Source organism: Mycoplana sp. ABR4_002 (genome assembly GCF_056159645.1).
Genome location: NZ_JBSWVO010000001.1, coordinates 2,735,946 through 2,792,076, shown reverse-complemented (window position 1 = coordinate 2,792,076; position 56,131 = coordinate 2,735,946). Strand labels below are relative to the sequence as shown.

The 56,131-nt window shown below is 60.2% G+C and carries 50 protein-coding genes, 1 tRNA gene and 1 pseudogene (1 of these 52 running past the window's edge); 34 read left to right on the top strand and 18 right to left on the bottom strand.

What is annotated here, in order from left to right; translation table 11 throughout:
- Positions 1-194: 194 nt before the first annotated feature.
- Positions 195-1,202 carry a DUF930 domain-containing protein gene (locus ACXAGF_RS13355; protein ID WP_475017749.1) on the top strand — a complete coding sequence of 336 codons (1,008 nt, stop codon included), beginning with the start codon at positions 195-197 and terminating at the stop codon, positions 1,200-1,202.
- A 129-nt stretch (positions 1,203-1,331) separates the two neighbouring features.
- Complete coding sequence (locus tag ACXAGF_RS13350; RefSeq protein WP_475017747.1) at positions 1,332-1,625, top strand: GYD domain-containing protein; 294 nt, start codon at positions 1,332-1,334, stop codon at positions 1,623-1,625.
- An 86-nt stretch (positions 1,626-1,711) separates the two neighbouring features.
- Here the strand turns inward: ACXAGF_RS13350 and ACXAGF_RS13345 are convergent, their stop codons facing one another.
- Positions 1,712-2,818: a branched-chain amino acid ABC transporter substrate-binding protein gene (locus tag ACXAGF_RS13345; RefSeq protein ID WP_475017746.1), complete on the bottom strand. Its 1,107-nt coding sequence runs from the start codon at positions 2,816-2,818 to the stop codon at positions 1,712-1,714.
- A 282-nt stretch (positions 2,819-3,100) separates the two neighbouring features.
- Here ACXAGF_RS13345 and ACXAGF_RS13340 point away from each other — a divergent pair, with 282 nt between their 5' ends.
- The 4 genes from ACXAGF_RS13340 to ACXAGF_RS13325 all read left to right on the top strand — a co-directional run bounded on the left by ACXAGF_RS13340 (position 3,101) and on the right by ACXAGF_RS13325 (position 8,306).
- Positions 3,101-3,454, top strand: a complete 354-nt coding sequence (locus tag ACXAGF_RS13340) for a DUF427 domain-containing protein (RefSeq protein ID WP_475017744.1) — start codon at positions 3,101-3,103, stop codon at positions 3,452-3,454.
- 97 nt (positions 3,455-3,551) lie between these two features.
- A complete protein-coding gene (locus ACXAGF_RS13335; protein ID WP_475017742.1) occupies positions 3,552-5,210 on the top strand; it encodes an alpha/beta hydrolase in 1,659 nt (552 codons plus the stop codon).
- Positions 5,211-5,398: 188 nt separating this feature from the next.
- Positions 5,399-5,974, top strand: a complete 576-nt coding sequence (locus ACXAGF_RS13330; protein ID WP_475017741.1) for a transglycosylase SLT domain-containing protein — start codon at positions 5,399-5,401, stop codon at positions 5,972-5,974.
- A gap of 154 nt (positions 5,975-6,128) precedes the next feature.
- Positions 6,129-8,306: a CHASE2 domain-containing protein gene (locus tag ACXAGF_RS13325; protein ID WP_475017740.1), complete on the top strand. Its 2,178-nt coding sequence runs from the start codon at positions 6,129-6,131 to the stop codon at positions 8,304-8,306.
- 115 nt (positions 8,307-8,421) lie between these two features.
- Here ACXAGF_RS13325 and ACXAGF_RS13320 read toward each other — a convergent pair whose 3' ends face one another.
- Complete coding sequence (locus tag ACXAGF_RS13320) at positions 8,422-9,237, bottom strand: class I SAM-dependent methyltransferase (RefSeq protein WP_475017738.1); 816 nt, start codon at positions 9,235-9,237, stop codon at positions 8,422-8,424.
- Positions 9,238-9,365: 128 nt separating this feature from the next.
- Entirely contained in the window at positions 9,366-10,361 is a 996-nt protein-coding gene (locus ACXAGF_RS13315; RefSeq protein WP_475019288.1) for a FecR family protein, read from the bottom strand.
- Positions 10,362-10,839: 478 nt separating this feature from the next.
- On the opposite strand from ACXAGF_RS13315, the gene ACXAGF_RS13310 reads away from it, so the two are divergent.
- The 4 genes from ACXAGF_RS13310 to ACXAGF_RS13295 all read left to right on the top strand — a co-directional run bounded on the left by ACXAGF_RS13310 (position 10,840) and on the right by ACXAGF_RS13295 (position 12,633).
- Positions 10,840-11,193 (top strand): DUF1428 domain-containing protein, encoded by a 354-nt coding sequence (locus ACXAGF_RS13310; RefSeq protein WP_475017737.1) that lies wholly within the window; start codon positions 10,840-10,842, stop codon positions 11,191-11,193.
- 66 nt (positions 11,194-11,259) lie between these two features.
- Positions 11,260-11,658, top strand: a complete 399-nt coding sequence (locus ACXAGF_RS13305) for a secondary thiamine-phosphate synthase enzyme YjbQ (RefSeq protein WP_475019287.1) — start codon at positions 11,260-11,262, stop codon at positions 11,656-11,658.
- A gap of 61 nt (positions 11,659-11,719) precedes the next feature.
- Positions 11,720-12,097 carry a nuclear transport factor 2 family protein gene (locus ACXAGF_RS13300; RefSeq protein ID WP_475017735.1) on the top strand — a complete coding sequence of 126 codons (378 nt, stop codon included), beginning with the start codon at positions 11,720-11,722 and terminating at the stop codon, positions 12,095-12,097.
- 182 nt (positions 12,098-12,279) lie between these two features.
- A complete protein-coding gene (locus tag ACXAGF_RS13295) occupies positions 12,280-12,633 on the top strand; it encodes a hypothetical protein (protein WP_475017733.1) in 354 nt (117 codons plus the stop codon).
- A gap of 107 nt (positions 12,634-12,740) precedes the next feature.
- Here the strand turns inward: ACXAGF_RS13295 and ACXAGF_RS13290 are convergent, their stop codons facing one another.
- On the bottom strand, positions 12,741-13,487 hold the full coding sequence (locus tag ACXAGF_RS13290; protein WP_475017731.1) for an SIMPL domain-containing protein: 747 nt from the start codon (positions 13,485-13,487) through the stop codon (positions 12,741-12,743).
- A 145-nt stretch (positions 13,488-13,632) separates the two neighbouring features.
- Here ACXAGF_RS13290 and ACXAGF_RS13285 point away from each other — a divergent pair.
- The 7 genes from ACXAGF_RS13285 (at position 13,633) to ACXAGF_RS13255 (ending at position 23,029) form a co-directional block, all read left to right on the top strand.
- Positions 13,633-13,708 (top strand) — tRNA-Ile (locus tag ACXAGF_RS13285).
- Between the two features lie 1,895 nt (positions 13,709-15,603).
- On the top strand, positions 15,604-15,753 hold the full coding sequence (locus ACXAGF_RS13280; RefSeq protein ID WP_475017729.1) for a hypothetical protein: 150 nt from the start codon (positions 15,604-15,606) through the stop codon (positions 15,751-15,753).
- Positions 15,754-15,830: 77 nt separating this feature from the next.
- Positions 15,831-16,628 (top strand): hypothetical protein, encoded by a 798-nt coding sequence (locus tag ACXAGF_RS13275; protein WP_475017728.1) that lies wholly within the window; start codon positions 15,831-15,833, stop codon positions 16,626-16,628.
- On the top strand, positions 16,628-19,063 hold the full coding sequence (locus ACXAGF_RS13270) for a hypothetical protein (RefSeq protein ID WP_475017727.1): 2,436 nt from the start codon (positions 16,628-16,630) through the stop codon (positions 19,061-19,063). Before ACXAGF_RS13275 ends, ACXAGF_RS13270 begins: the two co-directional genes overlap by 1 nt.
- Complete coding sequence (locus ACXAGF_RS13265; protein ID WP_475017726.1) at positions 19,060-20,013, top strand: AAA family ATPase; 954 nt, start codon at positions 19,060-19,062, stop codon at positions 20,011-20,013. Before ACXAGF_RS13270 ends, ACXAGF_RS13265 begins: the two co-directional genes overlap by 4 nt.
- A gap of 1 nt (position 20,014) precedes the next feature.
- Positions 20,015-22,177 (top strand): TniQ family protein, encoded by a 2,163-nt coding sequence (locus tag ACXAGF_RS13260; protein ID WP_475017725.1) that lies wholly within the window; start codon positions 20,015-20,017, stop codon positions 22,175-22,177.
- Positions 22,178-22,276: 99 nt separating this feature from the next.
- Positions 22,277-23,029 carry a hypothetical protein gene (locus ACXAGF_RS13255; protein WP_475017724.1) on the top strand — a complete coding sequence of 251 codons (753 nt, stop codon included), beginning with the start codon at positions 22,277-22,279 and terminating at the stop codon, positions 23,027-23,029.
- Positions 23,030-23,042: 13 nt separating this feature from the next.
- Here the strand turns inward: ACXAGF_RS13255 and ACXAGF_RS13250 are convergent, their stop codons facing one another.
- The 5 genes from ACXAGF_RS13250 to ACXAGF_RS13230 form a co-directional block, all read right to left on the bottom strand.
- Complete coding sequence (locus tag ACXAGF_RS13250) at positions 23,043-23,531, bottom strand: DUF6998 domain-containing protein (protein ID WP_475017722.1); 489 nt, start codon at positions 23,529-23,531, stop codon at positions 23,043-23,045.
- A gap of 1 nt (position 23,532) precedes the next feature.
- Positions 23,533-24,321 (bottom strand): hypothetical protein, encoded by a 789-nt coding sequence (locus tag ACXAGF_RS13245; protein WP_475017721.1) that lies wholly within the window; start codon positions 24,319-24,321, stop codon positions 23,533-23,535.
- 97 nt (positions 24,322-24,418) lie between these two features.
- Complete coding sequence (locus ACXAGF_RS13240) at positions 24,419-26,113, bottom strand: hypothetical protein (protein WP_475017719.1); 1,695 nt, start codon at positions 26,111-26,113, stop codon at positions 24,419-24,421.
- Between the two features lie 51 nt (positions 26,114-26,164).
- Positions 26,165-27,217, bottom strand: coding sequence for a dsDNA nuclease domain-containing protein (locus ACXAGF_RS13235; RefSeq protein WP_475017717.1), 1,053 nt, complete (start codon positions 27,215-27,217; stop codon positions 26,165-26,167).
- Between the two features lie 170 nt (positions 27,218-27,387).
- Complete coding sequence (locus ACXAGF_RS13230) at positions 27,388-28,950, bottom strand: hypothetical protein (protein WP_475017715.1); 1,563 nt, start codon at positions 28,948-28,950, stop codon at positions 27,388-27,390.
- A gap of 514 nt (positions 28,951-29,464) precedes the next feature.
- Here ACXAGF_RS13230 and ACXAGF_RS13225 point away from each other — a divergent pair.
- The 4 genes from ACXAGF_RS13225 (at position 29,465) to ACXAGF_RS13210 (ending at position 34,126) form a co-directional block, all read left to right on the top strand.
- Positions 29,465-30,148 (top strand): hypothetical protein, encoded by a 684-nt coding sequence (locus ACXAGF_RS13225; protein ID WP_475017713.1) that lies wholly within the window; start codon positions 29,465-29,467, stop codon positions 30,146-30,148.
- 299 nt (positions 30,149-30,447) lie between these two features.
- Positions 30,448-31,290: a hypothetical protein gene (locus ACXAGF_RS13220; protein WP_475017712.1), complete on the top strand. Its 843-nt coding sequence runs from the start codon at positions 30,448-30,450 to the stop codon at positions 31,288-31,290.
- 242 nt (positions 31,291-31,532) lie between these two features.
- The gene (locus ACXAGF_RS13215; RefSeq protein WP_475017710.1) at positions 31,533-32,144 is read left to right on the top strand and encodes a hypothetical protein; all 612 of its coding nucleotides are present in this window, start codon (positions 31,533-31,535) and stop codon (positions 32,142-32,144) included.
- A gap of 44 nt (positions 32,145-32,188) precedes the next feature.
- On the top strand, positions 32,189-34,126 hold the full coding sequence (locus tag ACXAGF_RS13210) for an AAA family ATPase (RefSeq protein ID WP_475017709.1): 1,938 nt from the start codon (positions 32,189-32,191) through the stop codon (positions 34,124-34,126).
- A 64-nt stretch (positions 34,127-34,190) separates the two neighbouring features.
- On the opposite strand, the gene ACXAGF_RS13205 is transcribed toward ACXAGF_RS13210, so the two are convergent.
- Positions 34,191-34,394 (bottom strand): hypothetical protein, encoded by a 204-nt coding sequence (locus ACXAGF_RS13205; protein WP_475017708.1) that lies wholly within the window; start codon positions 34,392-34,394, stop codon positions 34,191-34,193.
- A gap of 75 nt (positions 34,395-34,469) precedes the next feature.
- Here ACXAGF_RS13205 and ACXAGF_RS13200 point away from each other — a divergent pair, with 75 nt between their 5' ends.
- On the top strand, positions 34,470-35,237 hold the full coding sequence (locus tag ACXAGF_RS13200; protein WP_475017707.1) for a metallophosphoesterase: 768 nt from the start codon (positions 34,470-34,472) through the stop codon (positions 35,235-35,237).
- Between the two features lie 553 nt (positions 35,238-35,790).
- On the top strand, positions 35,791-36,168 hold the full coding sequence (locus ACXAGF_RS13195; RefSeq protein WP_475017705.1) for a hypothetical protein: 378 nt from the start codon (positions 35,791-35,793) through the stop codon (positions 36,166-36,168).
- Here ACXAGF_RS13195 and ACXAGF_RS13190 read toward each other — a convergent pair.
- Positions 36,165-36,626 (bottom strand): DUF6998 domain-containing protein, encoded by a 462-nt coding sequence (locus ACXAGF_RS13190; protein WP_475017704.1) that lies wholly within the window; start codon positions 36,624-36,626, stop codon positions 36,165-36,167. The two genes, ACXAGF_RS13195 and ACXAGF_RS13190, sit on opposite strands and share 4 nt — an antisense overlap.
- Positions 36,627-36,842: 216 nt before the next feature.
- Here ACXAGF_RS13190 and ACXAGF_RS13185 point away from each other — a divergent pair, with 216 nt between their 5' ends.
- Genes ACXAGF_RS13185 through ACXAGF_RS13175 form a run of 3 tightly spaced genes read left to right on the top strand, consistent with a single transcriptional unit; the run spans position 36,843 to position 39,119 of the window.
- Positions 36,843-37,631, top strand: coding sequence for a TIGR04255 family protein (locus ACXAGF_RS13185; RefSeq protein ID WP_475017703.1), 789 nt, complete (start codon positions 36,843-36,845; stop codon positions 37,629-37,631).
- A 1-nt stretch (position 37,632) separates the two neighbouring features.
- Complete coding sequence (locus ACXAGF_RS13180; protein ID WP_475017702.1) at positions 37,633-38,268, top strand: hypothetical protein; 636 nt, start codon at positions 37,633-37,635, stop codon at positions 38,266-38,268.
- 8 nt (positions 38,269-38,276) lie between these two features.
- On the top strand, positions 38,277-39,119 hold the full coding sequence (locus ACXAGF_RS13175; protein WP_475017700.1) for a hypothetical protein: 843 nt from the start codon (positions 38,277-38,279) through the stop codon (positions 39,117-39,119).
- Between the two features lie 149 nt (positions 39,120-39,268).
- Here ACXAGF_RS13175 and ACXAGF_RS13170 read toward each other — a convergent pair whose 3' ends face one another.
- Complete coding sequence (locus tag ACXAGF_RS13170; RefSeq protein ID WP_475017698.1) at positions 39,269-39,484, bottom strand: hypothetical protein; 216 nt, start codon at positions 39,482-39,484, stop codon at positions 39,269-39,271.
- A 48-nt stretch (positions 39,485-39,532) separates the two neighbouring features.
- Between ACXAGF_RS13170 and ACXAGF_RS13165 the strand changes: the two genes are divergently transcribed.
- The 4 genes from ACXAGF_RS13165 (at position 39,533) to ACXAGF_RS13150 (ending at position 44,051) form a co-directional block, all read left to right on the top strand.
- Complete coding sequence (locus ACXAGF_RS13165) at positions 39,533-39,823, top strand: OST-HTH/LOTUS domain-containing protein (RefSeq protein ID WP_475017696.1); 291 nt, start codon at positions 39,533-39,535, stop codon at positions 39,821-39,823.
- Between the two features lie 77 nt (positions 39,824-39,900).
- Positions 39,901-42,306 (top strand): hypothetical protein, encoded by a 2,406-nt coding sequence (locus tag ACXAGF_RS13160; protein WP_475017694.1) that lies wholly within the window; start codon positions 39,901-39,903, stop codon positions 42,304-42,306.
- 12 nt (positions 42,307-42,318) lie between these two features.
- Positions 42,319-42,825 carry a hypothetical protein gene (locus ACXAGF_RS13155; RefSeq protein WP_475017692.1) on the top strand — a complete coding sequence of 169 codons (507 nt, stop codon included), beginning with the start codon at positions 42,319-42,321 and terminating at the stop codon, positions 42,823-42,825.
- 176 nt (positions 42,826-43,001) lie between these two features.
- On the top strand, positions 43,002-44,051 hold the full coding sequence (locus ACXAGF_RS13150) for a hypothetical protein (RefSeq protein ID WP_475017691.1): 1,050 nt from the start codon (positions 43,002-43,004) through the stop codon (positions 44,049-44,051).
- Between the two features lie 31 nt (positions 44,052-44,082).
- On the opposite strand, the gene ACXAGF_RS13145 is transcribed toward ACXAGF_RS13150, so the two are convergent.
- Positions 44,083-44,220 carry a hypothetical protein gene (locus ACXAGF_RS13145; RefSeq protein WP_475017688.1) on the bottom strand — a complete coding sequence of 46 codons (138 nt, stop codon included), beginning with the start codon at positions 44,218-44,220 and terminating at the stop codon, positions 44,083-44,085.
- Positions 44,221-44,589: 369 nt separating this feature from the next.
- Here ACXAGF_RS13145 and ACXAGF_RS13140 point away from each other — a divergent pair.
- Both ACXAGF_RS13140 and ACXAGF_RS13135 read left to right on the top strand, forming a co-directional pair.
- Positions 44,590-44,852, top strand: a pseudogene (locus ACXAGF_RS13140) (arsenical resistance protein ArsH); the annotation flags it as partial.
- 210 nt (positions 44,853-45,062) lie between these two features.
- Positions 45,063-45,395, top strand: coding sequence for a hypothetical protein (locus ACXAGF_RS13135; RefSeq protein WP_475017686.1), 333 nt, complete (start codon positions 45,063-45,065; stop codon positions 45,393-45,395).
- Here ACXAGF_RS13135 and ACXAGF_RS13130 read toward each other — a convergent pair.
- Together ACXAGF_RS13130 and ACXAGF_RS13125 are read right to left on the bottom strand one after the other, a co-directional pair.
- On the bottom strand, positions 45,388-45,762 hold the full coding sequence (locus ACXAGF_RS13130; RefSeq protein ID WP_475017684.1) for a hypothetical protein: 375 nt from the start codon (positions 45,760-45,762) through the stop codon (positions 45,388-45,390). The genes ACXAGF_RS13135 and ACXAGF_RS13130 overlap by 8 nt on opposite strands.
- 516 nt (positions 45,763-46,278) lie before the next feature.
- Positions 46,279-47,076 (bottom strand): abortive infection family protein, encoded by a 798-nt coding sequence (locus ACXAGF_RS13125; protein ID WP_475017681.1) that lies wholly within the window; start codon positions 47,074-47,076, stop codon positions 46,279-46,281.
- 1,132 nt (positions 47,077-48,208) lie between these two features.
- On the opposite strand from ACXAGF_RS13125, the gene ACXAGF_RS13120 reads away from it, so the two are divergent.
- Both ACXAGF_RS13120 and ACXAGF_RS13115 read left to right on the top strand, forming a co-directional pair.
- Positions 48,209-51,754 (top strand): hypothetical protein, encoded by a 3,546-nt coding sequence (locus tag ACXAGF_RS13120; protein ID WP_475017680.1) that lies wholly within the window; start codon positions 48,209-48,211, stop codon positions 51,752-51,754.
- A gap of 178 nt (positions 51,755-51,932) precedes the next feature.
- Positions 51,933-52,769, top strand: coding sequence for a haloacid dehalogenase-like hydrolase (locus ACXAGF_RS13115; RefSeq protein WP_475017679.1), 837 nt, complete (start codon positions 51,933-51,935; stop codon positions 52,767-52,769).
- Positions 52,770-52,906: 137 nt separating this feature from the next.
- On the opposite strand, the gene ACXAGF_RS13110 is transcribed toward ACXAGF_RS13115, so the two are convergent.
- From ACXAGF_RS13110 to ACXAGF_RS13100, 3 genes are all read right to left on the bottom strand, one after another.
- A protein-coding gene (locus ACXAGF_RS13110; RefSeq protein WP_475017677.1) for an IS3 family transposase occupies positions 52,907-54,096 on the bottom strand; the annotation gives its coding sequence in 2 pieces (ribosomal slippage) (positions 52,907-53,847 and positions 53,847-54,096; 1,191 coding nt in all).
- A 504-nt stretch (positions 54,097-54,600) separates the two neighbouring features.
- Positions 54,601-55,587 carry an HAD family hydrolase gene (locus ACXAGF_RS13105; protein WP_475017675.1) on the bottom strand — a complete coding sequence of 329 codons (987 nt, stop codon included), beginning with the start codon at positions 55,585-55,587 and terminating at the stop codon, positions 54,601-54,603.
- A gap of 80 nt (positions 55,588-55,667) precedes the next feature.
- Positions 55,668-56,131, bottom strand: partial view of an arylsulfatase gene (locus ACXAGF_RS13100; RefSeq protein WP_475019286.1) — the end only. The gene runs 1,105 nt beyond the window's last position; 464 of the gene's 1,569 nt are visible here — the last part of the coding sequence; its start codon lies off the right edge, out of view; its stop codon occupies positions 55,668-55,670.

Below are 56,131 nucleotides of genomic sequence, written 5' to 3'. Positions count from 1 at the left end.
CGACCGCGGACGTTTCGCCAAACGGGCCGGGCCTTGTACCCGGCCCGTTTGCGTTTGCCGTCTGCCTGCGGCGTGGCGCGCACTCGCCAAACCGGACCGGCCCTGATATCTGAACCCTGTCAGCAAAGCCCCGACCGGGTTTTGAACTTGAATGCGGCTCCGTTTGCGGAGCCTGCCCTGATGGCAGTTGCGTGATGATGCGGCAGTTCGGAGAGAGGCGTTGGCAGACCATCAGCTGGGGCGCGGTTGTCTCGATCGCGCTGCATGCGTTGATCGCCGCCGTCCTGTTCGTCCAGATTCCCTCCTTCGAGCACACGCCGCCGGCGGAGGAGAGCGTCAGCGTCGAGCTTGTGCCACCGCCGGAGGAGACGGCGGAAGCGTCGGTGCCCGAAGAGGCGCCACCCGAAGAACCACGGGCGGAAGAAGAACAGGAACAGGCCGAGCCGCCGACGCCGGCGGCGGAGGCGTCACCGGAACAGGACCCGGCAACGCCGCCGGCGGAGGATGTCCCCATTCCGGTTCTGCGGCCGGTCCTCGAGTTCGGCGAGACGGACACCGGTTCGCTCGATCCGGAGCCGGACGATATCGGCAGGAAGGCGCCCACGCCGGCCGAATTGGAGGCCGAAGAAACCCCGGTAGAGACCGCGGCCAGCGAAACGGAGACCACGCCGGAGACGGAAACGGCCTCTCCGGTGCCGGAGGACGTGGCGCTGCCGGAGCTTGGCGAAGCGGAGGACCCACCCGCACCGGCCGAAAACGCCGACCCGGCTTCGCCGGCCGAGGCGGTGGCCGACGCCGGGACGGCCGATGCGGCGGAGCCAGCCGCGGCCAGTGCCGAGCCGCTCACCGCGGCCGAGAAGCTTTACTCGGCATCGGCCACCGACGACCCGGTCGCACGAACGGCGATGGGGGACCTGCCGCGCGGCACGCGCATCGAACGGCTGTGCAGCACCGAACTCTATGCCCAGCTCAGGCACGGATCCCCGTCCTACCGACCGGAACTGCTGCCGTCCTTTCGCCTGTCGCAGGGCACCGTGCTCGACGTCCGGCGGGCGGCGTTTCGCGCGAACACGCGCTGGTATGACCTCAGCTTTCGCTGCGAGGTCGACGCGGATGCGACCCGCGTCGTCTCCTTCGCCTTCGATGTCGGTGCGGAGGTTCCAGAGAGCCAGTGGCGCAACCGGGGCTTTCCGGCGCTCTGAGGCCTCGACCGCGGCGCGGGCCGAGCATGCACTTTCCTTGTTGCCCCAGGCGCGCGGGCGTATAGTCAGCTGACGGGCTGAGGGCAATGGTTGCGGCGTCGTTCGGACGCACGCAAGGGGAGGTGTGCGATGACGATGTACATCATTCTTGTCAACTGGACTGAACAAGGCATCAAGAACGTCCGCGAGTCGCCGAAGCGGCTCGATGCCGCCAAGAAGGCGCTGAGCGACATGAACGGGTCCTTCAAGGACTTCTATCTGACCATGGGCGACCACGACATGGTCGCCGTCTGCGAGGCCCCTGACGATGCGGTGGCCGCCCGCTTCTGCCTGGCCCTGGGCCAGGCCGGCAATGTGCGAACGAAGACGCTGAAGGCGTTCCCGGAAAAGGCATTCCGCGAACTCATCGCCACGCTCGGCTGACGCCGGCAAGGAGGGGCCGCTTCGGCGGCCCGCCGCAGGGAAGCGCGCCGGAGATGTCTCCCGGCGCGTTCCCAAGGTTTGACTGCCTATTCGGCGGCGACGATGTTGCCGTCTTCCCACTTGAACAGCGAGAAGCTCGGGGAGGTCAGGTCGCCAGCTTCGCCGTAGGTGAGCTTGCCGATCGCGGTCTGGATCGGCTCGCCGGACTTCAGGGCTGCCGCGACGGCGGCCGAGTCCTCGGCGCTGCCGGCCTTCTCGATCCCGGCCTTCAGCACTTCGACTGCCGCATAGGCATTGAGCGTGAAGGCTTCCGGCGGGATGTTCTGTGCCTTCAGCACTTCCACCGCCTTGGCTGAATCGGCGCTCTTGAGGGCGTCGATGGCATTGGTGAACGTGGTGCCGGCTACAGCACCGGTGCCGATCGCCCAGAGTTCGCTGTTGGACAGGCCGTCGCCGCCGATGATGGTGGCCTCGAGCGACATGTCCTGCATCTGACGGGCGAGCAGGCCCGCCTCCGGATGGTAGCCGCCGAAATAGACAACCTCGACGCCTTCCGCCTTGAGGCGCGTGATCAGTGCGCTCAGGTCCTTTTCGCCGGGGGTCACGCTCTCGTAGAGCACTTCCGTCACGCCGCCGGCGTTGACACCGGCCTTGAAGGCGTCGGCGAGGCCCTTGCCGTAGGCACCCTTGTCGTGGACGATGGCGACCTTCTTGTCACCCATCGTCTTCACCACGTGGTCGGCGGCGACGCTGGCCTGCTGGTCGTCGCGCCCGCAGGTGCGCAACACGTTCGGCAGGCCGCGGGCGGTCAGGTCGGGGGCGGTGGCGGTCGGGGTCACCATCAGCACGGCGTTCTCGGCAAGCACGTCGGATGCGGGGATGGCCACGCCGGAGGTGACCGGGCCGACGACAAAGCGGATGCCCTCGCCGACGATCTGGTTGGCGGCGGATACGCCCTGCTTGGGGTCGCCCGCGTCGTCGGCCAGCTTCAGGACGACCTGCTCGCCCAGGATGCCGCCGGACTTGTTGATTTCGGCGACGGCGGCCTCGGCGCCGCGCTTGACCTGATCGCCGTAGGCCGCGACCGGACCGGTCAGCGGCGCGATCAGGCCGATGGTGATGTCGGCATAGGCGGCCGAGGAAAAGAGCAGCGAAGCTGCCAGGGTTGCGCCGGAAAATCTCTTGAGGTTCATTGTTGCATCTCCTTAGGTGACCCCTTCGGGCCGGAACAGCCGTTTGCGACGCGCTGAGAGCGAGCGTATCCAATGCCGGCCTGCAGCCAGAAAGCGCGCTTTCGGTCTTTTTTAATCGCTGATGCGCCTCCCAACGCAGCGTACGTAGGAAAAACCCCTTGTCTTCGCAACAAAATAACGCGTGAATGGCAATCGGCGCGGTCAGGACGGCTGTTGTTGCGGCGATGGTTTCGTCCGTCGTCCCTGGCCGGTAAGCGACATTTCATCTTGCGGAGCGGAGACATGGCTGAGAGGGGTCCCGGGCCGGACCACCCCATCACTGTCACGGCCAATCCCGGTCGCGTCATCATCTGGCTCGGGGGCAGGATCGTCGCCGACAGCCGGCGCGCCCTCACGCTGCTGGAGCCGAACTACGCCGCGGTCCAGTACATCCCGCGGGCCGATCCCGGCATGATGCAGTTGCAGCGCAGCGAACACGCGACCTGGTGTCCCTACAAGGGCGAATGCTCCTATTTCCATATTGCCGCCGGGGGCAATGCGATCTGGTCGTACGAGGCGCCGCACGAGGCGGTCGCCATGATAAGGGAACACCGGACGTTCTTCGCGGAGCGGGTCGACCGGATCGAGATGCTCTAGTGCTGGCGCGGGCGCGCGGCTGCAACCACGCATTGCCTCCTCCGCCAAGGCGTGCCAAGCTGGCTAGCAGCCTCGACTGGCGTGGGGACCTCGAGTGATGTCGCGTTGGGTGCTGAAGTTCTGGACATCGCTCTCGGTTCCCGGCCTGCTGCTCGGGGCGCTGTTCTTCGCGGCCTCGTTGACGCCGAGCCTTCTGCCGCGAACCTTTCTGACGCAGGGCGTGCTGTCCGGCGTCTGCTTCGCCGTCGGCTACGGGGTCGGCGTCTTCCTGTGGCTGGTTTGGGACTACCTGGAGCTGCCGCCGCCCACCGGACGGTTGTGGCGCGGCCTGAAGATCGGCGCGGCAGTCCTCTGCGTGGTGAGCGTGCTGCTGGCGCTGTGGTGGAGCGCCGCGTGGCAGAATTCCATCCGAGCATTGATGGAACTGGCCCCCATCGAGACCGGCCATCCGACGAAGGTCGGCCTGATCGCCTTGTCGACATTCGTCCTGGCGATCGCCCTCGCGCGGCTGTTCGCCCTTGCCTGGCGGCTGTTCGCCCGGGTGTTCCGGCGTTTCGCGCCTCGCCGCGTGGCTGGCCTGGTCGGCGGCCTGCTGGCGGTCATGCTGTTCTGGACCGCGGTCGAGGGTGTCCTGTTCCGCTGGGCGCTCCACGCCGCCGATTCGTCGCTGCAGGCGCTGGACGAACTGATGGAACCGGACACACCGCGGCCGACCGATCCGCGCCGCACCGGCAGCGCCGCATCGACCGTCTCGTGGTCCGACCTCGGCCGGCGCGGCCGGGAATTTGTGGCCGGCGGCCCGCGGCAGGGCGAGATCGCGGCCTTGACCGGCCAGCCGGCGCAGGACCCCATCCGGGTCTATGTCGGGCTCAACGCCGGCGAAACTGCCGAGCAGCGCGCCAGCCTCGCGCTGAAGGAACTGATCCGCGCCGGCGGTTTCTCGCGCAAGACGATGGTCGTGATCGTGCCGACGGGCACCGGTTGGGTCGATCCGGAAGGGGTCGATCCGCTCGAATACCTGACCCGTGGCGACGTCGCGAGCGTGGCGATCCAGTATTCCTACCTCTCCAGCTGGCTGTCGCTGCTGGTCGAGCCGGACTATGGCACCGATGCCGCGCGCGCCTTGTTCCGCGCCGTCTATGGTCACTGGACCAAGCTGCCGAGGAACGCCCGGCCGAAGCTCTATCTTTATGGCCTCAGCCTCGGCGCGCTCAGTTCGGAGCAGTCGGCCGAGCTGTTCGAGGTGATCGGCGACCCCTACCAGGGCGCGCTCTGGGCCGGCCCGCCGTTCGAAAGCCGCATCTGGCGCAAGTTCACGGCTGAGCGCAACGAGGGAACGCCGGCCTGGCTGCCACGGTTCGGTGACGGTTCGTACGTGCGTTTCACCAGCCAGCAGAACGCCTTGTCGCAGGCGACGGCGCCGTGGGGGGCGATGCGGATCGTCTACCTGCAATATGCCAGCGATCCGGTGACCTTCTTCGACGAGGGCGCCTATCGCCGCCCGCCGCCGTGGATGGTCGGACCGCGCGGGACGGACGTTTCGCCCGACCTGCGCTGGTATCCGCTCGTCACCTTCCTGCAGCTCGGACTCGACATGGCGATGGCGACGACGACGCCGATGGGCTACGGCCATGTCTATGCCGGAGAACACTACATCGACGCCTGGATCGCCCTGCTCGGTCTGGAGGAGGCGTGGAGCGCAGAAGCGGTGGCGAAGCTGAAGGAAATGTTCCGCGCCGATCGGCTGCGGGACTAGGGCCGGGTGCGGTTCGAGCCAGAATATCGATTGCCTGTCAGTGCCTTGCGCCGGACGGCTGAGAGGGCGATTCCGCGGCGGCGGCGGAATGGCAGTCGCTGCCGCTCCTCGAGCATCTGGCCGTTCGCGTAAAAACCAAACCTTAAGATTTACCATTTATCAATCTCTCGAAACCGAGAGATCGAGCGATGCGTTGCGTTTTTGTCGTCGTCCTCACGATGATGCTGGCCGCCTGCGGTACCGTTCCGCGCCATACCGACAATGCCTGTGCCGTGTTCGAGCAGAACGACGGCCTGTTCGAGAACTGGCAGCGGGATGCGGCGCGGGTCGAGCGCGAATATGGCGTGCCGGTGCCGGTGCTGATGGCGACGATCTACACCGAATCCGGCTTCCGCCATAATGCCAAGCCGCCGCGCACCAAGCTCCTGGGCTTCATCCCGTGGAAACGGGTGTCCTCGGCCTATGGCTATTCGCAGGCGCTCGACGGCACCTGGGACAGCTACAAGCGGTCAACGGGCCGCCGGTTCGCGCGCCGCTCCGACTTCGGCGACGCGATCCGCTTCGTCGGCTGGTATCACCACCAGAGCCACCTGAAGCACGGCATTCCGGTGACGGACACCTACCGCCTCTATCTCGCCTATCACGACGGCCACGCCGGCTACGCCCGCGGCAACTGGAGCCGGTCCGCGAAGAACGGGGCGAGCCGAGCCTCCGGCATGGCGGCGCAGTACCAGCGGCAATTGCGCAACTGCGGCTCCTGGTAACGCAGTCGATGCCGTCGATAGGCCATCCTGGCCGACAGTCCGGTACCGCGCTGCGTGTTTGTTCGGCGTCTGCTGCAACTGTGCCTCAGGCATAGTATGCTCGCCGTGCGGCACGAGCGTGCCGCTCGGGCAATCGGAGGTGCGGTCGGTCGCCATGACACGCGCACAAGGGATCGGGGTCATCGTCGGGCTTGCGATCGTCGCGGCACTAACCCTGCTGCGCGCCGGCGAGCCGCCGGTCTACCGGCTTGCCCGCGAGGCGGTGTTCGACGAATACCAGCGCCTTGCGCCCCGTCCCCATGAGGACATGCCGGTGCGCGTCGTCGACATCGACGAGGCCTCGCTGAAGGAATTCGGGCAATGGCCGTGGCCGCGCGACCGGCTTGCGCGGCTCGTGGACCGGCTCGCCGAGCTGGGCGCGGCAGCGATCGCCTTCGACGTCCTTCTTTCCGAGCCCGACCGGCTGTCGCCGCGCGCCGTGGTTGCCGAGGTTGGCGGGGTTGCCCCCGACGTTCTGGCGCAACTGCCCGACAACGATGCGATCCTTGCCGGCGCGATCAAGGACAGGCCGGTCGTGCTCGGCTTCGGAATCTCCAACGACGGAACCTACCTGCCTCCGGTGAGAGCCGGTTTCGCCTATACCGGCGAGCCGCCCTTCGGCGCGCCGCCCCGGATCGTGGCGGCCACGCCGATACTGCCGGCGCTCGAGGCCAACGCCGGCGGCATCGGCCACATCAGTCTCGACCCCGGCAGGCCGTCGGGGGTGGTGCGCACGATCCCGCTGCTGTTGAGCGACGGCGAGCAACTCTATCCGAACCTCACGCTCGAGGCGCTGCGGGTGGCGCAGGAGGCGTCGACCTACGTTCTGGCGGACGCCCCCGAGGTGCCGGACACCATCACGCTGATCAAGGCCGGCGAGTTCGTCATTCCAGTAACCGCGACGGGAGAGCTCTGGCTTTATGTCAGCCCCGACACGGCACAGCGATATCTCTCCGCCGGCGCAATACTGGCCGAGGAAGGGCTGCCGGAGGCGGATCGCGCCGCGCTGGACGGGGCGATCGTCTTCGTCGGCACGTCGGCGGCGGGGCTGCAGGACATCCGCATCACCGCGCTCGGCCAGCAGGTTCCCGGCGTGTCGTTGCATGCGCAGGCGGTTGAACAGATTCTCGCGGGCCGGTTCCTGTCGCGGCCGGACTGGACCAACGGCCTGGAAATCCTCGCGATCGCGCTCGCCGGCGGCCTGATCGTGATGCTGACGACCTTCGTCAGCCCGGCCGTCGCCCTGGCCTTCGGATTGCTCATCACCGCAGCCGCGCTCGTCGCCTCCTGGGTGGCCTTTCGCTACTACGGGCTGCTGTTCGATCCGCTCGCCCCGATCGTCAGCGCCACGCTCGCCCATTTCGCCGCCACCGGCTACCGGATCCTGGTCGTCGACCGGGAGCGGCGACAGGTGCGGCGCGCCTTCGGCCAATATCTCTCGCCGGAACTGCTCTACCGGGTCGAGCACACGCGCGATGCCCTGCGGCTCGGCGGTGACGAGCGCGAGCTGACGGTGATGTTCGTCGACGTGCGGCGGTTCACCGAGATCAGCGAGCATCTTCCCCCGAAAAAGGTCGTTGCCTTCCTGAACACCCTGCTCGATGCGCTCAGCCGCGACGTAATCGCCCACGAAGGCACGCTCGACAAATTCATCGGCGACTCGATCATGGCCTTCTGGAACGCGCCGGTCGACATCCGCGACCACGGCCGGAAGGCGGTGCAATCCGCGCTGGCCATGCGTCAGACGCTCAAGCGGCTCAATGCCGAGAATGCATTCGGCTTCGGCAAGGGCCACCAGGTCACGATCGGCATCGGCATCCACACCGGTCTGGCCTGCGTCGGTAACATGGGCGCGGAGGCGCATTTCAACTATTCTGCGGTGGGCGACACCGTCAATGTCGCCGCTCGCATCGAGGCCGCCTGCAAGGAGGTCGGTTTCGATATTCTCGTTTCCAAGGGCACCGCGAGGCTGATTCCGGACATGGCGCTGCTGGAGGCGGGCACGCTTTCGCTCAAGGGGCGGCGGTCGCGCACGCGCATCTTCGCCGTCGCGGGGGACGAAAAGCTGGCCGAAACGGCCGCCTTTGCCGACCTTCGCCTGATCCACGAGCGGCTGGTGGAGGCCCTTGCCGCGCGCTCGACGACGGCTGCCCGCGACCTTGCCCGTGCGGCCCGGCAGTCGGCGGCCGGGCTGCCCGGGGCCTTGCCAGAGTTCTATCGCCGCATCTCGCGGCGCAGCGACCACTTCCATCCCGAGCCGGCGCCGGCGGCAAACCTTCCCGAGCAACAGTGAACGGTGTAGGCGGGGGCGGGGCTGAAGTCGCGGCTTGCGGGCATGCGCTTGCGGCCGACGCAGGCTGTCGTCGAGAGCAGGCGCCGGGCCGGGGTCGGGCCGGACGCTCCACTGGCTATGCGGCCGTGGCCAGGACCACGTGGGCCTGAATCTTGGCCACCACCTCGCCGCCGCCGTGTCGATCCGCAATTGCGGAGGCGGCATAATCGGTGGCCGCTTCCAGCCGTGCCGCGTCTCTGGCCTCGATTTCGGCTCGGAGAGGTGTTCCCTGGCAATAGGCGATGGCGGGGATACGCGCCGAGGCGGCGCGGCTTCTTTCGGTTCTGGTCTCGATCACGACGCGGGAGAAGCCTGCGGCCTCGAGTTCGCCGCGGATCAATGCCGTATCGTGGTAGCCGTGCGGCGTGCGGGCCAGGAAGCGTGGCGGGTCGCCCGGGAAGATTCTTGCGAGCGCGTTCGTCACCTCGTCGGCAAAGACATTCTCCTCGATGCGGTCCCACACGTTGAACAAAAGATGCCCGCCGGGTGTCAGGACCCGTCTCGCCTCGCGATAGGCCAGCAACCGGTCGGGAAAGAACATCGCACCGAACTGACAGCACACGAGGTCGAAGCTCGCATCGCCGAACGGCAGTGCCAGGGCGTCCGCCTGATACCATTCGACCCGGTCGCCAGGGGGTTGCCGTGCGGCGGCAAAGTCGAGCATCGGCTGGTTGAGGTCTGTTGCGACATAGCTTGCCTCGCGCGACAGTCTTGGCGCCAAGGCACGGGTAACGACCCCGGTTCCCGCGGCGATCTCCAGAACGGCGCCGGGCGACAGGGATACTGCCCGCCGCGCCATATCCGCGGCGAACGGCTCGAAAATCAGCGGTACCATGTATCGGTCGTAGGTCTCCGGAAGCGAACCGGAAAACGTCTTGTCGCTCTCCAGCATGACAGTCACCCGCGCTCTGCACCACCGTTCACATGACGAGCCCGGGACCGGCCTGCGCCGGTCCGTTCGCGACCGGTGTCCGCGCGCCGGCGCCCGCCTCGCGCAAACGCATCGGCCGGCCGCTGATACTAGTCCGCGCGATCCCTGCGGCTATCGCGCCTGGTGCGGCCGGGTCCGTCGGAGTCCCGATCGCCGCGGCCGCGATCCCGGCTCCAGTGGCCGTGGCGGTCCTTGCCCCAGCCGTGCTTGCCCCAGTCGTGCTTGCCCCAGTCGTGTTTGCCCCAGCCCGGCTTGTCATGCTTGCCGGGCTTATCGGGTTTGTGCGGCTTGTCCGGCTTGTGCGGCTCGGGTTTTGGCGGCGGCTCGGGCTTTGGCGGCGGTTCCGGCTTTGACGTTGGCGGGGGGGCAGGCGCCGCAGCCGGCGGGCGGGGTTGGCGCGGCGTGTCATCCAGGGCGGCGCGCAGGTCGCAGCGCCCGTTGCGCAGGCTGCCCGCCAGTTGCTGGTCGCCGGAGAGAAAGGGCAGGGCACGCGCGTTGCCAAGCGTGCGCAGGACATCGCGATCGATGCGGCGCGGGCTGCTGATCCCGCCGCCCCGGGTCGCAACCACGCAATCGCAGGGGCGCGTCAACTGCCGGCAACCGCCAGCGCCGCAGAACGAGGCCGCGCCGTTCAGGAGCACCATCGCCGTCGTCCCGTCGGCAGCCACGTAGAAGTCGAACGCGGTGCCGCGGACCCCGATCGTCCCGGCCGGGGTCAGGATCTGGTAGGCGGTGCTGTTCGAGCCGCCGCTGATCCAGCGGAACGTGCCCTTGGTGGCGCGGACCGTCAGCTTCTTCAGCGATCTTTGGTCGTCATAGACGAAGCGGTCGATCACCACCGACGAGCCCCAGCCAACCGCGAGCTTGCTGCCGTCGCGAAACACGAACTGGCCGAGGCCGCTTCGCGAGGTCCTGATGCGCTCGTCGCGATGGACCGGCGAACGCACCAAAAGTTCTTGGCCGTCCCCGGTCACGCGGGTCCTGATATGCACTGCCGACCCGATCGCCTCGACCGCGGGGGCCGGAGCAGGGGAAGCGAACACGAGACATAGCGCGACGATGGCCGCGCGCTGCAAGCAATACATTCCAGCCTCCTCGCGCCCGGGCTCAGGCAGTTCCGGAGAAACGGTATCGACCCGAAGCGTCGGCATTCGGCGGACGCGAGCCGTAAACCGGGCACTTTATATTATGAATCGCTAAATGTCTGCTGAGGCAAACGTGGTAGTTGGGCTTGCCCCGCACCTGTGCCGAGCTTGCTTTGCCGCCGTCTGCGCCGGGCCCGCGTGGTCGGCCATCCCCGGTCGGTCGCCGTGCGGAGCCCTGCCGGCGGGATTTGCATTGCAGGGCTCCGCCGGCGAAGCGTATCTTGACCGTCCGGCCGGCGAGACCGGCCCGGCCTCCAGCCAGGCCGCAATGTTGCGCACGCGGTGGCGAAGACGGCAACTCGGCCGTCGAAGCGGGAGAACGCATCGCGCCTGTCGGGACCGGGCACGCGGTTTCGTCGTTTGGTCATGGAGTCCCGTCGCCCGGGCGACGGGAGGGCACAGGCTACAGGAGGTTCAAATGCATTATGTCGACGGATTCGTGGTGGCCGTTCCGAAGAAGAATCTCGATGCCTACAAGGCGCTGGCCGAAATTGCGGGCCCGATCTGGATGGAGCACGGCGCGCTGTCCTATGTCGAATGCATCGGCGACGACGTGCCCTACGGCAAGGTGACGTCCTTTCCGCGGGCCGTCCACGCCAAGGACGACGAGGTGGTGATCTTTTCCTGGGTGACCTATGACTCGCGCGAGAACCGCGACGCGATCGTCGCCAAGGTGATGGACGATCCGCGTCTTTCGGAAGAGAAATGGCAGGCCGTGTTCGATGGCAAACGCATGATCTATGGCGGGTTCCAGAGCTTTCTGGAACTGTAGCGGCCGCGGCCGATTCGCCGTGGATCCGGACGACGAGGTGGCAGGGTGCAGACGCGCATTTCCGTCATGACCCGCGGGCAGGGGCTCTACGAGTTCACCGCGGACGCGCAGGCCTTCGTGCGCCGGTCGGGCGCCGCCGAGGGACTGCTCACGGTGTTCGTCCGCCACACCTCCTGCTCCATCCTGATCCAGGAAAACGCCGACCCGGACGTGCGCCGGGATCTCGATGCGTTCTTTCGCCGCCTCGTCCCGCCGTCGGACGATCCCTCGATGCGCTGGATCGTCCACACGAGCGAGGGCCCCGACGACATGCCCGCCCATATCAAGGCGGCGCTCAACCAGGTGTCGATCGGCATCCCGGTGGCGCAGGGCAGGTTGGCGCTCGGCACCTGGCAGGGGCTCTACCTGTTCGAGCACCGCGACAGCCCGCACCTGCGCGAAGTGGTGTTGCATCTGGGGTCGTGAGGGGCCTTGCGGAACCCCGCGCGCCGTCGCGCATTCCTGCACTGCATCAAGGGAGGACGGCATGGCAGACACAACCACCATCGCTACGGATCTCGTGGCCGCGATGAACGCGCGGGACTATGCCGCGATCGCCGGCGTCATCGACGAGGATGTCGCCATTGCCGGGATCGGGGAGGGGAGCGACACCGGGCGCGAGGCGCTGCGCGCGCGGCTCGCGCGCCACTTCGCCACCTTCGACGAAAGCTATGGCGACGCCACCGTCATGACCGCGGCCGGCGGCTCGCCGGTCGCTGTTCGCGTGACTGCGCGTGGCCGCGGCCCGTCCGGCAGCGCCTATGCCGGCGAGAAGGTGCTGGTGCTCGAAATCGACAGCGGGCGGATCACACGGCTGTCGCTGCTGGCCGATGCGGGCGACCTCGCCCGGCAACTCGGCCGCTGACCACGCCGGCAAAATGCACCCCGGCGGCCAGGGGCAAGGCAATGGCCGCAGCGATGGCGGGCTGAACGCCCGCTGAACGCCCGGTTCCGCTCGCGTTCAGCGTCCTCGCGCTAGCGTCTTTCCATTGAAACCCGCGGACGAATGCCGGTTGTCGCCGCCGCCCGCCAACACTGGAGAGACCCATGTCGAACCGCCTTGGAAAGTGCCTTGCCGCCGCGCTCCTCGCGATCACCGGTCTGACTGCCGCAGCGCCCGCCGCCTCCGCTGGCGGCCTCGACATCCACATCGAGCGGGTCGGTTACCGCGACGGCTACTACGGCCGCGGAACGGTGCGCCATCACGGCTGGGGCGACCATCACCACCGTGGCCGCTGCGACCCCTGGCAGGCGGTGGAGAAGGCGCGCGATCGCGGCCTTCGCCGCGCCCGGATTGCCGACGTCAGCCGCCGCCACGTCGTCGTCGAGGGCTGGCGCCACCATCGCTACTCGCGCATGGCCTTTGCCAACGTCGCCCGCTGCCCGACCCTGTGGGGCTGACCACGCTGACGCCAGCGAGGGCATCAGCATCATGAAGAACGGGGCCGCGCAGCGCTGCGCGGCCCCGTCCGGTCTCTTGCGCTGCCGCCCGGCAGCATCGCCGTCCGCTAGTTCTGCAGGGCGAAGGTCACCGTGACGGTGACCGAGTAGCTGGTCTCGCCGGCGGCAACCGGGACGGCTTCCGCGGCCATGTCCTTCGCCATCGCGCCGCGCATCATCGGCATCGGCTGGGGTCGGTACGAGGTCTCGGACATCTCCAGCACCTTGCCGAGCCCGATCCCTGCGGCGGCCGTCAGTTCCCGGGCCTTGGCGGTGGCGTCCTCGACCGCCTTGCGGCGCGCCTCGCTGATCACGGCCTCCGGCTCGTCGTTGGTGAAGCGGATCCCGCCGCTCTGGTTGACGCCGAGCGTGACCGTCTGGTCGAGGATGGTGCCGAGCTTGGACAGGTCACGGATGCGCAGGGCCAGCATGTTGCCGACCTGGAAGCCGACCAGGACCGGCGGCGTGCTCTCGCCGTTCTGGTTCTGCGGGTAGTGGTACTGCGGGTTGATCGTGAAGCCGGAGGTCTGCAGGTCGCGCTCGGCGATGCCGGCATCCTTCAGGGCCTGGATCACCTCGGCCATCGCCTTGTTGTTGGCGTCGAGCGCCTCGCGTGCGGTCTTGCCGTCCTTGACGACGCCGAGCTCGAGGACGGCCATGTCGGGCGCGATCTCGGCCTGGCCTTCGCCGGTGACGGTGATGACCGGTTCGCGCGGCCGTTGCTCCTGGGAGAAGGCGGGCGCGGCGGCGGTCGCGACCAGGGCAAGGGCGAGGACGCCGTCGCGCAGGGCGCTGGAAAGGGTTGGTCGTGGCATGCGGAATGTCTCCGGTTGGTTGTCCCTCGCCGACGTTATTCCCGTGAGATTGTGTAAGCATTGCGGCGGCGCTTGTGGACCGGGTCGAATTCGTCTAGACGGACTTGCGGGGGGCGCCATTGACCCCGTGCGCCGCGTGGCGGCCGGGCCTGTAGCTCAATGGTTAGAGCCGGCGGCTCATAACCGCTTGGTTGGGGGTTCGAGTCCCTCCGGGCCCACCACTTTTTCTCTCGGCCGCCACATACGTGTGATCCCGCCGCCATCAACCTCTGAACTTCATGGACAAAAAAAGACCGCCGCGGGATGGCCGAGGCGGTCAAAAAGACGGACTTGAGATGTGATTTTGCGAAAAAATCCGTCAACTCACAAAGATGTGAATAGTCCAGTGAAATGGCCGGTGGCACAAAGCTGACAATCCGTCAACTCCTTGAAATTTAATCAGAAATGTGCATCGGCTCGCAAAGCCTTTGCTGCTCGCTGACGTCCTTCTGCCCCCGACGTCTTCGATATCTACCTTCAAAGAGATGTCCAATTTCCGAATATTCAAGACATCACTTTTGCGAGCGAGTTCTTCAATTTCCTGTCGCTCAAATCGGCGCAAATGAAGTCATGCATTAGTCCGAATCGCGGGCGCGTATTCCGTGGTCGCGCTTGTTCAGGGCTTCCTTCTTGCCGAGAGCCGAGGTCTCGAGAACCTCCACTGATAATCAAAGACCTCATATCTAGCCCCGGTAACGGCCGGTACGACATCCATCCAAATTGGAAAACACAGGCCCCAGACCATCGATGAACTTCCAGATTCGGCTTCTCCTATGCTGTACCTCCAACCCGAATTATAGACGTCGTTTCGCAGTCACTCCTTCAACCTCCGCACCTTCGTTCCAAGTCAGATGACGCGCTCGTTACGTCTTTCATGACGGCGATCATTCTAATAAGCCCAGACGATGCCGGGCTTAACCGGCCGCCAACGAAAAAATTCCGCATCGGCGCGATATGCGTTGTCGTCGAGGAAATCGCAGACCCGGATTATCGGCGTCCGGAAGTCGGGTGGCGCAGGCAGGAGAGACTTCACGGATCGATCGTGACTAGGACCGGAGTGGTTGGCATCCCGGGTATGACCAGCGGTAACGAATGAGGGAAAGAAAGACTTCCGGGTCGCTACTCCCGCGGGGGCATGAGCGCCAGCAACATCTTCGACGAACGGCATATGGATAGACCTCGACAATACGATTCCGAACGGGTGGCCGTCTTGGCCGGAGCGTTCAGTCTATTCGAGCGACGATGATCGAGGTCCAGGTTTTCATAGTGAACAAAAATAGAACAAACTTCATGCTTGTCTAGGGGCACCAGCAGAATTTTTTCAGCCAACGATTTGGCTTCAAAAAGTCGAATCCTCCTGGTCGAGGCCAGAGCTGCTCGCATCTGCATCAGAGAATTCTAATTTTCCGATGTCGCTGACCCCGCCCGAAAATAAATCTGGCAGCTGTCGTTTCGTCGAAGATGGCAGGGGGGCGCGGGCGACGGGAAGGCTTGCCAACTTGAATGGGCGGCGCTCAATATTTCGCCAGGACCAACGACGCGAGGAGTGAAAGATGGCCAATCGCCGACGCCGCCGACCCAAAAACAAAGGGCCGCCTTGTTCAAGGGCGACCCTTCGTTGGAATCCGTAAGTTTTCTGACTGCTCATCGGGACTGCAGGGCAGGACACCAATAAACCAACCAAAAAACACCAGAACCTAGCACTCTGAGTGTTGCCGGTTGACTTGGTCCTGTCAACGGATTCCCGCGTCGGATCGTCCTCCTTCCATGAAAGTTCTGCAGTCTGCTGGGCCGGGCCCGGTTGACTCTTCGAATTCGTCCGGTACAAACCGTGAACGGAAACGATGAGCCATACCGTTTCCCTACACGGGATCGCACCCATGACCGCCTTCGGACTGCACATAGCCACGCGAATATGACTGCCATCGGCAGCTCGTAGTCGTTTGCTCGCAGTTCGGCGGTTCGCCAATTCCTCCGAACTTTGACTACCAGGCACGCGCCACGCAGGCGCGTCCTTTTCCCCAATGTTCATCGTAGCCCGCTCGGATAGCCACCAGCGGGAGAGGAGAATTGCGCCATGTTTTTCATCGACATCACCATTTCCACGTCCCTGCCGATCAGCGTAGCTGACCTAGACTCCCTCGGGGGCGAGTGCATCTCGATCGCCGATCTGATGCGCGAATGGCAGGGACACCTGTTCGAAGACGACCAGTCCGCCGACATCTGAGGCATTCCATCCAATCTGAAACCAGCACCGCGGTTCGTGAAGATCAGCGACGGCGGAGCTATGTCTGGAGGCATGAAATGAACGAACGCGAACTCATGAAGTTCTTCGGCTTCGGGGATGACCACTTACCGCTCAAGAAGGTCGCCAAACGCCAGAAGAACAGGAAGATTCCCGTCAACGTTCCGTTGCGCAAGGGCGCGCGGAAATCAATGAGGGCGCACTCGACACTGATGCGTGACGCCATCATCCACTTCGAGTGCAATCCGGAGGTCGTGCGTATCAGCGACTTCCCAATGCGGCTGGAATACGAGGTCGAGGACCGATACGGCGTGATTGGCACGCTCAAGCATGTCCCCGATCTCGGTATCTGGTCACGCCAGCAACAGGCCTCCTACTTCGACATCATTCCCGTAGCTGAACAGCGCGACATGCCTTGGCTGGAAAGCCGTACGAACAGGCTAAAGAAGGCGTTCTGGGAAGACTACCGCGCGGCGTATCGGGTGCTCGACGAAACCGAGCTGCATCGCCAGCCACGGTGGATGAACTACCAAACCGTCCGCTACCACGCCTGGCGGCCGAACAAGGAAGCGATCGTGGAGGTACGGCGCGCGATGTCGTCGCTTCCCGTCGTCACCGATATCTCGGCGATCACTCTCGCCGCCGCACTCCCCAACCGGGCGCACGTCTATTTCAACGAGGACGGCAGTGTCGCGCAGTACCGCGAGCTTCCTGAAATCAAACGCGCCTTCTCGGCGGTGATGTGGCTCGTCAACGAGGGAGAAATCACTCTCGACATGTCGGCCGTCATTTCCTTCGCCACCAAGATCACCCGCAAATCCTCCCTGTTGGCCAACAACGAAGAAAGGGCCGCCTGATGAGCTTCATGCACAACAAGAGCACGTTCCTGACGAACGGCGCGCTCATTCCCGCATCGAGTTACGCCGAACTCGATATTCCGCCCCATCCCGTCGGCGGCGGAAAATTCCAGCCGCAACGCTACAACTTGGGGCCTGGTTCCCAGTTCGCCGCTTTCAATCTCGATCGGACCAAAGTCGCGTATTGCTCCGTGCTCTCCAAGGCGCAGTACGGCGTTGGCGGCGAAAAGTTCATGATCCAGAACACGGACACGAACGAGACGATGTTCCTGTCGGACTGGCAGATCAGCATCCTCGAGCGGGAATTCCGGTTTGTCCCGATCAATTTCAAAGCGAAGCGGGCTACAAAGAAGGTCAGGCAACCCGTAATTAAGAGCTACCTGGCGATTGAAAAGAAGGCCAAGACGGCCGCAATCAAGCGGTGGTGGTATGCGCGACGGCTTGTCGAAGCCCGTCAGGGCGGCGAAGTCCTGCTCACCAAGAAGCTGATCTTAGAGGTGGCGGCCCGACACGCGCTGGAGAAAGGTCACAAGAAGCCGCCGGCGTACAATTCGCTGATGCGCTGGCTCAAGACGTACGAGGAAAACCCCTTCAATCGCCTGCTTGCCTTGGCGTTCGAGACTTCCGGCGGCAATACCGTCAGGAAGTTCGACCCCAGACTTGAGGACATCATCGACGAATGCGTGCAGTGGGCGTGGGAGCTTCCCAACGGAACGTCGCTCGATGTCGAGAGCCAGATCAAAGTCGAGCTTGCGAAGGCGGAGCACAAGCAGCTCGTCAAAGACCTCACGCAACCCGACGGCACGCTTTTGGTGCCGATGCGGCGCACCATCCAGCGGCGGTTCGCAGCTCCCGACTGGTATTCCAAAGACCTCTGGCGCTTCGGACCGGAATACGCACGCCGCAAGCATACGCTTTACACCTCGCGGGCGCTTCCTGATCACATCCTCGGCGTCGTCGAGGCGGACTATACCCTTGGCGATATCGTCGTATGCGACGACGAATTCCAGTTCCTGTTCGGTCGTCCGCATATTCTGCTTTTCGTAGACAAGAAAAGCGGATGCATCATCGGCTTCGCCATCCACTTCGAGGACGAATGCTTCGAGGCGTTCCTGCACGGGATGCGCCTCGCGATGTATCCCAAGGACATGAGCAGGTTTCCGGGCGTCGAGTGGAACCAGTACGGCGACTTCATGGCTCTTGTTACCGACGCGGCGTCGTTCCTGCGTGGTCACAAGATCGTCGGTGCGTCCGAGGAACTCGGCTTCGAACTCGTGGAAAACGTACCCGGAGAGCCGACGGGGAAGGGGCTGGTCGAGCGCATGCTGGGCGTTCTAATGCACCAGCTCTTCCACAAACTACCCGGCACGACGATGTCCAATCCGGAGCGCCGCAAGCTTTTCGACGACAGCAAAGGACTTGGCCTTCCGCTGATCAGCATGCGGCAGCTTGAGGACTTCATCATCCTCTGGATCGCGGATTACCATAAGACCCCGCGGCGCGGTATCGGCAAGTTGCCGAGACTCAAGGCCATCCCGGAGGACGTGTGGGTGGAGGGGCAGGCGAAAATGCCGCCCCGCGACCCCATCGATCCGGAAATCTTCATGGCGCTCGGCGGCCATACCACCGAGGTGACCATCCAGAACGACGGCATGACGTCCGAGCATCTCACCTACATCTCGGAAGACCTGCTGGAGATCACCACTCACCCCGACCATCGACCAGGCACCAAGTACAAGCTCACCATTGAGTGGGGAGACGTCTCCAACGCTTTCGTTGTCAACCCCTACCGCCCGGACAGGGTCATCCGCCTGCGCGCCAACGGTCGTTGCCTCGAGTACGCCCGTGGAACGACCATGTACCAGCACAGGAAGACGGTCGAGCATCACAACAAGCTGACCAGGGGCAAGCGCGTCACGATCGAGGACCTCATCGTGGCCAAGCGGACCCTGTCGAAGGAACTCGCGGACATCTACGACAAGAAGGGCCTTCAGCGTAACGCCCAAGCGCTCCTCAAATTCCGGACCCAGGTCTCGAAGAAGCTCAAGCGGAGCGCCATCGTCACCGCGACGACCAGCGCCGCCGCGAGTGCCGGCCATATCGATTTCGCGGCTCCCCTGGAACCGAAAGCAAAGCGGTCGAGGTCGTTGAGCAACCCAGGCAACGATCGCGACGGGACACCCGAGAACCTTGTCGTCATGAACGCCGACGGCACCGTGACCACACGCGATCCGCTCGAAGACGTCGTGAGGGAAAACAAGCGCCGCGGAAGACCCCGTACCGAAACGTCCGGGCCCGTGCGGGAGGCACCAGCCGGCATGGCGACTGTCGGAACTAGCCCTGTAGTCGGAACTAGCCCTGTAGTCGAAACCACCTTTGAAGACGCCCGCGCCGCGCGCCGCGCACGCCTGGCCAAAAAAGGAGACGCCCAATGATCATCCTGCCCAATTTCCACGAGGTGTCGTACGCCAACGACAATGACGCCCGGATCGCCATGCTCAAGCTTTCCCCAGCTGAGAGACAGGGGAAAGTCGAGAATCTCCTTGTCCGGTATCCGCGCTTCAACACGGCCTACAAGGAAGTCTTCGGCCTGCATAAACAGGGAAAGGACGGCGCGCCCATTACAGGCGAGATCGTCGGTTTTCTGGGCAATTCCCGTGCAGGCAAGTCGTGGCTCCTGAAAACGCTCCTGCGTGAGAACAAGCCGTATCAACTGACGCCCGAAAGCAGTTTTACCTATCCATTCGCCTACGTGGAGGTCATGGACAGGTGGGGCGCGCCTGACTTGGCGACGGCGCTCTACCTCGCCACCGGGGCGTCCTCGGTACCATACATCGGCGGTAAATCGCTCGAGACCAAATGCGTTAGGCGTGTCGCCAGCCATGGCACCGTGTTCGTTATCCTGGACGATGCCCACTACATTTTCGAGGCCCCGCCCGCGAAGCGGAAAGGCATGCTTTCGTTGATCAAGGCCTTGGCAGACAGCGGGGCCTGCTCAATCCTCCTAGCTGGCCTGAACGTCATCGAGGCGGGAATGTTGGAACACAGGCAGCACTTTAACCGGGCTTCCTTCCCGGCGGCACATCTTGTCGAGCACGACACTTCGATGAACGAGGAACTCGACCATTACCTCGAATTTCTGGCGGGCGTTTCCGAACGCCTTCCGTTTGCGGAAGACTCCGGTCTCGACCGTGACGAGTGGATCGATGAGTGGAAGCTCGCCGCAGGCGGTTCCGTCGGCCTGACGATGAACATCGTGATTGACGCCGCACGTCGCGCGATCGCAGAAGACGCGCCATGTGTCGCGGGCAAGCATCTCAAGGCGGCCTGCTTCATGCGCAAGCGCATCGGCGAGACCACGTATCCTTTCCAGATGGCGGCGTGACATGACATTCACCCAGACCCTTGTGTTTTCGCGCTGGGACATTTCTCCGGCATCCGACGAACCCGCCCACGGATACTTCATGCGGCTGGCCGAGCTTGAAGGCTCGGTCAGCATGACCACCTTCGCCCAATGGAACGACCTCGAGGTCAACCGCGTCGCGACCAATCAGTTGATGGAAACCCTCCAGCGGCATCCCATGCCGCCCGAGTGGTTCAAGCGGCTGCGCTTCAACACGCCGCTCCGTGACGGCGACGGCTATGTCCTCCGAGGACATAGCCTGCCGTACCACCACATTCGATTAGGGATGCGGCGCTGGTGCCCTGGCTGCATCCACGAGTCCCCCCATCACCGCGGATGGTGGGAGGTCGAATCCATCCGCCATTGCCCGATCCACTGTATCGAGTTGGTAACGCGCGATGAAGGCGGGACGCTCGTGCCTTGGTCGTGGCTCGGCTTTGAATACTCCCGTGACGGTTACGCACTAGGCCACCCTTTGCCTAAGCGAGACGACGGCGCGCCGTTTGCCCGTTATCTTCTCGGCCGCTTCGGATGGCTTGAGCCCACGAGCGCGCCGCTGCTTGATGCCATCAGCATTCCCGACGTCATCGACTACTGCGAGTTCGTCGGCCGCTTTCTTGAAAACCCGCCTGTAAAGAAACATCCGTCCATCGGCCAACAGTCTGCCGACATCGGCTACGGCGCTCTTTGCGGGGACAGGGGAGACTTGGCCGAAGCATTCCGGGTCTGGCACCGAAGGTATCGGCGTGGACATAAGGCTAGGGGAGTGGCAGCTCACTTCAGTTGGGGCTATCCGATGCTAGCTTTTCTTCCAGAAAGCCTCAGAGCGACCGTTCGGCGTGCATTCCAGGAGGCCGCCGTCTTCGAGACCGAAGGATACGACCGGCGTGTAAAGGACGAAGACTTCGACGTCGAGTTCGCACCTCGTGTGGAGATCGCGAAGCAGCTAAACATCGAACCCCGCGCGGTCGAGCTTCTGGCCCGCGAGATCGGTGTCCTCCAGAAAACGCGAGAGCGCCGCACCGTGGCTGCCGAGGCCATCCCCGCTATCGCTGAATTTAAGGAGACCCTTATCGGGATCGGCGAGGCGGCAAAGCGGCTCGGTGTTCACCAGGATGCCGTCCGTCATCTGGTTCACGCTGGTTATCTGTCCGTTTTCAAAGGTCTCAATCCCGGTCGACGGGCGGGAGGACGGTATTCGCCCGATCAGGTTGCCAATGTGCTTCGTTTGATCGAGGACCTCCCGGTGACCGGTCCCGTTGCCTATGGTCTTACGTTCCATACCTATCGCGTCCGCAACAATATCCTGCCCGGTGAACTGGCTGTCGCGTGCCTGAAAGGCGAGGTCGTCATCTGCGAGAAGCGCAGCGACGTCCCCGGCTTCAAGCGTCTCATGGTCCACACGGACGCCAAGCGGAAACGGCAGACGTTCACCCGCCGGGACGACATGATGACGATGGGCGAGGCGCAGGCGCTCCTGAACATGACGTACGAGACGGTCTTCATCCTAGTGAAGGAGGGCCACTTGGGAGAAGTGGAGCGCAGTCCTCGTCAGGTCCTGATTTCCCGCGACGCAGTCGAGGCTTTCGCGGCCGGTCATGCCAAGGCATCCGATTTCGGACATGGAATGGGCATCTCGGGGCATGCAGTAACCTGGAGGATGCAGCGCGAGGGCGTCCGGCCTATCGTCAAGTTCGTCAAAGGCGGGAAGCAGATCGACACCGTTTTCAGGCGGGATGACGTCATCCGGGTCTACGGACTGGATAACGATCCGACGATTATGGAAGACGCCAGAGTAGACGCATTCTGGAAAATCATCGTACCAGAGGCGGCCAAGGTCTGCCCATACCTGATCTTCCCGCCACGTCTGCCGATGTCTGGCCAACGCGTCTGGAATTCGAGCAGAGGCATGTCGGTGCACTTTCAGTACGATCCGGGTCGCGGTGAAATCCACATCAAGCTGAGCGCCAAGGGCGAGCACCGGAATTTCTGGTTCGACCTCAATACGGAGGATTACGTCGTCCAAATAAAGGAAATGCTCGGCGTCTTCGATGAGATTATTAAGGAGGCCACGGCGCGGCAGAATGCGAAGACGAGGGAGTGGTGGAGGAAGCGGAAGGAAAGCACGCCCCAGACCTCGGTCTAAGACGTAGGAAATCATGACTCAACACTGTGCATGGCATCAGTTTGTTGTGGTGCAATTTCGAGAGGCGGTTATCGTCGTGACAACTGAGGGAGGGGATACATGGACAGCGTCGTGAAGGCGTCGCGGATAGCGCTGCGAGCAAAACTATCTAGGAGCGAGGCCCTCCGTGGCGAAGCTCTTCAAATGAAACGTCCACAGTACAACCAGCTGTACGAAGCTCTGGTTGCGCTTTACCTGCGTTTGAACGGCTATTTCACCACAGGCCTAATCCTACACACAGAGCGTAGCGCGCGTAACAATCGCGGGCAGGTGGACTGGCTAGCGCTACGCGCTCCGTTTCATGCCCAGGAGGCGAGGGGTGTACCAGCTTCCGAGTTCCTTAATTTGAGGGAGGGCCTCGGAGACATCCTGATATGCGAAGTCAAATCTTCCGTTCGACCGTTCAACAGGTCGCTCCAAGACCCTGCGAGCATTGCCGACGTGCTGCGATGGGCGGGGACGTTCCCGGAGTCCGACATCGATGAGCTGGTCAGATCACTGACCCCCTTGCTTGATGACGACGCCGCAAGGGAGGCACGCTCAGTTGGGGTGGTGAAGGGGAATTTCCGAGTAAGACCGCTTCTTTGCTATCCTTCGCGGAAAAGGGCGGATGTTGACGGATGGGTGCTTTGTGAAGACGAGGTCATGCAGTTCCTGGATCGATGCCTTAACCCTCGATATGCGCCGGTAGCTTGCGGGCGACGCTATGGGTACGAGCTATGGGGAGAAGCGTTCGAACCTATCGTCCGCTGGTTTAAGCGACGCAAGGATCGCGATCCGTTGACGATAACAGAGTTGTTCCGCAACCTTTGACGTGTGCGTATTCTCAAGTCAGCATTCCAACGCGCATTGGTAGCCGCTGATCGTGTCTCACCAGCAAGTCGGCTCGACGAACCTGTGTTCTGGTTAAGCTCCTCTGGCCCGGCCACGCTGTCGGAAGGAACGTCAGAGCAATTTCCTCAGGCCCATTGTAGACGACCTCTCCCTTCAAGTTCTCCATGTCAAACGCAAGAAAAAGGAGATGGTCGGCACGGGTGTCGACCATTCGAAAGGCGGGGCCGCGGCCAGTTCCGGTTGCCTTCACTTGCACGGATCGGCCATCGGCGGCGTGGCCATCGATACCAGTCCCGTTACGTGGGGAAAGCTTGAGACCGAAGAGTTCGGCGGCCACGGCTTCGCCGATGTCGCCTATGAGGTTGCCGTCAAGGGTGAAGTCCAGGGCGGCTGACCTATAGTGGTCTCGGAGACGGTTACGGGCCAGGACCAAGTCGGTGATGACGGGAGGTAGAGCGAAGGTCTTGTCCGTGCTTGTCATCCTAAACGACTGCCCTCTCATCGACCGCCACGACGGCTTCAATTTGATGGCCCGGTATCGGGCGTTTGAAGAGAAGACAGGAATCCACGCCAACCCTTCTGTAATGAGGCTTGCTGAGCATCCAAGCATATTCCTTCAGGAGGTCCCTGACCAAGTTGGGATATCGTTCGTTTTCTCGGGTGAATTCGAGGGGAAAGAACGGATGCATGGCGTCGAGAGCCTCATCACCCGAGATAACAATTTTGATCACCCTTGGTTTGCCGCGGCTCGTCAGCAATGGGACGAGGTCTCCGCGCCCCGCATATTCGAGCAATCGGCGGTCAAATTCCGATCCCAGGAAAAGGTAGTCGTAGCCGCCCATTAGTTCCTTCAACGATATCGCGGCATGGACTTGACCTTCTCGGTATTGAAGGCTTCCCTTGCTAATCGAATGTCTGACGAACTCGTCTGTCAGCACATCATTCAGTTCGGAAAAAGCGGCCCTCAGCCATTCAACTCGGTCGGCAACGGCCAATGGCCGCATACCAGTCTCCAGAAGCCTGTCCGCCTCGTCGTCTGTCAGACGGGTTCCGTGGAAGATGCGTACGTGATTGTTTCTGATCCAGTTCAAGGTCGCATCGATCACGTCCTCGATGTCCGTTGCCTCCTCGAGGGCATCCAGGGCTTCTTCCTTGTACTCAAAGTCCTGTTTCTTCAGGTTGGATTTGATCCCCGATGGCACCAAATCGCCAAGCGCGACGTCGAGTTCGGATATCCAATTGTCATTGTCGAAATCGATGATCAGCGGCATGCAGCCCCCTGCTCGTGAAAAGTGTTCGGTGCTCAAAGGAGACGATTTCAAACGGGAACGGCACCCCAGCTACGTTCTCACGCAACCCTTTCACATTTCACGCCTGCATCTGGGCTAGAAATGGCTGCAGGCGGGAGTGGATTTCGGAGAAGTCCGATCCCTTCAGGACCGACAGCTTTTCGTCAAACTCGATGACCATTCCGTCCTCTATCTCGATCCCGTGCAGGGATACGGTCCCGAGAATTGTCTGGCCGTCCTCAGGACGTTCCGAGACGATCAGCCTGATCATCTTAGCGACGTTGACGTCATCTTGGTCCTGTTGATTTGGGCTGTCGAAGATGGCCGGAGCGGTAAAGGCTTTCGAGTACTCATGGACTGTTTGAAGGAAAGCCAGATCGTAAGCCAAGACAGCTCGAGGAAGATCGCTGCCCGATTCCTTGACGCGCCCGTCGATTTTCGAAGCCACGGCGTGATCGATTTTCTTGACGTCGAGTTCCTCCAGGTACTTCAACATCAACCGGGCAAAAAACCCTTCAATGTCATCCTTCTGGGCAAGTTTCTTGAGTTCCTTCAGCTCAACGTCGATGGCTGAGATTTCCGCAACAAGCCTTCCCACCTGCTCGTCGAGGTCTCGAATCTGCTCTTCGAACATGCTGCGGGCTGTCCGTCTTCCTTCTGATTGGATGATTTCGCCGATCGAAACGTCACTCTGGCGCTCCGCAAGCAGCGTTTGCAGTTGACCAAGGCGAGCGTCTACGTCGTGGACGCCTCGCGCGGCGACGCTCGCCACTTCAGCAAGCTTCAGAAGCTTTTCCCTACTCGATGTCAGAAACTCAAAACAGGCTTCCCGGTCATCGAGAATGCCGAAGCGGTTCGCGAAGCTGTTCTCATGCGCGGTCCCGCACGTCGGACATAGAACTTCTTCGGCGTCGAGCGCCGCTGCGTATGTCGCGTCTTTTTCGAGCTCGGAGATCGCTTGACGTGCGATTTTAACTTGGCTTTCCAGCGACTGCCGTTGGTCAAGGACGTCCGCCAGTTCCGCAGCGCGCCTCTGGCGGACGGCCCTGATCTCCTTCATGTGGGCAAGTATCTGCTCGACCGATTGCTCATGCTCAGGCGCATTCAACTCAAGCCCGGTGAATGTGACCTCGATCCCGAGTTTTTCGATTGCTTTCGCAACCGCCTTGCGGTCTCGGGAAATCTCGTCTTGGTCGAGGGCTAGCTTCCGTTTTTCCGCAGCCAGCTCGTAATAGTCGTTTCCGAGGATACCGGAGTGGTACTCGATTATCGATTGCCTGAAATCCGGATACTGCCCGAGATAGTCGAACGAATTGAAAGCACGCTCCCAACCGCCCTCCTGGTTAACGTAGAAAGGCAGGAAGGCGTAGGCCGGCGGCGGCGTTTCTGGCTGTCCGCTGCGCCCATTGAGGACAAGGCGGAAATCAATCAGGTCGGCGATAAACGGGGCCAGGTCCTTTGTCACGCTTGCCGTGGAGAGCAGAAGCTTCCCACCACCATCGAATATACCAAACGTATCCCGACTGCGGAGGATGGAGTACGGAGTGCCATCGATATTGAATGACACCATGGCTTTGACATTGGCGTCTCGCCACGCCTTGTGGATCGATTTCGGCTCGGCACCGAAGGCCCAGTAGAGGGACTTGATGACCGAAGATTTGCCGACGTCATTTGCTCCCTTGATGACCGTCATTTTGGGATGAAACTTGATCGCTCTGGCTTTGTTCTCGGCGAGAGACAGCAATTCCAACTTTTCGAAGCGCAAGCTTTTCATCGTTCTTTTTTCTCAGATTTCGGATCAGAAGTTGGAATTTCTCGGAACTGATCATCGTGTGAACTCGTAAAGTATGACGGCGTGCACAAAGACCGTCCGTGGTGGTCCAAATTGGGCTTCAACTAACGGGGCGACAGCGAAGGTCGCCTGGATGACCCCCTCCATCAAAGTATTGGCCGCATTGATGATGGGTTCAACGATGTTTTTCACTTCGTCGCCGAAGCGAAGCATGGAGACGTGAATGCGCTCATGCCTCGCCATTTCGTAGTTTCTCCATTCACGTTCCAGTTCCATTTCCGCTCGCCAACCGAGGTGGAGATGCGGTTGCACTGAATTGAAATGAGGACGTCGTTCGCGTCTCCTCCTGAAGGACTCGACCTTTGCCTCGAAGCCCGCTCGAGTCACGAATTTCGAAGTCAGGAGGTCTGCAAGGCCGTTGAGGTCGGACAGTCGGCGGGATTTGCGTCGACATTCATCTGACATCATCAGGTAGAAAGTGCGGGCGTCTTCGCCGCTGCCAATGGTGTCCTCGAGAAAGATAGTAAACTTCCCAACGAGTGTGGCGTCGAAATTCGAGGTGTTGAGCGCACAATGCAGGAAACGGAAGAGTGGAAGGTGATTCTGGGAACTAAAATTCTGACGCTCTTCTGTAAGCGCCGTTACGAATTTTTCGAGCTTTTTAGGCTTTGCCGAAGCAAAGGGGATTTCCTCATTGCCGTGATCGGCGTCAACGAGAGCCTGGTTGGTAACGAAAACGACCTTATCAACACCAACCGCAAACTTAACGGCATTGTCGAACATTCGGCCGGCATACGACGATTTGACATCACCAGTCCCACGGCGCTGAGCAATTTTTGCGAGCGACCAAGTAGCCTTCTCGGAGGTCTTGACCTGGTAAAATCGAAGAATGGTCGGGGCAGTCGTGCTGTTGAGTTCAGCGATGTCGTCATGAAACTCAAATGCAAGTGCGTAGTCGTCGACCGTCGCGTGCAACTCAAGAAGACGGATCATTCCCCATGCAGTTTGATAATCAAAAGCATTGTAAGTTTTGCTTCCGGACGTCTCTCGTTCCGGTGTCTTCATCAGGTCTTCGATTATCGTCACGGTCGCCCCTAGAATCACCGCCCCGAACGGGTTGTACACTATCGAGCGTTTCGCGTGCTGGATAGCATTGAACTTGCACGATCTCAGGGGGCGACCTTAGCCACCGTGGAGACCTGTGTGCTGTGAGTGCTGGGACCGTGGCCACCTTGAGAAAGAAGGACGTCAGGTCGTCACCGCCGCCGCCGCTTCTGCTCATTGGCCACGAACTCCTCAAGGACCTCAAGACACCGGGCCAACGTTTTCTCGTCCTTGCAGTAGTCCACGGGCTTGATCCAGCCGAGTTCCTTGCATTGCGCTGTCAGCCAGAGATCGGCGACGTCCCGGCGCAAGATGCGGCTGTAGACCCGGTCATAGAGCTTGTCGACCATGGCCTTACGGACGCGTTCGGCCCGTTCTGCGGCCACCTTGTCGTCCCGTATTCTCCATAGGATGGCCTGAACCTTCTTCAGACCCTCTGAGCTTTCGGCAGCCAACTCGCGGGGCGACTTTCCGTCATGGTCGGGGAGGGTTGTTCCCATAAAGGTTTCGACGTCACCGACGTCGAACAGTGCCGCCTCCTCGGCCTTGTAGACCCGATCTGCCGCCTCCCGTTTCAGGCGGGCGGCGGTCTCGATCGCTTCGCGCTCACGATGGGCGGCCAGTTCGGCTTCCGCACGCTGCCCGGCTTCGAGGCGGGACAGGCCAAGGCGATTGATCAGGCGATCCATCGGCAAGCCGGCCATCTCGTCGGGCGGATCGACATCTTTGAGGCGCTGCATTTCCTCGATCATCGTCCTGACTGCGATGACCTGATCCAGCAGCCCTTCGTAGTCTCCATCCTCGTCTGCGAGGAGTTCATCCACCGACAGGTCGAAGTATTCCGCCCGGCTTTTCAGCCAGACATCGTAGTCAGGAAGATTGCCATCCTCGGGGAGCATGAGCGAACCAACAGCCTGGAAGGCGACGCGCAACTGCTTGCTCTGGCGATCGGGCAACGTCCGCTTCTGGATCGCCGTGTCGATCCGAACGCAGAGATCATGCGCCATGACAAACCGTTTACCAGGGACCTGGTACACAGCCCCTGCGTGGCGTAGCCGCGTCAGGTACGCATAGGTCTCCTCGTAGGGCGACTTGAAATCTTCATCGACGTTTGCGGCGATCCAGCGGGAATACTCGGACTTCGTATAAGCGATGCCGGACTTCGGCCAGTCACCCTTCGAAAAGCTTTCGATGAGAGCCATCGCCCCGAGGGCCGATTTCGCCTTGAACAGCCGGTCGAAAATGGCGGCCTGCCACTGGCGGCGATAGACGACAAACGCCGACGGCCGGTTGTTATCCAGGTCAAGGAACCCCGAGAGACCAAGCTGGACCAGGTCATCCACAAGCTTCTGCGCCTTCTTGTGGTTCCAGATTTCGGGATCGCGGTAGATGGCCGCCAACCGCTTCGCCTCTGCGATCTTCGCGTCCTCCCGTCGTTGCCTCTGCTCGGCAATTTCCGCCGCCATGGCCTTCACCTCGGCGCTGTGAATCAGCTTGCGGGGGGCGATGTCTAGGATGATGTCGTCCAGTTCGTCGAGCGGGTGGCTTTGATATCCCGAGACGGTGATCTCCAGAACTTCCACGCCCATGGCATCCAGCTTCTCGATTTTCTCGGGAGGGCAGGGATGGGTGTTGGCGATCTCGATGAACAGTCGCCGTCCGTCGGGCATGGTGGCGATGACGTCCGGGACGACCTCTCCCGCTGCCGTTTCCAAGTGGACGTCCGTGAGCTGGATGGACTGCTCGGGCGACACCTCAACGGGCTTTCCGTCTATGCCTGGCGTAGACGTCGCCGGCAGGGTCACCCGGCAATGCTTAGCGATGATTTCCTTCGCGCGGATATGGAGGGCTGTTTCCCCCGACGACACGCAGTCGACGACAAAGCGTCAGTAGTTGAACGAGTTGCTAAGTTTTATATGGAAAAGAAAATCATAGGCCCAGAATTGGGCGGCATTAGGTAGCAGAGACCACCAATTGTGGCTTACAAACTTGAATTTAAACAGCAATCGCGGGCGAATTTCAGGCCTGTTTGCGGCGCTGTATCTCTAGAATTCCACAACCGTTAATAGTTGCCGTTTACTCTTCCGCTATTTGGTATGAGTGGGGCAGACAAGGACTATGCCTTTCTACTGGATGACAGCGTTACTGTTCGCTGTTTTTGTGGCGACGGCCGTCTGGAGAGCAGACGTCTAGGCGGAAGCGGGCGATATGAGGCAATTGACACTCACCATGGCTGCCATTTTGGCAGGATGTCTCTCGCTGATTTTGGCCGGATACGCCAGCGGCGGCATCTTCGGCTTCCGTTGGTGGTCGTGGCACCAGAAGCTGACAGTGGAAGTGCAGACGCCGGAGGGTGTGAAGACGGCCAGCGCCGTTTCCGCGGCGAGCTGGGAGATGCCGCCCGAGTGGTTCCGCATCGGCGACAGTGGCGGCGGGCACGGAGCCGGCGACCTCACGGGCGAGGCCGTCGTCCTGGCATTGGGTGAGGGAAAATACCTCTTCGTCCTGCTGAAGGACTACTCCGCAGAGACGGCCTTCAAGGTGTTCGCCGACCCGCCGATCAGGACAGGCAGCCGGGAGGAATACAGAAGGGCGCTTGATCGAATTTCCAGCATTCGGGAGACACGCACACTCGCTCCCAACCAGTACCCGATCCTTGTCACCTTCGACAACATCAACGATCCGGCGAGCGTGAAGAAGGTCGATCCAGTCAACATGGAGGCCGCGTTCGGTTCTGGACACAGGTTAGCTTCCATAACGATGGCCGTCACCGAGGAGCCTGTGACCAAAAGCAACATTGCCGATGTACTACGCTGCTTGGGTAACGGAAAAGCATGTATTCCATTGAATAAGGATCTGCCATACGGCGATCCAATGAGAAACATCTTGAATTCTGACTTTTGGAGAAAGTGACGATGACGATTTCACCGGAACGAGCACTCTCTCCGGCTGCCGACGCCGGCTTCCTAAACTCATTCGAGGCTCCGTTTTCACCGGAAACCAGGGTAGTCGGGATGCCATTTCAGGTCTGGTGGTTTTTGCTACCTAATGCCGGAATTGGGCGGGGGTGCGTACGTTTCCGCAGCACCCCCAAAAGTTTGTTTAGACTCTTCCGGCGTCCCGTAACCGAGCTTCGCTTCATCGAAATGTCGCCGCCGACCGAGTGATTGTGATAATAGTGCCCCATACGCGTGTGTCAATACCGAGGCCCAATGTCTACGCCTAATCATCAAGCCACAATTTTGGAATTGCTAGGCAACTATTTCAAGAAAACCCTTCAACCACACCAGTATCAGCCGATTCTGACGGATTTGAGAAGGTGTCATCCTGAGCTTCTCAGAGACTGCCTCGTTGAGGCCGTTGAGGCTACCGACAAAGACCCTGCTGCTCCACCAGAAGAGCCTAGCCGCGCCGCACTTATGAGAATCTATAACCGAAAAATCAAAGAGATGGCGGCAATGTTTCCGTTTCTCATGGCGACGGAGGGAGCACTTCGGGGCCAACTTGCCTGCGAGATGTATCGTATTTTCGGGACCGACCAGTGGTGGCTGCCTTATTGCGCGGCTCTCAACTCAGGAAAAGAATTCAAAGATGTAGCCGACATCAATGGGGTCCCTGTTCCAGGTAGTAAATTCTCCAACTCCGTAGGCAAGATAATCATGTCTATCAACGCCAAAGACGGGAAGAATGCAGCGACCATAACTTGCGGATTGGAGTTCTTGAGCGAAGCAACGTTCGGCCAGCTCAGATACTTAGGCGAACATTCGTGGGCGCAAATCATGCCGGTCTTCCGAGGAAAAAAGGGAGAAATTCCTCAGATCGTCAAACAGGATTTCATCAATTTGACGAAGGAAATCCTGGATATGAGGAATGACCTCTATCACCATCGACCGATATCAAACCAGCAGAAGTGCGTTGAGGCCTGCGAACGGTTGCTCGATCATTTCGATCACCATTTGGGAGCGTTTGATCAGGCGATATCCCAAGCTGTCTATGTCAGGCCGCAATTCAAGGTCAATAGAAAGCCCCGGCACGACATCATCAATGCCGCCTGACCTGCTGCCAATTCTTTAGTCCGCTGGAGGCCAACTGCGGCAGTTAGATGTCGTCGACGAAGCGCTGTCAACTTATCAAAAAGCGTTCCGCGCAAAGAAAAACGCGGGGGCCCGGTTGACTGTCCGAAAATGTTCTTTATTTGTTCTCTCCATGATCACAAAGAGCCGGCTCATACGAATACGTTGATCTTCCGTCGCGATGACCGCGACGGCGAACAACCATGTTTGCGTATGAGGTTGTCATGGGTACTGGCAGGCAGTCGGCGTCAATTCAGACCGCTCTTAATTCCACATCGATCCGCATTTTCTATCCTTCGGCGACCGTCCGCTGCGAAGGCGGCAAGGTCTTCCGCTCACAGGCGGCTCGGGACGTCGGGTGTCTGCTCGACGTCGATCCTTCGGTCGTCTCGTGGAGGTGCATGCCGCCTTCGCTCGCCCAACTTGATCACTCGGCAGATTTCGAGGTCATCCATGATGATGGCCGGGTGATCCTCTTGGACGCCCACGATCGCGACCTTGCGGCTGATCTGGCCAGCCATGAAGATGCTGCCCGGCTTCGGGGCGCGGAGTACCGTTGCCTGTCGCGTGACGATGTCCACGGCGGTTTCCGCCTCCGGAACGCCAAGGACCTGCTGCGATACGGCAACTACACGGTCCCGCTCGGTGATCGGCTGCGCCTGCTGGGCGCTCTCGATGAAAACGGATCGATGCCCATCGCCGAGTGCCTGAACGCATTCCAGGAAACGAAGCCAGTCGCTGGCCTCGCCGCCATGATCCTCAACCGATATCTCGAAGTCGACCTGGACGATGCCCCGTTAGGACCGGAAACGGTGGTCAGGCGCATATCGCGGTGAACGGAAGTCGCCGCCCCGTGCCAAGATCACAAAAGAGCCACCAGATGTCTTCCAGTTCCTACACGCTATCCAGACGTCAGTCCCCGCCTAGCCTGGTTGTCGCGGCGGCCCGCTGTGCCGTTCGAGGTGCCCTCAGACCCTTCCTGCGACGCAAGGGCATTGCCTTCATCGCGATCCTGCATGTCGCCGAAGGAACGAGCGATTACTATCGACGCGCCGCCTCGTCGCTAATCCGCGACCCCGTTCCTGTGGACGAGGACTGCAATGAGATCGCTATCGTCATGGCGGTTCCCGACGGGCTGCCCGACGCCCGGGCGATCTACGACCGGTTTCGTTACGGCCGGCAGATCGTCCTCGTCACGGAGAGAATGGACAACATCCCCTCCGAACTGAAGGCGGCCGCCGATGTCATCACTGCAATTGCCCCGCCCACTACCGAGCATTACGTGGCGGCATCTCGGGTCGCCAAAGTGCGAGGGATGACGCCGGAAATCGCCTCGTTGCTGACGGGGTTTTCGTTTGACGCCATCGCGTCGACTGTGCGTAGCACGAGGCCATTGCTCAGCGCAGTTCGCCAGTTGAAGAAGTCCGTCGTCGAAGCCGAGAAGGCCACGCCCGTCAACGCGAAGCCCAAGGGACCACGCCTCGAGGAAATGGCCGGCTATGGTGCCGCGAAAACCTGGGGCCTTCAGCTTGCCGACGACCTGCGGGCGTGGAAGGCGGGGGAGATTTCATGGGAAGAGGTCGATCGCGGGGCGCTCCTCCACGGGCCCCCTGGTTGCGGCAAGACGACCTATGCCCAGGCGCTTGCAAACTCGTGCGACGTCGACCTCGTCGTAGCCTCCGCCGCCCGTTGGCAAGCCAAGGGCCATCTCGGCGACTACCTGAAGGCGATGCGTGCCGCCTTCACGCAAGCGAAGAAGCAGTCGCCTTCAATTTTGTTTATCGATGAATGCGACAGCTTCGGAGACAGGGACAGGGGGGGTGACGACGACCACCGCGATTACAGGCGTCAAGTGATCAACGGCCTGCTCGAATGCCTCGATCCTGCCGAGGGCCGCGAAGGCGTTGTCGTCGTGGGTGCCACCAACAATCCGTCTGTCATCGACCGTGCCCTGCTTCGGCCGGGAAGGCTCGAGACGCTGATTGAAATCCCTTTGCCAGATGCTACCGCCCGGGTTGCGATTCTCCGGCATCACCTGCGCGATCAGGCGTTCGGCGACGATCTCGCCCGCTTCGTCTCGGCGACCCGGGGATGGTCTGGCGCTGACATCGAGAAGCTTGCTCGCGACGCCAGACGGCTTTCGAGACGACGGAAGGTTACCTTGTCGGAAGACCTCCTCCTCGAGGTTATGCCCGCACGATATGTCCTGAGCGCAAGCGAGTTACGGAACACGGCGGTCCACGAAGCTGGTCATGCCATCGTCGCGGTCGTCCTTGCGTGCGACGTGCTCAAACAGGTTCACATCGACCGGGATGCGGCGCTTGGAGTCGGCGCTCAGTCCGTCGGAAGAACAATCCTTGAACCAGAGGTCGGCCGGGTGAAGACGGCAAGCTACTACGACGACAGGATCGCTATGCTCTTGGGCGGCATCGCGGCCGAAACGGTGGTCTATGGCTGCCATGCAGACGGGGCAGGCGGTGCGCCGTCGTCGGACCTGGTTCTGGCAAGCGATATCGCCACGAAGCTGGAGCGTCATTTTGGGTTCGGGGAGGTCCTTTCTGTTGAACTTGGAAAGGGTGACCGTCCCCTTGAATATCTCCGAGACCGTGACCCAGAACTGCGAGGTCTGGTCGATGCAAGGCTGAAGGTCCAGTTCGACCGTGCGGTGGCGCTTCTTGCGGAGCGTCGTGAGGAACTCGACCATCTTACCGAGGCGCTGGTCGCAAAGGGCCGCGTGATCGGTGACGAAATTCGGGCGCTTCTGGGCGTTTGCAGCCCAGGGGCACCGAATCCGCATCCGTCAGGACGTGACGGCTAGCGGTCAGGCTCCGCTCCTCGCTCGAGAGAGGGGCGGAGCCGCTCATTGAATTGTCTGCGACCTTCTAACGCCGCTCTCCGGAGGCGTTATCGGATAGGGGCTTGAGGAGTTTTACCTGATCGATGCCAGCCTTGATTTTGACCCGGCGACCGAGCGGCTTAAAGCCGATCTCGTCCAACGCAGAACCGAGCGACGTTGCCTTTGCGGACTTTGGTTTACGGCGTGAGGGCCGTGCCATCTCTACCTCCTCGAATTCAATCAGCTGCACCTTGGGCTCAGCACGCAAATCCGGCAAGACAGAATATGTGCGTCGAAAAAAGCGATTTCAGGAGGCGATCAAACCATGAAACTCTGGGTCATCTCCGATCTGCATTGCGAATTCGGCCAACCGTTCGTTCATTCGCCGCCTGCCGGGGCGGATGTTCTGGTCTGTGCGGGCGATCTTTTGACACGCGGCATCGTCCCGAGCATCGAATGGCTGGCGGCCAATATCCCTTCCTCGATGCCAGTAGTGGTCGTCGCGGGGAACCATGAATATTATCGAGCCGCCGTGCTGGAGAGCATCCGCGATGCGCGGTTGCTGCACGACCGCTATCCCAACATCCACTTTCTCGAAAACGAAATGGTGGACATCGGAGGCGTCAGGTTTTTGGGCGCGACCCTGTGGATTGACTTTCGCCTGACCGGCGGCGATCCCGAGTGGGCTATGGCGGCCGCCCAAAGCGGAATGAACGACTATCGTCAGATCAAGTTTTCCAAGCTTCCCTACAGGAAGTTCGCGCCGATCCACGCCTACCGAAAGCATCAAGAGTCGAGAGCGTTTCTCAAATCTGCGCTGGAGAACGCCACGGCCCGGAAAACGGTCGTCGTAAGCCACCACGCTCCGTCGCCCACCTCAGTTCCGCCCGAGTTCCAGGGCGATCCGCTGTCCGCTTGTTATGCCAGCGATCTGGAGGAACTGATCCTTGAAGGGCGACCTACGTTGTGGGTGCATGGTCACGTTCATCATGGCTTCGATTACCAAATTGGCAGGACCAGGGTGGTCGCTAACCCGCGTGGATATCCGGGGGAGCGGACTGGTTTCGATCCGCAGCTCGTCATCGAAATCTAGGGTGGGAATACGCGCGCTTTCCGCGTTATGGAGGACCCATAAGGTTTTGCGACGCATCTGAAACGAAATGATCTTGTGGGACTTAAAACGCCGACAGGTTGTTTTTGCCGTCGGCGTTTGTATATCCCGCGCGACGTGGGATGAGGCGAGCGGTGGAATACGAAGACGCAATAGAGAGAATTCAGAAGATCGTCCCGATGATCAGGCATGACGTAGAGACAGCTATCCTGTCCCATGAAGTCATGGGAGGCCCAGAACGCCATCGTGCCACCCGGCCTAAAAGGATATCAGACGGATTTCGTTCAGACGTACGGTGCCATCCAGAACGCGTTGCTCCTCAAGCTTGCCATGGATGTCGCGCGCGTCTTCGATGTCAGCATTGGCCGTCCACTGGATAGGCAGGACGTGGAGTCGATCCCCGTCCTTGGCATGCTTCTCGGCGTGAATGGTGTAGTGGATGGATTGATAGCCGAAGCTTCGTCATGGGTGTCAGGGATCGAATGGGCTAATCAAGCCGAGGAGGATAGGCCCGCGGGGGGTCGAGGCCGTCGCCATGGAAATGCTTGAGAGCGAGCAGGCCATCGACAAGGAGACCTGCAAGTCCGCGATCGCAGAGTTTGCAATTCTCGCAGGCCGACTGTCCGACCCGACAACCGCCGACGCAGCCGCGCTAACCCGTGTCAAAGCGTTCCGTAACCGCAGGCTCGCCCATTCACTGTTTACGAAGGAACCGGACGCCTATCCCAAATACGAGGACCTGACACTGCTTCTTGAGCTGGCCAAGAAGGCAGCCAAGCTCTCATCGCTGGCAGTCGAAGGCCTGGAGGTCGATTTCGCAGAACAGACGGCCCTTAACCGGGAGAACGCAGATGGTTATGCGGTCATTGTCCTCGAGAGCTTAAAGCAATCGGCCGACAGTGAGGGGAGCTAGAGGACAGACTGCAGTCGGAGGCCGTCGCAAATTGCGGCGTCGGCCCGCCTGATCTGCGCCAACGATACCGTTTTCTGCCCTACCCATTCCGTCGGCAACAGCTTGATCACGGGTTCTTCCGGGCCGTTGTAGACGACCTCGCCCTTGAGGTTCTCGAGATCGAAGACCAGGAAGAGCAGGTGGTCGGCGCGGGTATCCACCATCCTGAAAGCGGGACCGCGATTTGTCCCCGTCGCCTTCACCTGAACGGAGCGGCCGTCCAGGGCATGGCCATCGATACCCGTTCCATTACGAGGGGAGAGCTTGAGGCCGAATAGTTCGGCCGCCACAGCCTCGCCGATATCGCCGATCAGGTTGCCGTCGAGGGTGAATTCGAGAGCCGCCGAGCGATAATGGTCGCGTAGACGGTTCCGGGCGAGGACGAGGTCGGTGATCACGGGAGGGAGGGAAAAGAACATGGTCGAGCCGGGTCAGATTTCATATTGGTGCGGGATCGTTCGAGATTCGAAGCGCACGATGCGGAAGTTCGGACTTCTCGTCCAGTTTCAGTTTCGTTTCCAATGTGAACGTCCCCATTGGTATCGCGTCAGATATAATTTCTCATCGGTGGAACTTGTCACTTTACGTTTCACTTTACATAGATATATCGTAAGTCTGCCAACCACGGATGAACCATGACCGCCGAAATCGTCAATCCGCTATTTTCCGACGAGTTGCCAGAAGTGCCGCTTACCAACGCTCCTCTGGCGCGCGTTGTGGCGCAGGTGCGCTTTCCCGCGATCCAGTCAATTCAGGATCAGGTGTTCGTTGGCAAGTTCCAGGAAGCTATCAGAACCATGTACCCGCGTCCCCGCAAGGATGTGATGAGCGGGTTCGTGCTCGGGACACCCACTATAGTGTCGTCGATCATCTGGCGTTACGTGGACCAGGAAGCGAACTGGATCGTATCCCTTTCGGATAATTTCTTGTCTTTCGAAACGATCAATTACACGTCCCGCAGGGATTTCACGGGCCGCTTCGGATTTCTTCTCGCAAAACTCGCGGAGACGATCGGTCCAACGCATACGGACCGGATCGGAATACGGTATGTGGACCAGGTGCCGCTTTCCGAAGACGAAAGCATGGCTGGCATGCTCCGGACAGAGATGATCGGCGTGAAGGAAATTTTCGGTAAGACACATCATATGATCTCTGAGCTCGAAGGGCCGTCGCAAGAGGGCGGTGTCCTCGTACGTTGGGGCCATATGCCCGAGAACGCCTCGCACGACCCGGACATCATGACGCCTATCAGCACGCCGTCTTGGTTCCTGGATGTGGACTCGTACAAGTCGTACGAATCTGAAAGCATGCCATTCGAGCCGGACGCGCTATCGGCGTTGACCTATCAGCTGGCCACGCGGGCCTATACTATTTTCAGGTGGTCGGTGACGGATAAATTCCTCGATCGCTACGGGAGAAAATGAAATGACGGCTCATCGCAAGTTCTCCTCGTCCGGCACGAGTCACAGCGGATTCGGCGACCGCCTCGATTTTCAGCAGGTTCGGCGTCATCAAGGGTTCAGAGCCTCCTCGCCGACGACCTCCACGCTGCTCGACATGCAACGCACCGAGACTGAGGAGGAGCGCCTGGAGGCGGCCGCCAACTCGGCGACTTTTATCACCCAGATCGGCCAGTTGAAGATGATGACCGGGTACAGCTGGGATCGGCTCGCAGAACTTCTCAGCTGCTCGCGCCAATCACTCTACAACTGGCGTGACGGTCTCGTGGTAACGGACGCGAACATTCGCGCGGTCCAGCGTATGCACGACGCGCTCGCGTTTATCGATCGAGGCGATCCCACGGAAACCAGGGCGGTACTCGAAGCCAACAACGCGCTTGTTTTCAAGACGCTCAAGACGGGTGACTTCGATGGTGCGAAGCAGGCGGCGGGGCAGGGGCGCGGTTCCGTCCACGGCCGGCCTTCGCCCCTTGTCAACGGCACGGGCGAGCTTCAAGATCATTGGACAGACCGCATCGCGGCGTCTTCTGATGAAACCTTCGAGAACGGGGGGTTCAAACCCCGGAAGACTTCGCGACGCGGGCCTCCCCGCACCAAGTAGAAGACTTCATGGCAGACAACGACGAACCCAATGCCGAACTTGAGGAACTGAGAGCGGCGCTCGCACCTTGGAGACAGGGTGACTTCACGATATCCATGGGTGAATTTCCCGTCGCGTTTCTCAACGAGAACGAAGTGATAGAGGCTGGGTGGGATGCGGTTCAGGGTCTGGTCGTTGTGAGCCAGACCTGTGACATCGTAAATGCCGTCGATTTCGACGACGTCGTTGTCGTTGCGCCAATCGTCGAGGTGACGGAGGGTCTTCTCGAAGCCATTAAATTCGGGACCACAACGGTGGGAGCTGTCATCGAAAACGCCATCCTACCGACCGACGTCGCCGATCTGAGATATCTGGCGACCATACGAAAATCGTCCCTCGCCAAAATGGAGCGTAAGGCAGGCTTCAATTCCGAACAGACGCGAGACGTGTTTGTCAACGCGCTCGAGCGTCGTTATGGACGTTTCGCGTTCCCTGACGCGCTGAGCAACGGCCCCGTTATAACAATCCGGAACAGGGCAAAGAGTCTGAGAAAGAAGAATTCGCCCAAGGCCGATGTCTACAAATCGCTGCGCTCTATCCGCCTCGTGGCAGACCCGGATTTCGATACTCCTGGAGCGAAAATCCAGTTCCTACTGGTCTTGAACGATCCGCCTCACGTCTTCGCGGACCCCAAGGACATACTATTGGAACTACAAAGCCAGGAGCAGGCCGACCGTTTCAACTGGCCCGTCGCTTTCGAGAAGCACTCTCCGCTGTTTCGCGTCGTCACCATGGACGGCCTGTCGGCACGAGAATGGGACAACAGTCGTCACGTCGATCTCGACTTCATCTCTTGGCGGAATGAGGCGTAGCGGTTACACACGTTTGAAAATTCCGCAAGCGAGGCCCGAGCAGCTCCGCGAAATCAAGCTTTAGACCTGAGAGGAGTGCATGCGAGACGCTATCGCCGCCCGCGCCGCTCCTCGGCCTTCACCCATTCCTCCAGGAATTCGAAGCGCCGCTACAGCGTCTTCTTGTCCCTGCAGTAGTCGATGGGCTTCACGCCACCGAGTTCCTTCCACGCCTGCGTGGGCCACAAGTCGGCGACGTCACGGCGGCTGATGCGGCTGTAGACCCGATCCCATAGCTTACCGATCATTTCCGTTTGTAGCTTTGCGGCCGCGGCCGCCTCTCGCTCGGCCTCGGCGAGCCTATCCAGTTCCCGTTGCACAGCCATGAAGCCGCTGGCGCTTTCCGCAGCCAGTTCCCGCGATGTCTTGCCGTCATGCCGGAGGCGGACAAGGGCGCGGCATCGCAGGGCGTAGCCGCAAGCGGCAAGCTGGACAAGGCTGCCCTAACGATGCTCCGCAAGGCGGTGGAAGCATCTGCGGATGACGATGGCCGAGCCCACCTTGCGCGGGTCGGTGCACACCTGTCGAAGCAGTCAGCCGATTTCGATGCCAGAAACTACGGATACGCGAGGCTCAGCGATCTGGCGGAGGCTTCCGGCATACTCGAGGTGGAACGTGTAGGCGGGCAGAACAAGGTCATGACCGTGAAGCTGAAGAACGGCTGAGAACACGCGATTCATTCGGACGGGATTAGGCTGCGACAACTCTCGGAAATCATTAGACAACCCGGGAGCAATCCGGCATGAAAATGCGGGTGCTTAGGGGGAAAGAATTGTACGTACCGCCATGGACGATTTTCTCGGGTCTCGGGGCGCTTGATCGCCGCGAACTGTGCAATCTCATCGCAAGCTTCGAGGCCACGACGCTGTTGTCCATGTCCATGGACCGTGTCAGCGATATGTTGTCCCGCTTTCAGAAGAATGCCGAGTCGTCAGATGCCACGGCTTTCGCCCGTCGGCTAAAGCTCGCCGCCGACGAATTGTATGCGTCCAATATCCCAGACCGCGCGCTGCGGGTTCGCCTGTGGGTAAGGATCGCGGAGGCCCTCGATCTCGACACCGTCCTTCCATTGTCGTCGAGAAGGGCCAACGCGGTTGGCGCGGGTGTGGCACACAAGGCATCGTCGGTGATGTCCGTGCCTGTCTCAGACGACAGCGAGAACGTGCCGCAGACGGGCATCCAGAAAGCCTGGCAGGCAGTAAAGACGCTAGGCGGTCGTTCCCACCAGGATTTCGCTTCCCTGGTCGCCGATCAGGCACAACTCGTCGCCAAGGCAGTGGCCGAGGCGGCGACATCCGGTGAGATTCCGGAAGAACTGGCGAGCGCACTTGGCCAGCGCGTCCGCGACCATATTCGAAGCCTGCCACCTGAGCTACGGGATGACCCTATGCGGGATGCCCTGACGGCAGGAGATCGGGCAGCATTTACGGTACTCGCGACAGGAACCGCTGCGTTCTCCATCGGCATGGGCGTGAATCTGGCCGGGTTCAGCGCCTACATCCTCGCCGCCCAGGCCTCGGCGTTTATCCCGTTCATGAGCGGGCCAGCCGTGGTGTCGACGCTCTTCATGCTCGCGAACCCGCTATTCAGTATCCCGGCCGTCATCGGTATCGGATACCTGGCAAACAACTACGTGAACGGCGGGCAGGCTGCCAAGCTCGCCGCTATCGTTTCGGTCCAGTTATCCCTTCGTGGGCTGTCGGCAGAATGGGACGGCCTGGCGGTTGTATTGAACGATTTCCGAACCGCGGCCAGAGCTGACCTAGCGTCGGTGTCCTCGTCGACCATGGCCGAAAACATGACCCGGAACGCGGCCATCGCTAAGGCGACCAGAGGGCGTTTGCCAAGTGCACTAGGCGACCTGAGGACCGGAGCGCTCGTCTCCGAGCGGCAAAGCGACCTGCTTACGGGCGTACTCTCGAAGAACCGCGGCGATGCGCTGGAAATGGCCGCTGTAACGGCTCTCTCGGCGGGTGACATGCTCTACAACGCAGTATCCATCGATCCGATGGTTCTTGCCGCGGCCGACTTCTCGCGATCTGAAGACCTCGGAGACATCTTCAAGTTCGGTGTGTTTGCCGAGCGCGTCGGATCGATGAGCGAGGCAGCTGCGGCGGGAGCAGGCAATAACCTGCGCGGTTATGTCTCCGAACAGCTGGTGGCGGCCCGTCTTTCGGAAGTCGGCCACGTGGTCAGCTTTCCGGAGACCTCGAACAATGCGGGTTTTGACCTCCTCGTGGACGGTGTCCCGTTTCAGGTGAAATGCCTGCAGGGCCTCGAAGGCCTGCGAACGCATTTCGCCAAGTATCCCGACATGCCTGTGTACGCCAATGCCGAATTGGCGGAGGCCGTTATCAGCAGCGGGGAGGAATGGGCGAAACTTGTCTTCTATGTCGATGGCTTTGATCGCGAGATCGCCGACCTCGTCATGACAACCTCCCTCGAAGCCGCCGAGGCGTTGGGCGACGTGAACGTGCCGTTCTTTGCCATGGCGGTTTCCTCGGCGCGAAACCTCCACAGTGTCTGGCGCGGCCGCATGCCCCTGTCGGACCTGCCGTTTTCGGTCGTGATGGATGCCAGCGTCAAAGGTGGACTTTCGGCCATTGGCGCGCTGTCTGGCAAGGCTATCGGCCTGATGGCTTTCGGCCCGGCTGGAGCGCTGGTCCTGAGTGGTGTCGGGGGTGTCAGCGCACTGGTCGGCGCGGGCTGGACGAGAGAGCAGGCAACGCGATTGCTGTCTTCCGACTGGCTTGCCGACCTTGAGGCGTCCACCGAGCGGTTCCGTGCCGCGCTTCTGGCGATTGTTCAGGCCAAGATCGCGATGCTCGAGGCGAAAAAGTCCGCCGTTCCCGGCACGCTTCCCGAGATCAACGACTGGATCGACGCGCGCTTCGCGGACGACATCGTATCTCTCGGTGAAGTCACGTACGATATCGAGACGGCAATTCCGACGCTCAGTCAGCCAGCGAAGGCACGAGCCTGTTTGGCTGCCATGGACGCGGCCAAGGTGCATCCCCTTGCAGTCGAGGCGGAGTTGGCGGACCTTTTGACGGTACTTGGGTCCGAGCCGTCGAAAGCCGCATCCGCTGGAAGGAAGGTCTCGGACGCATGGTCCGCGGTGAAATCGAAGCTGCCCAGTGCGGGCTAAGGAAGGTATTGCATGCAGGCGTTGATCGGGGTGGCAAGGTTCAGGGGGATGCTTTTGATCGCTGCTGTAGCTGTCTCGGGGGTATTGTCCGCTGTTCCTGCGCGAGCGCAGGACGACCACTCCATCTATTACGGATCGCGGGCCGGCATGCACGTGACGACCGTTTCCAAGACCGGGATCGGCACATCGAAGGCCGTTATCATGATCGAACACACGCCGAAGGACGCCAAGGCGTACTGCGTTGAATACAAGCAGGACTACTCGATGGCCTGCGTCAAACGGACGATGGCATCGGTAAAGGTCGGCGACAGGGTAACGGCGAACTGTAAAAAGGGGACCTGGACCGACGTTTACGGTGAGGGATATGTCTTTGAGGGCAAGTCGAGGTCCGATGACCTAATGGCCGACTATGTCGTGCGCCGCGTGAAATCGGGCGAAATACTCGACGGTTCATCGGCCTCTGGCTACCCGATCGCGTTGAGCGTCTTTCAGGAACTTTGCCCTGGTGTAGCTAAATGATATTTCGCCTTTCCGTCGTCGCCATGCTTGCATGCTTGGGCTTAACGGCTCCGGTAAGCTCCCATGCTGCCCACGTCAAGTTCGAGGGGATTTCGAACGGGCAGTTCGGTCCAGAGGTACGCTTCAGGCTCGAGGGGGATATCGTCGAGGGAGACAGCTCTCGCGTAAGGCAAGCGATGGCGGACGCCGACATATCCGTTCAGCAGGACCCCTGGCGGCGGATTGTCATCGCCCTGGATAGTCCAGGCGGTGATTACCACGAGGGACTAAACCTTGCCTTAGCGTTCCGTCGTCACGGTCTCGCCACCGTCGTACGGGACATGGACGTCTGCTACTCGGCCTGCGCCGTAGCATTTCTCGGGGGTGTCGATCTTCCGAAAGACCCGACTCCTGTCGGGGACGATGATCCTCTCCCCGATCAGAAGCCGTCGCGCACGATTGAGAAGGGAGCGAAACTGGGATTTCACGCGCCGTATCTCTCCGTTCCCGAGGGGAGTTACGACGCTGCCCTCGTACAGGATGCCTACAGGGCGGCGGTTCTGGGTATCGCGCGATTGGTAGCAGTCGCGGATCGTCTCCATCTCGTTCCAGCCGAGTTGCCTCGCTTGCTCGCTCCAGCCCGCGACGAGATGTATATGGCCGACGATGTAGATGCAGTCCGTGTTCTCGGCATCACTTACAATGACTTCTCGTACCAAATCCGGGATGGATATCCGTTTTCGCATTCCATGATCCTGAACGGATGCGTCAACCGCTACTACCACCTCGGGCGTAGAAGCAGTTCAGACGGCTACCAGATTGCGTTGTCTTCGCTCGAGGAGTTTATCGAAGGTTCCCAGCTGATGGAGAACGGTGAGGACGCGATTGCGTTCGGCGTTCGCTCGATCGGGCAGGGGACGGTGTCAACGTGGCTGGCCTACATGCCGATCGCCAAAACGAAGGACGGTGATCGCTTCGTATGGTGTTTATTCTCGCCAGGCACGACAGGGCCAACGACATTCTACAAACCAGCAGGGACCATCGAAGAGCTGTTCTCGGAGCTCAAGGGAAAGGGCGATCTCTGGGACTTCACCTCATCCCCGACGACGATCGCGCTTTCGACAGGTGATTGGGTTGACGATATGATGCGCGCAATTGACCTCGTTCCGCCACACACGAAGCTGGACGATGTGGCGAACCAACTCGAATCCTATCGCAAGTCAGAGCAGGCGGTCACTCCTCGATGAGCACCCAGTACGGTGTGGGTCCGAGGCGCTGTCACAGCTTGAAGCAGAAGCGGTTCCGTGTCTCGCTATTGAGCGCGCACAGCGTATACCCATCGTCGGCGTAAGGAATGGACGGCTTGCCGTTTATCGTGAAGAAGTCGCCGTCGCGTGCAAGAATGGTCTCGGCCATACGAATTCGTAACGATCTGATCGCCGATTATCTACGATGGCATTGATGTTCAGAGTAGCTTCACAGGGCTCAATTTCCCTTTCCCCACTCGCACTGAAGACCGCGCACGTGGCGGACGCTTTCGCGCCGACTATCGACCGAGGGGATGTGGCATCCTCACTGGCAACCGCTCCACCCAGTTCTTTGAGAGTGAGGCCGGGCCGATATGAAGCGAGTTGGTTGATCCCCCAACTCCGGTCGGCATAATTATCGACAGTGCATGCTCCCTGACCCAATAGGACATTGTACATCCCGTTGTATCCGCAACCCTGCAGGCCGTTCCTATTGACGGCGATCACGCATCCCGCTTCAGAGTACCCGGCATCGCTAAGCCAGTCCTTCAACGCACTGAACCAGATTCGCGTGCTTGGCCGCTGGATGCAGTCGTCGGTCGCCAAGGCCTACCAGGAGTTCGACGCCGACGGCCGCATGAAGCCGTCCTCCTACTACGACCGCGTTGTGGATGTCTGCGAGGAGCTGGTGAAGTTCACGCTGCTGACGCGGGACGCCTCGGCTCATCTGACGGATCGCTACAGCGAGAGGAAGGAACACGCGGCCGAGTTGGAAAGAGGGTTGCGCTGAAGTCCATCTGAAGCCCTTCTGTCGTAGGAGCGCAACGTCCCGATGCGGTTATCATGTCGGCAATTCGCCGATACCGAAGATCATTTCAATTACTGGGGATGGCGGGCAAATCGGTAAACGCCCAAGGTTGTTGGGTTTCCAGCTCCGTGGACCAAAGCCAGTGTGCCCGTTGCGCCGGCGGAACCTGAAAGTCACCCTGTAGAGGAGGATTTGAGGGCGGTATGTACGATTTCACCGAAAAGCAGGGTAATCCAGTGGATTTTATGCTGAAGGCGTTGGCACTCAGCGACGAATGCGGCAACGTTCGCACGTTGGTCGCCCAGATAAACCGTAACCACGCGACCATCATAAGTACCGCGACTCAAGATCAATTAGAAACCTATCGTGCACTACTCAGCCGAGCAGAGGCAGCCTCCGAGGCTGAAAGGATATATGGCTCTGGTAGCCAATTAAAACTCTCACATCCCCACATCAGGCAACTAATTATGAGTGGTCTGCTTGACTTGCGCCAGACTATGGATTCCACCGTCCCCGCGCTGAATCTGGCTAGATGAGCGAAGCCGGGGCGCTTTTCTGAATAATGGGCTTTGCCTCGGTATTGGTCCTATAGTCTTCGTCGGCAGCTCCGATGGCTGCTTCTGGGGATGGGTAAATGCCAGGCAACAAGCCGAACGGCCCAAGGACTATAACACTCAGATGGCCGCTGAATTCTCGACGGGCGAATAGTCTATAGCCAGGAGGCCCTCCAGGCGCAGGAATCCAGTTGAAGGATTCCACTGGAACTTGGCCGCTTTCATCAAGCTCCAGGAACTCAAGTACCTGGTCTTGAGAGAGAAAGGGATAGGACCAAATTACCTCATCGTCTGCTTCCAGTGCAAAGCAGCCCGATCCGCGTTCGTTGAGATAGATAATTCGAGGCACGTTACTCTCCTCCTTGCAATAAAGAAGGCGATAGCAGCCACCGGTTGCCAAACAGCTAACCGGTTAGGGATGGCGAAAAAGCGGCACGACTGCATCTCCGGCGTAGCGCGGCGCATTTTACCAAACCACCGTCGTATTACGCCCGCGTCGTGGATGTCCCGAAGAACTCGTAATGTTCACCCTGCTGACAGGGGTCTTCAGCGCACCTGACTGACCGCTACAGTGAGGAAGAAACACGCGGCCGAACTTGAAAAGCAGGTCCTCCACGTCGCGTTGACACCACGCCCCGCGAGCTGCAAGCCACGGGACCTCCAAGTGCTGCGGGTAGCGTCGCTCGGCCTTTGCGCAGCGAGAGAGGCGACCGTTGAAAACGGGATCACCCCAACCTATCTAAAGGCCATCACCCGTTATTGATGGCTTGCCGCAGTGACTTGGCGCTGTCCAGGTTTTTCAAATGGCGCTCTCCAGAAATGGATCGAGCCCCCTTTGTGTTTGCGGGCAAAATTCCGGCCTCGCCTATTCCTCAAACGCCCGTCCATCTACCGACTTGATGTAGCGCAGAATGGCAGTGACGCTATCGAAGATGAAACGCGCTTCATCCGGGTCGACGAGGTTTGGATTATCGTGCGCGAGCGACTTGTTATTCCTAAGGTCGTTCATCGCCTCAAAGACGCTGATTGAACTCTTGATGATGCGCTCGGACATTTGGGTCAGGTTTCTCTGAGAGCTTAGGGCTTTGACGTATCGGCCGACCCTGGAATGAAGCGGGTCGTCTAGCCCACAATCTCCGCCACCGTGCTTACTCACCAACGATGCAAACCGCTTCATGCAATATGTGTGAAGTCTGTCCAATGCCGCGTGCGGCTTTCGCGCATCCAGATCACGTCGGATAGAGGCAACGAGTTCTTCCAAAGTCTCGTTCGCTTCGAACGTCTCAAACGCTGAAGTGTCGATATCGTGGCTCGCGCCCTCAAAGCGACTAACGGTCAGGAAAAAACTGGTCTCCAGGTCCTTCTCGTTCGGAGGCTTCCGCATGCCCGACGCCCCGCGATATTCCCACAGTTCCCTGAGCAACTTCGCGACCGTGCCAGAGGGTGCGCGTTCAACGAAGGATCGGAACCGCTTCGCCTTCGACGTTCCTCGCCCGTTAAAAAGGGAAGTCTGCGTTTGAACGTCGATCGACAATGTCTCGTAGAAGAAGTCGCTAAAAGTTCGATCTGAGAAGTCGAGGAGATAGCCATCGTTCATGCCAAGGGCTTGTTCAAGCTTATCTCGTTCTGCGCGCGGGATGAGTTGTTCGTAGGTGCGGTTCATGATTTCCGACTGATAAAGACATTCGTGGCACCCTCGGCTCCAGCCTGAGAACAGCGTAGCCCGCCATAATCGTCACGAGATTCCGAGAATTTTCCCTTTGTTATCAGGCAACTGTGCGGCTGTTCAAGGGAATGTGGCGGTGAAGGGCCGTCGGAGCAGACGTATGTGGCGGCTCATCCAAGTGGTTGTGGCGGCCACGGCGCTAAGTGATTGATTCACGGTGGCCCTTGGTTCAGACGTTTGTGGCGGGCCACATTTTCCAGAGTTTCCGCCGTGCCTGCCCGTATCGCCGGCGTTTCTGGGCGTCGGATCGAAGTCTTGCGTCGACCCTCCGACTATCTTTAGTGTATCAGAAAAAACAAAATTTTCAAGAGGTTGCAAGGCCGAGAGCTGGGCGCAGCCTAGCCGTTCGCGGCCAACTGGATCAGCCAAGCGGCGCTCTACCGCTTGGCCGGTGGTTCGACCCGGCCGCGCTGTCCGATCGCATAAGGGGTAAGCGAGCGCCGCCCGACGGACGCGGAAAACTGGGCGGCAGTCTGGGCGACAATCCGTCCGATTCGGCGACGGCCGTTCGAGGGTCCGGAGACGCCCGGCCGGCAGGCCGCCAGAGATTTCGAGACCCGAGCAGCCCTGGGCGGGCGGCCGCAGTCCCCAACCTGGGGGTCCGCAGTCCCGCTGTCAAAAACTGTACACCCGATCGTGGAAATACCCAACGGCGATCATCCACCTCGGATCGAGGGCAAACGGGCTGGGCACGGAGCCTCGCGGACCGCGATGCGGGATGAGCACCTCCGCGCGCGAAACCCCGGCCGTCCGCACGGGGAGCGGCCACGCCTGCGCGATGGATGCGGTTCGATGCGATGGGTCTGACCACGCTTAGCGGCAAGGTCGAACTCGTCCCGCACCCACAGCGAGCACACTTCTTTCGCAGGTTGAAGTCTCCCCCGTTTGCCGCGACGAACGCACGCCCGGCTGTCGCGCGGCACCGCGCGGCGCGTCAAACGAAAACCGAACAGCAAACGCATCTCCCACAGGCCTTAAAAAAAACTGTTGAGTTGTGCAGGTAGAGGAAGATGCCGCCTAAAATTGTTGTAAATAAAGGCCATTTCCCACCACAACCAAGTCTATCCAAATGGTACGCAAGCCCAAGAAAGCTTCCAAGAAAACAGAGCCAAAGATCAAGCATCTCTCCAACCCGTTTTCAACGGGTGGCGGCGGCGTGAACTTCGAAACACGCGTTCAAGCCTCGTTTGCGGTCCTGATGCTTGCTGGGGGCATTTCACCTTGCACACGACTTTGGCCAATCAAAGCTGTCCATCTGCAAGCGAAGCGTCTTGGTCTTGAAACGGATGACGTGGTGGTCGAGGCACACGAACCTAATGCTCAACGGCGGTCGAGGCTCCTGGGGCAAATCAAGCACGATGTTGCGTTCACCCCCAGCAACAAGACCTTCGGCGAAGTTATCTTTGCCGCATGGACTGACTTTTCCAAGGGAGTTGACGGTGACGTATTTGCCCTGATCACAGGCCCGCTCAGCGGAAACGACCTCGAACTTCGAGCCGTGCTGGAATGGGCGCGGACTTCGGCGACAGCCGAAGACTTTTATAGCAAGGTCGGTCAGGCAAATTTCAGCAGTGCGAACAAGCAGGCAAAACTAAACGCCGTTCTGCACCATCTGAAGGTCGCCAACAAAAAGGTGGCCGTGTCAGACGAACAAGCTTGGAAGTTCCTCCGGTCGTTCCACGTACTCCAATATGATCTCGATATCGCCGGTGGAGTAAATCGAGCGTTTTTGACCTGCATCATCTCGCAGTTCGGCGTATCCGGCGCGGACGCAACATGGGCGCAATTGATCGAAGCGGTGAGTGACATCAATCAAAATGCCGGGTCGGTCACGATCGACACGCTCCCGAAGGACTTGGTGGAGCTGTTTCAGGCTAGGCGGGAAGTCACGATAGCGCGGGAACTTCTTCCTCCTCAAAGCTCGCCGTCGACAATACGAGCCACGAACGCCAACAATCCTGTAGTTGCGATCGCACAGTTGATTGGCGCGTGGAGTGAAGCATCACGATCTGATCGAGAATACGTCAGCGCCCTCGCAGGAGAACCGTACGACGAATTTGTTCGGAAACTCAGTGTCGAATTGAACACACCTGGCACCGTGCTTCGACACAGGAACGGGGTATGGAGCGTTCTTGATCGCGGGGAATGCTGGGACGTTGGAGGTGCCTATGTTTTTGATCGGCACCTTGACCTCGTTCAGAGCCACGCTGCGCGGGCATTTTCGGAGGATGATCGATCTCTGCGTGTCGAGGACGGAATGGCCGAACCGGACGCAGCAGAGGCCTATTCTGGGCAACTGCGTTCGTCGTTCGCAGATACGCTCGCGCTCATCGCGACTCGCCCAGCGGCTCTTCGTAACTGCCGCCAAGACGTGATGAACCGCGTACCGCGCGTCGTGGTCGCGCAAAGCTTACAGTCAGGCGATTGGATCAGGATTGCTAGCCTTGATCGAGACCTTGCGGTCCTAGCCGAAGCTGCGCCCGAGGAGTTTCTCACTGCACTTGAAAGAAAAATCCGAGAGGGCGACACGATCCGTGACCTCTTCTCCAGAGAACATGTGAGTGGGGGCTTAGGGCGAACCCTTTCTACTGGCCTCTTGTGGGGGTTGGAGAACCTTGCTTGGTCGCAGGAGTTTTTGCCCCGGGTCACATTGGTCTTAGGCAGATTGGATGAGCTTGATCCCGGCGGGCAATGGACCAATCGGCCGAGCGAGACGCTCAAAAGCATCTTTCTTCCGTGGCACCCTCAAACATCTGCCTCTCCCGCGATGCGAGCAGCGGCATTGAGGGCGCTTGGACATGAACACCCTCAAATTGCATGGAAGGTATATGTCGCAGCGCTTCCGGGGGTGATGCAATCCACTTCCGGAACCCACCGCCCGAAGTGGCGAGATTTCGGCGCGGTCGAGGCCCCGCGGGTTACGAGACGTCAGTACTTCGACGAGATCAACATCTACACCGAGAGCCTATTGGATTTGGCGTCTTCCAGGCCGGAAAATCTCGCGGACCTCGTAGAACATATGCCCAACCTTCCCCCTTATGCTTTTACCCAGGCTATTAACTTGATTGATGTCAATATTGACGCGCTCCGGGCAAGCGGTCGCGATCAAGGCGTCTGGAGCGTGCTGGAGGAAACGGCAAGAAAGCACAAGGCGTTCGCGCATGCGGACTGGGCAATATCGCCTTCCTCCGTCCAAGAGATTGAAGCGCTCGCGTCCCGGCTACGCCCCACAAATCCCGCTATACGGTATAAGGACCTTTTCGGCTTGTCCGATCCCCTTTCATACGATCGGGAGAGCACATGGCGAGAGCGTCAAGACAAGATTGACAGTTTGAGAGAGCAGGCTGTCGGCGAAATTTGGGAAGCAGGCGGGCTTTCCGGGATAATCTCGTTCGCAATGTCGGTTCAAAAGCCTCGGCCTGTCGGTGCTGCTCTGGCGAAGCTCGATCACGCTTTGGTGCCATTGGCGGAACTGCAGCGTTGGGCGGACACCGACGAGACACACCTTCTTGATCTTCTCGCGGGCTATGCGGCCCAGAGTTACGCCGCACAGAATGGCGAATGGCTCGAACGACTAGGGTTGGGCAATTGGACCCCGGATGGAGCAGCAAAGGTGCTTTCGGCGCTTCCGTTCTCGCGCTCAACATGGGACATCGTCGAGGGACTGCTGGCCAAGAAGCAATCACTTTACTGGAGGTCAGTGGATATCGGTTTCGTGGAAAACCAGCGCGACACGCATTACGTCGTCAAAAATCTCCTGGCGAATGGCCGACCAGGTCCGGCAATCTACATCTTACATTCCTTTATGTTCCGGTTTGGAAAGCTCGATACGAGAGATGCGGTCAAGGCACTCCTCGCACTTGCAAAGACGGGGACGAAACTGGTCGGGACGGACTCCTACGAAGTGGAGGCCCTGATCAAGCGCTTACAGGAGACCAGCAATGTTAAGACGGGCGATTTGGAACAAATTGAGTGGGCATTCCTGGACCTGCTCGTGCAGCCAGGACGTGAAACCTTTCCAAAAACGCTCGAACAGAGGCTCGCCGACGACCCAGATTTCTATCTCGAGGTATTGGGCACAATCTACCGGCCCAAGGGTTCAGCTGCGAGAGAGCCCACGGAGCGTGATCGCCGGGTAGCCTCGGCGTCCTATCGACTATTACTCTCCTGGAAAATTCCTCCGGGTCAGAGTTTCAACGGCATCTTTTCAGAAGCTTCCTTCAACAGCTGGTTAGAAAGTTTTGCCGCAAAGGCTGAATCACAAGGATATCGGGAAGTCGGATTGTCTAAACTCGGACAGGTCCTGATTCACGTTCCCGTTGACCCGAGCGGATTCTGGATAAATCGCGATGTGGCAGCGGCGCTGAATTCAAGTCAGTTCGAACAACTTCGCTCGGGTTACCGGACGGGCTTGTTTAATGCTCGCGGAGTTCATTGGGTTGATCCCAGTGGTGCACCGGAACGAAAGCTTGCTGATCAGTACCGGCGTCAGGCGGAGGATGCAGACCTGCAAGGCTTTGTACGCCTCGCAGCGAGTATTCGTGATCTCGCGAAAGACTACGAATTTCAGGCCGACAGCGTCGCTGAAAGATTTGGCCTCGATTCCGAAGAGTAAGGGAACAACGCTTACAGAGATCACGAGCTACGCTGCCGGCTGGGCATGATTTGTGTTCACCTACGTCGCGGTGTTTTCGATCTGACTGCGGACGATCCTATCCTCCACTGAGGAGAAATACGTGTATGGGCTCCGGCTGAATGTCTCCGAGCCGACGAGTCAAACAATGAGGAACTATATGAGCAAAGCTCTGCGCACAGCGATCATTTACGATTTCGACGGCACATTGGCCAAAGGGAATCTTCAGGAGACCAGCTTCATTCCCAAGGTCGGGATGACGACAAAAGATTTCTGGGACGAGGTCAAAGCCCGGACGCGTCAGCACGACGCAGATGAAATTCTCGTCTACATGCACCTGATGTTGCAAAAGTCGCGCGAGATGAATGCGCCAATCACCGTGGAAGACTTACGCAAGCACGGCAAGGATGCGCCACTATTTCCCGGTCTGGCGGACGGTTCCTGGTTTGACCGGATCAATTCGTTTGCCACTGACAATGGATTGGAACTTGAGCACTACATCGTTTCGTCAGGCATCCATGAGATGATAGAAGGATGCGCCATTCGTAGTTGTTTTCACCGCATCTTCGCGTCGAAATTCATCTACGAAGATGGCGTGGCTGCGTGGCCGGGCGTGGGTATCAATTATACGACAAAGACCCAGTATCTATTCCGCATAAACAAGGGCATCGACAATCATTGGAATAACGAAGCGGTTAATCAGTACATGCCAGAGCAGGATCGACCGATCCCCTTCGATCGGATGATCTTCCTCGGAGACGGAGACACCGATATTCCAACGATGAAAATGCTGACCTACCAGAGTGGGCATTCTGTCGCCGTCTACGATCAAGACAGGTCGGAGCGGGACCTCTCAAAAATACACCGCCTCATTTCGGATGGTCGTGCCGACTTTGTCGCGCCCGCCAGCTACGAGGAGAAGTCCCAGCTCGATATTATCATCAAAGGCATTCTCGGGCGCATTGCTCGCAAGCATGGGCAAACCCTTGCCGAGTAGTGAGGTAATGACCGACTTGGCTGAGTAGCCGTTCTCGCCTGCAGAAGCGTTGACGCGTCTTGGTGGAGGGTTCAGGAGCGTCGCGCCACCCTACCAAGAATCACTTGTTTCTTCGTCGGTGACCTTGCCCCCAAGTTTTATCCAGTTTTGAGTTCGCTCCAGCGGTTTTGGGTTGCAACACTTGGGGCGGTAGCGGCGGGTTGCGGTGCGGAGCCTTTTCGGCCGCGCAGCACCGCATCACGTCGCGGGTTGATGGTCCGAGCGTACTCGGCAGGTGTCAGCCAGCCGAGGCCAGAGTGCGGTCGGTGATCGTTGTAGTCGCAGCGCCAGTTTGAAAGCGCTGATCGGGCATGGGGCAGGGACGAGAAGAGGGTTTCATTCAAGAACTCGTCTCGCAGCCGCCCATTGAAGCTTTCGATGAAAGCGTTCTGGATCGGCTTGCCCGGCGCGATGTAGTGCCAATCCACCTTGGCCCGGTCCGTCCATTGCAGGATCGCGTTGCTGGTGAACTCGCTGCCATTGTCGCTGACGATCATCTTCGGTTTGCCACGCGCCTCGACAATCCGGTCAAGCTCACGGGCAACCCGCAGGCCGGAAAGCGACGTATCGGCGACGAGAGCGAGGCATTCCCTCGTGCAATCGTCGACGACCGTCAGAACCCGGAACCTGCGTCCATCGGTGAGTTGATCTGACACGAAGTCGAGCGACCAACGATCATTGGCGGCCATCGGGATCAGCATCGGCGCTCGTGTACCGATCGCTCGCTTTCGACCGCCACGTCTGCGTACCGTCAGCTTCTCCTCCCGATAGAGCCGGAAGAGCCTCTTGTGGTTCACAAGGTGGCCCTCGCGTCTGAGCAGCACATGAATGCGTCGATAGCCGAAGCGGCGGCGTTCATGCGCCAGCGCCTTCATCCGCTCGCGAAGGTCATGATCGTCGCTGCGCCTGGTTTCGTAACGGATCGTCATCCGGCAAAAGCCGATGGCTTTACACGCCCGCCGTTCGCTCATCCGATGTTGGTTCATCAGATGCGCGACAGCTCTCCGCTTGGCTGCGGGCGTCACCACTTCTTTCCCAGAAGGTCTTTCAAAGCAGCATTGTCGAGCATCGCGTCCGCCAGGAGCCGCTTCAGCTTCGTGTTCTCGTCCTCCAGCGTCTTCAGCCGCTTGGCTTCCGACACGTCCATGCCGCCGAACTTGGTCTTCCACTTATAGATGCTGGCATCGCTGACGCCGTGCTTGCGGCAAAGCTCCGAGACCGGCATGCCCGCCTCATGCTCCTTCAGAATGCCGACGATCTGTTCGTCTGTGAAACGGTTGCGCTTCATTCCCTGGTCCTCTCAATGGCCAGAGCTTACTTCAAAATGGATTAGGTCAGCGGGGCAAGGTCAATCTCAACGGCCTAAACAAGAAGGACGGCGAGAGGATCGGCGCCGCCCTCGGAGAATTCGTTCGCGTGGATCATGCGCAGGCCATGCAGGGTTTAACCCGATGGGCTGCCTGCTTGCTCGCTCCAAACTGCCATCTGGTTCGTGAGGCTTTCCGGGGAGAGTGGCTTGCCGTAGCGCGTCTCCGAAGCCACTCGTAATCTCCATCCTGATTGCAACCGGGATCGACAAACCGCTGAGGCAAGACAGGCCGGCGCGTGGCGCTGCCGTCGGGGACAGCCAATGTCCGCATCTCGCCTGGTCCTGCCGTTCCGCTTCTCGCCCCACATGGTCGTGGAGCCGGCGACAAGCCTGGTCGGCTACGTCCCGCCATGGGCGGCCAAAGCCGATGCAAATGGTTGCCTGGCTTCGTTCCGCGGGTTGAAACGCGGAACAAAGAGTTCCCTAGCGCTTCTGAAGTTCCCAAGGGTACACGGTCCGCCAATCGTTCTTCATGTCGATGACGACCCAGCCCCGCTGGTTGGCCTCTTCCAGCGCCTTGTCCAATCCGCCGACCTTCGATCCCTTGTCGTACGCCCATTCCCGATCTTGGTCCGTGTGGTGAAGCAAAATGGCAAGGGCGTTGCGATCGCCGCGTGTGGCGTATTGCATCATCTGCAGGTCGCCGTCGGAGTTGCCGGAGGCGATAACAGGGCGCCGGCCAATGTGATGGTTGATGGCAACCGGCTTGCCTTCCTTGTCATCGATGAAGAAGAGTTCCGGGCCCTTCACGGTTTCCGCGTCATCATCCGACACCTCGAACGTCGCCTTGATGCTTGAGCCCACCACCTGTTCCGGAGGGATGCCGTATGCCCGTTCGGAAAAGACGCGGATAAAATCGATGCCGCCGCCCGAGACAATGTAAGTCTTAAAGCCCTTGTCCCTGAGATAGGTGAGCAATTCCAACATCGGTTGGTAGATCATTTCGTCGTATCGACGACCGGTCTCCGGATGCTTCGTGGTCTCCAGCCACTTGTTGACCTCATCTTTGAACTCGTCCGTCGTCATACCGGAATGGGATGCCGCCATGACCTCGAGAAGCCCCTTGTGCCCGTCAGCGAGCAGGGCCTGCATGTCTCCCTCCGCGGCAGCCTTCATGCCGGCACTCTTTTCGGCAAGCGACGGATCCGCAGCGACCATGGCCTTGGCTTTGTCGAGCGCGTAGATCAGCTGGAAATAGACTGGCTGTTCCGCCCAGAGATTGCCGTCATTGTCGAATGTCGCTATCCGAGCGGCCGGGTCGATGTAACGCTCGCTTCCGGGCGTTGTCGTTGCCTCGACGAATTTCAGGATCGCCTGCTTCGTCTCCGTGTCGTTCCATGAAGGCAGGGGGTCGGCAAGCGATATAGACGGCAATACGAACAGTACGGCCGAGAGAAACAAGCTGCGCATGGCAAACCTCACCTAAGCAGAAGCGGAAGGACCCGCAGAAGGTGTCGCCACCTTGCGCGGGTCCGTTTTTGATCTGGTCGTTATTGGGCGACGCCGCCGTTCAGGGTCTGGTCCAACTGTTCCTGAATCTGGTCGACCGAGAAGCTCGCTGCCCGCTGCGACGGGGGATATTCCGCGAAAGTGGCGAAGAACTTCGCTACTTCCTGCTGCGCGGGGACCAGAAGGTAGGCGTGATCAAGCATCCAATCCCAATAGGTGTTGGACGTTCTGTCCGCGCGTTCATATGGGTCGGAGCGCAAGTCGAAGATCTTGGGAAGACGCAGGGGCGTGAAAGGCTCGGCCCAGATCTTCAGCGTGCCGGTCTCGCGTTGTTCGGCGAAGACCATCTTCCAGTTTTCGTAGCGCATTGCGACGATCGTGCCGTCATCGTTGAAGTAGAAGAACTCCTTGCGTGCCGTCTGATCGGCTTCGTCGATCAGGTAGGGAAGCTGATTGTAGCCATCGAGGTGGACCTTGTAGTCCTTGCCGTCGATTGTCGTCCCCT

What these genes read in the sequence shown, in the direction of transcription:
- ACXAGF_RS13355 (WP_475017749.1), top strand. Translation starts at nt 195, where the DNA reads ATGATGCGGCAGTTCGGAGAGAGGCGTTGGCAGACCATCAGCTGGGGC.
- ACXAGF_RS13350 (WP_475017747.1), top strand. Translation starts at nt 1,332, where the DNA reads ATGACGATGTACATCATTCTTGTCAACTGGACTGAACAAGGCATCAAG.
- ACXAGF_RS13345 (WP_475017746.1), bottom strand. Translation starts at nt 2,818, where the DNA reads ATGAACCTCAAGAGATTTTCCGGCGCAACCCTGGCAGCTTCGCTGCTC.
- ACXAGF_RS13340 (WP_475017744.1), top strand. Translation starts at nt 3,101, where the DNA reads ATGGCTGAGAGGGGTCCCGGGCCGGACCACCCCATCACTGTCACGGCC.
- ACXAGF_RS13335 (WP_475017742.1), top strand. Translation starts at nt 3,552, where the DNA reads ATGTCGCGTTGGGTGCTGAAGTTCTGGACATCGCTCTCGGTTCCCGGC.
- ACXAGF_RS13330 (WP_475017741.1), top strand. Translation starts at nt 5,399, where the DNA reads ATGCGTTGCGTTTTTGTCGTCGTCCTCACGATGATGCTGGCCGCCTGC.
- ACXAGF_RS13325 (WP_475017740.1), top strand. Translation starts at nt 6,129, where the DNA reads ATGACACGCGCACAAGGGATCGGGGTCATCGTCGGGCTTGCGATCGTC.
- ACXAGF_RS13320 (WP_475017738.1), bottom strand. Translation starts at nt 9,237, where the DNA reads ATGCTGGAGAGCGACAAGACGTTTTCCGGTTCGCTTCCGGAGACCTAC.
- ACXAGF_RS13315 (WP_475019288.1), bottom strand. Translation starts at nt 10,361, where the DNA reads ATGTATTGCTTGCAGCGCGCGGCCATCGTCGCGCTATGTCTCGTGTTC.
- ACXAGF_RS13310 (WP_475017737.1), top strand. Translation starts at nt 10,840, where the DNA reads ATGCATTATGTCGACGGATTCGTGGTGGCCGTTCCGAAGAAGAATCTC.
- ACXAGF_RS13305 (WP_475019287.1), top strand. Translation starts at nt 11,260, where the DNA reads ATGACCCGCGGGCAGGGGCTCTACGAGTTCACCGCGGACGCGCAGGCC.
- ACXAGF_RS13300 (WP_475017735.1), top strand. Translation starts at nt 11,720, where the DNA reads ATGGCAGACACAACCACCATCGCTACGGATCTCGTGGCCGCGATGAAC.
- ACXAGF_RS13295 (WP_475017733.1), top strand. Translation starts at nt 12,280, where the DNA reads ATGTCGAACCGCCTTGGAAAGTGCCTTGCCGCCGCGCTCCTCGCGATC.
- ACXAGF_RS13290 (WP_475017731.1), bottom strand. Translation starts at nt 13,487, where the DNA reads ATGCCACGACCAACCCTTTCCAGCGCCCTGCGCGACGGCGTCCTCGCC.
- ACXAGF_RS13280 (WP_475017729.1), top strand. Translation starts at nt 15,604, where the DNA reads ATGTTTTTCATCGACATCACCATTTCCACGTCCCTGCCGATCAGCGTA.
- ACXAGF_RS13275 (WP_475017728.1), top strand. Translation starts at nt 15,831, where the DNA reads ATGAACGAACGCGAACTCATGAAGTTCTTCGGCTTCGGGGATGACCAC.
- ACXAGF_RS13270 (WP_475017727.1), top strand. Translation starts at nt 16,628, where the DNA reads ATGAGCTTCATGCACAACAAGAGCACGTTCCTGACGAACGGCGCGCTC.
- ACXAGF_RS13265 (WP_475017726.1), top strand. Translation starts at nt 19,060, where the DNA reads ATGATCATCCTGCCCAATTTCCACGAGGTGTCGTACGCCAACGACAAT.
- ACXAGF_RS13260 (WP_475017725.1), top strand. Translation starts at nt 20,015, where the DNA reads ATGACATTCACCCAGACCCTTGTGTTTTCGCGCTGGGACATTTCTCCG.
- ACXAGF_RS13255 (WP_475017724.1), top strand. Translation starts at nt 22,277, where the DNA reads ATGGACAGCGTCGTGAAGGCGTCGCGGATAGCGCTGCGAGCAAAACTA.
- ACXAGF_RS13250 (WP_475017722.1), bottom strand. Translation starts at nt 23,531, where the DNA reads ATGACAAGCACGGACAAGACCTTCGCTCTACCTCCCGTCATCACCGAC.
- ACXAGF_RS13245 (WP_475017721.1), bottom strand. Translation starts at nt 24,321, where the DNA reads ATGCCGCTGATCATCGATTTCGACAATGACAATTGGATATCCGAACTC.
- ACXAGF_RS13240 (WP_475017719.1), bottom strand. Translation starts at nt 26,113, where the DNA reads ATGAAAAGCTTGCGCTTCGAAAAGTTGGAATTGCTGTCTCTCGCCGAG.
- ACXAGF_RS13225 (WP_475017713.1), top strand. Translation starts at nt 29,465, where the DNA reads ATGGCTGCCATTTTGGCAGGATGTCTCTCGCTGATTTTGGCCGGATAC.
- ACXAGF_RS13220 (WP_475017712.1), top strand. Translation starts at nt 30,448, where the DNA reads ATGTCTACGCCTAATCATCAAGCCACAATTTTGGAATTGCTAGGCAAC.
- ACXAGF_RS13215 (WP_475017710.1), top strand. Translation starts at nt 31,533, where the DNA reads ATGGGTACTGGCAGGCAGTCGGCGTCAATTCAGACCGCTCTTAATTCC.
- ACXAGF_RS13210 (WP_475017709.1), top strand. Translation starts at nt 32,189, where the DNA reads ATGTCTTCCAGTTCCTACACGCTATCCAGACGTCAGTCCCCGCCTAGC.
- ACXAGF_RS13200 (WP_475017707.1), top strand. Translation starts at nt 34,470, where the DNA reads ATGAAACTCTGGGTCATCTCCGATCTGCATTGCGAATTCGGCCAACCG.
- ACXAGF_RS13195 (WP_475017705.1), top strand. Translation starts at nt 35,791, where the DNA reads ATGGAAATGCTTGAGAGCGAGCAGGCCATCGACAAGGAGACCTGCAAG.
- ACXAGF_RS13190 (WP_475017704.1), bottom strand. Translation starts at nt 36,626, where the DNA reads ATGTTCTTTTCCCTCCCTCCCGTGATCACCGACCTCGTCCTCGCCCGG.
- ACXAGF_RS13185 (WP_475017703.1), top strand. Translation starts at nt 36,843, where the DNA reads ATGACCGCCGAAATCGTCAATCCGCTATTTTCCGACGAGTTGCCAGAA.
- ACXAGF_RS13180 (WP_475017702.1), top strand. Translation starts at nt 37,633, where the DNA reads ATGACGGCTCATCGCAAGTTCTCCTCGTCCGGCACGAGTCACAGCGGA.
- ACXAGF_RS13175 (WP_475017700.1), top strand. Translation starts at nt 38,277, where the DNA reads ATGGCAGACAACGACGAACCCAATGCCGAACTTGAGGAACTGAGAGCG.
- ACXAGF_RS13170 (WP_475017698.1), bottom strand. Translation starts at nt 39,484, where the DNA reads ATGGCTGTGCAACGGGAACTGGATAGGCTCGCCGAGGCCGAGCGAGAG.
- ACXAGF_RS13165 (WP_475017696.1), top strand. Translation starts at nt 39,533, where the DNA reads ATGCCGGAGGCGGACAAGGGCGCGGCATCGCAGGGCGTAGCCGCAAGC.
- ACXAGF_RS13160 (WP_475017694.1), top strand. Translation starts at nt 39,901, where the DNA reads ATGAAAATGCGGGTGCTTAGGGGGAAAGAATTGTACGTACCGCCATGG.
- ACXAGF_RS13155 (WP_475017692.1), top strand. Translation starts at nt 42,319, where the DNA reads ATGCAGGCGTTGATCGGGGTGGCAAGGTTCAGGGGGATGCTTTTGATC.
- ACXAGF_RS13150 (WP_475017691.1), top strand. Translation starts at nt 43,002, where the DNA reads ATGGCGGACGCCGACATATCCGTTCAGCAGGACCCCTGGCGGCGGATT.
- ACXAGF_RS13145 (WP_475017688.1), bottom strand. Translation starts at nt 44,220, where the DNA reads ATGGCCGAGACCATTCTTGCACGCGACGGCGACTTCTTCACGATAAAC.
- ACXAGF_RS13135 (WP_475017686.1), top strand. Translation starts at nt 45,063, where the DNA reads ATGTACGATTTCACCGAAAAGCAGGGTAATCCAGTGGATTTTATGCTG.
- ACXAGF_RS13125 (WP_475017681.1), bottom strand. Translation starts at nt 47,076, where the DNA reads ATGAACCGCACCTACGAACAACTCATCCCGCGCGCAGAACGAGATAAG.
- ACXAGF_RS13120 (WP_475017680.1), top strand. Translation starts at nt 48,209, where the DNA reads ATGGTACGCAAGCCCAAGAAAGCTTCCAAGAAAACAGAGCCAAAGATC.
- ACXAGF_RS13115 (WP_475017679.1), top strand. Translation starts at nt 51,933, where the DNA reads ATGAGCAAAGCTCTGCGCACAGCGATCATTTACGATTTCGACGGCACA.
- ACXAGF_RS13105 (WP_475017675.1), bottom strand. Translation starts at nt 55,587, where the DNA reads ATGCGCAGCTTGTTTCTCTCGGCCGTACTGTTCGTATTGCCGTCTATA.